The sequence below is a fragment of the Saccharopolyspora ipomoeae genome, from assembly GCF_029952525.1.
Taxonomy (GTDB): domain Bacteria; phylum Actinomycetota; class Actinomycetes; order Mycobacteriales; family Pseudonocardiaceae; genus Saccharopolyspora; species Saccharopolyspora ipomoeae.
In genome coordinates this window covers 339,851-396,860 of sequence record NZ_JASAOF010000002.1, presented here as the reverse complement: position 1 = coordinate 396,860, position 57,010 = coordinate 339,851, and the positions used below count along the sequence as shown (strand labels likewise).

Annotated in this window: 52 protein-coding genes (2 of these 52 cut by a window edge); 31 read left to right on the top strand and 21 right to left on the bottom strand. The window is 71.6% G+C overall.

The window, feature by feature from the left end; genetic code table 11:
* Together QFW96_RS05360 and QFW96_RS05355 are read left to right on the top strand one after the other, a co-directional pair.
* Positions 1-925, top strand: partial view of a pirin family protein gene (locus tag QFW96_RS05360; protein WP_281454396.1) — the 3' portion only. The gene continues 68 nt to the left of window position 1, outside the view; 925 of the gene's 993 nt are visible here — the last part of the coding sequence; its start codon lies off the left edge, out of view; its stop codon occupies positions 923-925.
* 78 nt (positions 926-1,003) lie between these two features.
* Complete coding sequence (locus QFW96_RS05355) at positions 1,004-2,008, top strand: NADP-dependent oxidoreductase (protein ID WP_281454395.1); 1,005 nt, start codon at positions 1,004-1,006, stop codon at positions 2,006-2,008.
* Position 2,009: 1 nt separating this feature from the next.
* Here the strand turns inward: QFW96_RS05355 and QFW96_RS05350 are convergent, their stop codons facing one another.
* Together QFW96_RS05350 and QFW96_RS05345 are read right to left on the bottom strand one after the other, a co-directional pair.
* Complete coding sequence (locus QFW96_RS05350; RefSeq protein WP_281454394.1) at positions 2,010-2,816, bottom strand: SDR family oxidoreductase; 807 nt, start codon at positions 2,814-2,816, stop codon at positions 2,010-2,012.
* Between the two features lie 55 nt (positions 2,817-2,871).
* The gene (locus tag QFW96_RS05345; RefSeq protein ID WP_281454393.1) at positions 2,872-3,486 is read right to left on the bottom strand and encodes a hypothetical protein; all 615 of its coding nucleotides are present in this window, start codon (positions 3,484-3,486) and stop codon (positions 2,872-2,874) included.
* A 198-nt stretch (positions 3,487-3,684) separates the two neighbouring features.
* Between QFW96_RS05345 and QFW96_RS05340 the strand changes: the two genes are divergently transcribed.
* Complete coding sequence (locus QFW96_RS05340) at positions 3,685-4,851, top strand: fumarylacetoacetate hydrolase family protein (protein ID WP_281454392.1); 1,167 nt, start codon at positions 3,685-3,687, stop codon at positions 4,849-4,851.
* An 81-nt stretch (positions 4,852-4,932) separates the two neighbouring features.
* On the opposite strand, the gene QFW96_RS05335 is transcribed toward QFW96_RS05340, so the two are convergent.
* Positions 4,933-5,085, bottom strand: a complete 153-nt coding sequence (locus tag QFW96_RS05335) for a hypothetical protein (protein ID WP_281454391.1) — start codon at positions 5,083-5,085, stop codon at positions 4,933-4,935.
* A 216-nt stretch (positions 5,086-5,301) separates the two neighbouring features.
* Between QFW96_RS05335 and QFW96_RS05330 the strand changes: the two genes are divergently transcribed.
* From QFW96_RS05330 to QFW96_RS05310, 5 genes are all read left to right on the top strand, one after another.
* Positions 5,302-5,706 carry a DUF5313 family protein gene (locus tag QFW96_RS05330; protein ID WP_281454390.1) on the top strand — a complete coding sequence of 135 codons (405 nt, stop codon included), beginning with the start codon at positions 5,302-5,304 and terminating at the stop codon, positions 5,704-5,706.
* A gap of 202 nt (positions 5,707-5,908) precedes the next feature.
* Entirely contained in the window at positions 5,909-6,751 is an 843-nt protein-coding gene (locus tag QFW96_RS05325; RefSeq protein WP_281454389.1) for a nitrilase-related carbon-nitrogen hydrolase, read from the top strand.
* Positions 6,752-6,762: 11 nt separating this feature from the next.
* A complete protein-coding gene (hydA, locus tag QFW96_RS05320) occupies positions 6,763-8,157 on the top strand; it encodes a dihydropyrimidinase (RefSeq protein WP_281454388.1) in 1,395 nt (464 codons plus the stop codon).
* A 10-nt stretch (positions 8,158-8,167) separates the two neighbouring features.
* Positions 8,168-9,166, top strand: a complete 999-nt coding sequence (locus QFW96_RS05315; RefSeq protein WP_281454387.1) for a TIGR03842 family LLM class F420-dependent oxidoreductase — start codon at positions 8,168-8,170, stop codon at positions 9,164-9,166.
* Between the two features lie 111 nt (positions 9,167-9,277).
* Positions 9,278-10,618, top strand: coding sequence for a uracil-xanthine permease family protein (locus tag QFW96_RS05310; protein ID WP_281454386.1), 1,341 nt, complete (start codon positions 9,278-9,280; stop codon positions 10,616-10,618).
* Here the strand turns inward: QFW96_RS05310 and QFW96_RS05305 are convergent.
* Entirely contained in the window at positions 10,615-11,274 is a 660-nt protein-coding gene (locus tag QFW96_RS05305; RefSeq protein WP_281454385.1) for a TetR/AcrR family transcriptional regulator, read from the bottom strand. The two genes, QFW96_RS05310 and QFW96_RS05305, sit on opposite strands and share 4 nt — an antisense overlap.
* A 335-nt stretch (positions 11,275-11,609) precedes the next feature.
* Between QFW96_RS05305 and QFW96_RS05300 the strand changes: the two genes are divergently transcribed.
* Entirely contained in the window at positions 11,610-11,744 is a 135-nt protein-coding gene (locus tag QFW96_RS05300) for a hypothetical protein (protein ID WP_281454384.1), read from the top strand.
* Between the two features lie 361 nt (positions 11,745-12,105).
* Positions 12,106-12,702 carry a class I SAM-dependent methyltransferase gene (locus tag QFW96_RS05295; protein ID WP_281454654.1) on the top strand — a complete coding sequence of 199 codons (597 nt, stop codon included), beginning with the start codon at positions 12,106-12,108 and terminating at the stop codon, positions 12,700-12,702.
* Positions 12,703-12,897: 195 nt separating this feature from the next.
* Here QFW96_RS05295 and acnA read toward each other — a convergent pair whose 3' ends face one another.
* The 10 genes from acnA to QFW96_RS05245 all read right to left on the bottom strand — a co-directional run bounded on the left by acnA (position 12,898) and on the right by QFW96_RS05245 (position 30,628).
* Positions 12,898-15,708, bottom strand: coding sequence for an aconitate hydratase AcnA (acnA, locus tag QFW96_RS05290; protein ID WP_281454383.1), 2,811 nt, complete (start codon positions 15,706-15,708; stop codon positions 12,898-12,900).
* Between the two features lie 556 nt (positions 15,709-16,264).
* On the bottom strand, positions 16,265-20,602 hold the full coding sequence (locus tag QFW96_RS05285) for a cation-translocating P-type ATPase (RefSeq protein ID WP_281454382.1): 4,338 nt from the start codon (positions 20,600-20,602) through the stop codon (positions 16,265-16,267).
* Positions 20,603-20,618: 16 nt separating this feature from the next.
* Entirely contained in the window at positions 20,619-21,008 is a 390-nt protein-coding gene (locus QFW96_RS05280; protein WP_281454381.1) for a hypothetical protein, read from the bottom strand.
* Between the two features lie 96 nt (positions 21,009-21,104).
* A complete protein-coding gene (locus QFW96_RS05275) occupies positions 21,105-21,803 on the bottom strand; it encodes a sirohydrochlorin chelatase (protein ID WP_281454380.1) in 699 nt (232 codons plus the stop codon).
* Positions 21,782-22,927, bottom strand: coding sequence for a uroporphyrinogen-III synthase (locus tag QFW96_RS05270; protein WP_281454379.1), 1,146 nt, complete (start codon positions 22,925-22,927; stop codon positions 21,782-21,784). Before QFW96_RS05270 ends, QFW96_RS05275 begins: the two co-directional genes overlap by 22 nt.
* A complete protein-coding gene (nirD, locus tag QFW96_RS05265) occupies positions 22,924-23,247 on the bottom strand; it encodes a nitrite reductase small subunit NirD (protein WP_281454378.1) in 324 nt (107 codons plus the stop codon). Before nirD ends, QFW96_RS05270 begins: the two co-directional genes overlap by 4 nt.
* Positions 23,244-25,763, bottom strand: a complete 2,520-nt coding sequence (nirB, locus tag QFW96_RS05260; protein ID WP_281454377.1) for a nitrite reductase large subunit NirB — start codon at positions 25,761-25,763, stop codon at positions 23,244-23,246. The genes nirD and nirB overlap by 4 nt, the downstream gene beginning before the upstream one ends.
* Positions 25,760-27,169 carry an FAD-dependent oxidoreductase gene (locus QFW96_RS05255; protein ID WP_281454376.1) on the bottom strand — a complete coding sequence of 470 codons (1,410 nt, stop codon included), beginning with the start codon at positions 27,167-27,169 and terminating at the stop codon, positions 25,760-25,762. Before QFW96_RS05255 ends, nirB begins: the two co-directional genes overlap by 4 nt.
* On the bottom strand, positions 27,166-29,241 hold the full coding sequence (locus QFW96_RS05250) for a molybdopterin oxidoreductase family protein (RefSeq protein WP_281454375.1): 2,076 nt from the start codon (positions 29,239-29,241) through the stop codon (positions 27,166-27,168). The genes QFW96_RS05255 and QFW96_RS05250 overlap by 4 nt, the downstream gene beginning before the upstream one ends.
* Positions 29,234-30,628, bottom strand: a complete 1,395-nt coding sequence (locus tag QFW96_RS05245; RefSeq protein WP_281454374.1) for a nitrate/nitrite transporter — start codon at positions 30,626-30,628, stop codon at positions 29,234-29,236. Before QFW96_RS05245 ends, QFW96_RS05250 begins: the two co-directional genes overlap by 8 nt.
* Positions 30,629-30,911: 283 nt before the next feature.
* Here QFW96_RS05245 and QFW96_RS05240 point away from each other — a divergent pair, with 283 nt between their 5' ends.
* From QFW96_RS05240 to QFW96_RS05205, 8 genes are all read left to right on the top strand, one after another.
* The gene (locus QFW96_RS05240) at positions 30,912-31,697 is read left to right on the top strand and encodes an SIR2 family NAD-dependent protein deacylase (protein ID WP_281454653.1); all 786 of its coding nucleotides are present in this window, start codon (positions 30,912-30,914) and stop codon (positions 31,695-31,697) included.
* Between the two features lie 137 nt (positions 31,698-31,834).
* On the top strand, positions 31,835-33,145 hold the full coding sequence (locus tag QFW96_RS05235) for an NlpC/P60 family protein (protein ID WP_425524716.1): 1,311 nt from the start codon (positions 31,835-31,837) through the stop codon (positions 33,143-33,145).
* A gap of 47 nt (positions 33,146-33,192) precedes the next feature.
* Positions 33,193-33,765, top strand: coding sequence for a molybdenum cofactor guanylyltransferase (gene mobA, locus QFW96_RS05230; RefSeq protein ID WP_281454372.1), 573 nt, complete (start codon positions 33,193-33,195; stop codon positions 33,763-33,765).
* 259 nt (positions 33,766-34,024) lie between these two features.
* Positions 34,025-35,152, top strand: a complete 1,128-nt coding sequence (locus QFW96_RS05225; RefSeq protein WP_425524715.1) for an AAA family ATPase — start codon at positions 34,025-34,027, stop codon at positions 35,150-35,152.
* An 83-nt stretch (positions 35,153-35,235) separates the two neighbouring features.
* A complete protein-coding gene (locus QFW96_RS05220) occupies positions 35,236-36,120 on the top strand; it encodes a DUF58 domain-containing protein (RefSeq protein WP_281454651.1) in 885 nt (294 codons plus the stop codon).
* A gap of 2 nt (positions 36,121-36,122) precedes the next feature.
* Positions 36,123-37,103 (top strand): VWA domain-containing protein, encoded by a 981-nt coding sequence (locus tag QFW96_RS05215; RefSeq protein WP_281454650.1) that lies wholly within the window; start codon positions 36,123-36,125, stop codon positions 37,101-37,103.
* Between the two features lie 23 nt (positions 37,104-37,126).
* The gene (locus QFW96_RS05210; RefSeq protein WP_281454371.1) at positions 37,127-37,717 is read left to right on the top strand and encodes a class I SAM-dependent methyltransferase; all 591 of its coding nucleotides are present in this window, start codon (positions 37,127-37,129) and stop codon (positions 37,715-37,717) included.
* 183 nt (positions 37,718-37,900) lie between these two features.
* The gene (locus QFW96_RS05205) at positions 37,901-38,623 is read left to right on the top strand and encodes an MgtC/SapB family protein (protein ID WP_281454370.1); all 723 of its coding nucleotides are present in this window, start codon (positions 37,901-37,903) and stop codon (positions 38,621-38,623) included.
* A 46-nt stretch (positions 38,624-38,669) separates the two neighbouring features.
* On the opposite strand, the gene trxA is transcribed toward QFW96_RS05205, so the two are convergent.
* Positions 38,670-39,026 (bottom strand): thioredoxin, encoded by a 357-nt coding sequence (gene trxA, locus QFW96_RS05200; protein ID WP_281454369.1) that lies wholly within the window; start codon positions 39,024-39,026, stop codon positions 38,670-38,672.
* 294 nt (positions 39,027-39,320) lie between these two features.
* On the opposite strand from trxA, the gene fabG reads away from it, so the two are divergent.
* The 3 genes from fabG to QFW96_RS05185 all read left to right on the top strand — a co-directional run bounded on the left by fabG (position 39,321) and on the right by QFW96_RS05185 (position 42,030).
* A complete protein-coding gene (fabG, locus tag QFW96_RS05195; RefSeq protein WP_281454368.1) occupies positions 39,321-40,025 on the top strand; it encodes a 3-oxoacyl-ACP reductase FabG in 705 nt (234 codons plus the stop codon).
* Between the two features lie 91 nt (positions 40,026-40,116).
* A complete protein-coding gene (fabI, locus tag QFW96_RS05190; protein WP_281454367.1) occupies positions 40,117-40,884 on the top strand; it encodes an enoyl-ACP reductase FabI in 768 nt (255 codons plus the stop codon).
* Positions 40,885-41,010: 126 nt separating this feature from the next.
* Complete coding sequence (locus tag QFW96_RS05185) at positions 41,011-42,030, top strand: ferrochelatase (RefSeq protein WP_281454366.1); 1,020 nt, start codon at positions 41,011-41,013, stop codon at positions 42,028-42,030.
* A gap of 59 nt (positions 42,031-42,089) precedes the next feature.
* Here QFW96_RS05185 and QFW96_RS05180 read toward each other — a convergent pair whose 3' ends face one another.
* Positions 42,090-42,884 carry a hypothetical protein gene (locus QFW96_RS05180; RefSeq protein ID WP_281454365.1) on the bottom strand — a complete coding sequence of 265 codons (795 nt, stop codon included), beginning with the start codon at positions 42,882-42,884 and terminating at the stop codon, positions 42,090-42,092.
* A gap of 130 nt (positions 42,885-43,014) precedes the next feature.
* Here QFW96_RS05180 and QFW96_RS05175 point away from each other — a divergent pair, with 130 nt between their 5' ends.
* From QFW96_RS05175 to QFW96_RS05165, 3 genes are all read left to right on the top strand, one after another.
* Complete coding sequence (locus QFW96_RS05175) at positions 43,015-43,821, top strand: DUF3097 domain-containing protein (protein WP_281454364.1); 807 nt, start codon at positions 43,015-43,017, stop codon at positions 43,819-43,821.
* A gap of 72 nt (positions 43,822-43,893) precedes the next feature.
* Positions 43,894-44,322, top strand: coding sequence for an NfeD family protein (locus tag QFW96_RS05170; RefSeq protein ID WP_281454363.1), 429 nt, complete (start codon positions 43,894-43,896; stop codon positions 44,320-44,322).
* A gap of 20 nt (positions 44,323-44,342) precedes the next feature.
* Positions 44,343-45,473 carry an SPFH domain-containing protein gene (locus QFW96_RS05165; RefSeq protein ID WP_281454362.1) on the top strand — a complete coding sequence of 377 codons (1,131 nt, stop codon included), beginning with the start codon at positions 44,343-44,345 and terminating at the stop codon, positions 45,471-45,473.
* Positions 45,474-45,518: 45 nt separating this feature from the next.
* Here QFW96_RS05165 and QFW96_RS05160 read toward each other — a convergent pair whose 3' ends face one another.
* On the bottom strand, positions 45,519-45,920 hold the full coding sequence (locus tag QFW96_RS05160; RefSeq protein WP_281454361.1) for a PAS domain S-box protein: 402 nt from the start codon (positions 45,918-45,920) through the stop codon (positions 45,519-45,521).
* A gap of 140 nt (positions 45,921-46,060) precedes the next feature.
* Positions 46,061-46,738 carry a GntR family transcriptional regulator gene (locus tag QFW96_RS05155; protein ID WP_281454360.1) on the bottom strand — a complete coding sequence of 226 codons (678 nt, stop codon included), beginning with the start codon at positions 46,736-46,738 and terminating at the stop codon, positions 46,061-46,063.
* Between the two features lie 72 nt (positions 46,739-46,810).
* On the opposite strand from QFW96_RS05155, the gene QFW96_RS05150 reads away from it, so the two are divergent.
* Together QFW96_RS05150 and QFW96_RS05145 are read left to right on the top strand one after the other, a co-directional pair.
* Positions 46,811-48,094, top strand: a complete 1,284-nt coding sequence (locus tag QFW96_RS05150) for an MFS transporter (protein WP_281454359.1) — start codon at positions 46,811-46,813, stop codon at positions 48,092-48,094.
* Positions 48,095-48,164: 70 nt separating this feature from the next.
* Positions 48,165-49,595 carry an aldehyde dehydrogenase family protein gene (locus tag QFW96_RS05145; RefSeq protein WP_281454358.1) on the top strand — a complete coding sequence of 477 codons (1,431 nt, stop codon included), beginning with the start codon at positions 48,165-48,167 and terminating at the stop codon, positions 49,593-49,595.
* A gap of 143 nt (positions 49,596-49,738) precedes the next feature.
* On the opposite strand, the gene QFW96_RS05140 is transcribed toward QFW96_RS05145, so the two are convergent.
* Positions 49,739-51,142 (bottom strand): amidase, encoded by a 1,404-nt coding sequence (locus QFW96_RS05140; RefSeq protein WP_281454357.1) that lies wholly within the window; start codon positions 51,140-51,142, stop codon positions 49,739-49,741.
* Positions 51,143-51,162: 20 nt separating this feature from the next.
* Positions 51,163-52,131: a D-2-hydroxyacid dehydrogenase gene (locus QFW96_RS05135; protein ID WP_281454356.1), complete on the bottom strand. Its 969-nt coding sequence runs from the start codon at positions 52,129-52,131 to the stop codon at positions 51,163-51,165.
* A gap of 216 nt (positions 52,132-52,347) precedes the next feature.
* On the opposite strand from QFW96_RS05135, the gene QFW96_RS05130 reads away from it, so the two are divergent.
* The 4 genes from QFW96_RS05130 to QFW96_RS05115 all read left to right on the top strand — a co-directional run bounded on the left by QFW96_RS05130 (position 52,348) and on the right by QFW96_RS05115 (position 55,218).
* Positions 52,348-52,842, top strand: coding sequence for a DUF3830 family protein (locus QFW96_RS05130; protein ID WP_281454355.1), 495 nt, complete (start codon positions 52,348-52,350; stop codon positions 52,840-52,842).
* Positions 52,843-52,852: 10 nt separating this feature from the next.
* Positions 52,853-53,614 carry a maleate cis-trans isomerase family protein gene (locus tag QFW96_RS05125; protein ID WP_425524714.1) on the top strand — a complete coding sequence of 254 codons (762 nt, stop codon included), beginning with the start codon at positions 52,853-52,855 and terminating at the stop codon, positions 53,612-53,614.
* A 153-nt stretch (positions 53,615-53,767) separates the two neighbouring features.
* Entirely contained in the window at positions 53,768-54,490 is a 723-nt protein-coding gene (locus QFW96_RS05120) for a maleate cis-trans isomerase family protein (protein ID WP_281454354.1), read from the top strand.
* Between the two features lie 23 nt (positions 54,491-54,513).
* Positions 54,514-55,218, top strand: coding sequence for a GntR family transcriptional regulator (locus QFW96_RS05115; RefSeq protein WP_281454353.1), 705 nt, complete (start codon positions 54,514-54,516; stop codon positions 55,216-55,218).
* A 93-nt stretch (positions 55,219-55,311) separates the two neighbouring features.
* On the opposite strand, the gene QFW96_RS05110 is transcribed toward QFW96_RS05115, so the two are convergent.
* Entirely contained in the window at positions 55,312-56,790 is a 1,479-nt protein-coding gene (locus tag QFW96_RS05110; RefSeq protein WP_281454352.1) for an NAD-dependent succinate-semialdehyde dehydrogenase, read from the bottom strand.
* A gap of 142 nt (positions 56,791-56,932) precedes the next feature.
* Here QFW96_RS05110 and QFW96_RS05105 point away from each other — a divergent pair, with 142 nt between their 5' ends.
* A protein-coding gene (locus QFW96_RS05105; protein WP_281454351.1) for an aspartate aminotransferase family protein crosses the window boundary here: on the top strand, positions 56,933-57,010 show its beginning. 1,179 nt of this gene lie beyond the right edge of the window; 78 of the gene's 1,257 nt are visible here — the first part of the coding sequence; the start codon lies at positions 56,933-56,935; its stop codon lies off the right edge, out of view.

The following is a 57,010-nucleotide window of genomic DNA, read 5'->3' as shown; positions in this document are numbered from 1 at the left end:
AGAACTGCTGCAACCCCGGGAGGTCCCGCTCGGCGGACCTCGCGCGATGCTGGTGGGCCGGACCCTGCCCAACCGCGACCGCCGCATGGTCGGGGCCTGGTGCTTCACCGACTTCTACGGCCCGGCCGACATCACCGGCCAGGCCGGCATGCAGGTCCCGCCGCACCCGCACACCGGTCTGCAGACCGTCAGCTGGCTGCTCGACGGGCAGGTGCTGCACCGCGACAGCCTCGGCAACGTCCAGCTCATCGAACCGGGCCAGCTGAACCTGATGACCGCGGGGCACGGCATCTCGCACTCCGAGGAGTCCCCGGCCGACCACTCGGCGATCCTGCACGGCGTCCAGCTGTGGGTCGCGCTGCCCGCCGATCAGCGCGGCGTCGACCCGCACTTCGAGCACCACGGCGACCTGCCGGTGATCACCACCCCGGAGGGCACCGCGACGGTGCTGATGGGCTCGCTGCTCGGCGGCACGTCCCCGGCCAAGTCCTACACGCCGCTGGTCGGCGCGGAACTGCTCATCAACCCGGGGCGGACGATGCGCATCCCGGTGGAGACCGGGTTCGAGCACGCGGTGCTGGCGCTGTCGGACATCACCGTCAACGGGCGCGAGGTCACCACCGGCGACATGCTCTACGTCGGCACGGGCTGCGACGACGTGACGATCGGTTCGGCCGGCGAGGGGCGGGCGATGCTGCTCGGCGGCGTGCCGTTCGAGGAGGAGATCGTCATGTGGTGGAACTTCGTCGGCCGCACCCACGACGAGGTCGCCGGAGCTCGCGCCGAGTGGGAGCGGGGACGCGAGAAGTCCGACGGCCGCGGGCGTTTCGGCGTCGTGCACGGGTACCACTCGCCGGCGCTGCCCGCCCCGGCCCTGCCGAACGCGGCGTTGCGGGCTCGCGGGCGCACCCGCAACCCGTCCTGAACCACCGGCTCGTGGCCGGGGCGAGGCGGGCAGCGTAAAGTTGCCGAACGAAACTGTTCTAGTGAAAGGAGCACTTTTATGAGCAAGGGTCTGGAGATCCGCCTCGCGTCCCGGCCGCAGGGTCTGCCGACGATGGACAACTTCGACTTCGTCGAGGTGGAGGCTCCGCAGCCGGGCGAGGGCGAACTGCTGGTCCGCAACCTGGTCATGAGCGTCGACCCCTACATGCGGGGCCGGATGAACGAGGGCAAGTCCTACGTCCCGCCCTTCGAGCTCGGCGAGGCCCTGCAGGGCGGCGCCGTCGGCGAGGTCGTGAGCAGCAACGTCGAGGGCTACCAGACCGGCGACCTCGTGCTGCACATGTTCGGCTGGCGCGACTACGCCGTCGTGCCCGCCAAGCACGCCACCAAGGTCGACGCCGGCATCGCCTCCCCGAGCGCCTACCTCTACGTGCTCGGCATGCCCGGCATGACCGCCTACGCGGGCCTGGTCGACGTCGCCGAGCAGAAGGAGGGCGACGTCGTGTTCGTCTCCGGCGCGGCGGGCGCCGTCGGCTCGCTGGTCGGCCAGATCGCCAAGCTGCGCGGTGCCAAGAAGGTCATCGGCTCCGCCGGTTCCCCGGAGAAGGTCAAGTACCTGCTCGACGAGGTCGGCTTCGACGCCGCCTTCGACTACCACGACGGTCCGGTCCGCGAGCAGCTCGCCGAGGCCGCTCCGGAGGGCATCGACGTCTACTTCGACAACGTCGGCGGGGAGCACCTGGAAGCCGCGATCTCCGCGTTCAACGACTTCGGACGCGCCGCCGAGTGCGGCATGATCTCGCAGTACAACAACGAGACCCCGCAGCCCGGCCCGCGAAACCTGATGATGATCGTGCAGAAGCGCCTCAAGATCCAGGGCTTCATCGTCGGCGATCACGCCCACATCAAGGACCAGTTCTTCTCCGAGGTCGGGGCCTGGCTGGCCGAGGGCAAGATCAGCTACCGGGAGACCGTCGTCGAGGGCCTGGGCAACGCCCCCGACGCCTTCCTGGGCCTGATGCGCGGCGACAACACCGGCAAGATGCTGGTCAAGATCGCCTGAGCTACCGCCCCTGGGCGGGGTGGTCGTGCAGCCACTCCGCCCAGGTGGTGCGGCCGTGCCGGTCGTTCGGGCACGTCCAGTCGGAAGCGATGCGCCGCAGGCGCTTCGGCGCCGGGACGCCGATGATGCGCGGCCGCACCCCGCGCATCCGGCGCCACGTCGCCATCGCCTCGTCGAGCGTCAGCACCTCCGGCCCGCCGAAGTCGGCTCGGCGCCCCGCCGGTCCTTCGGCCACGCAGGTGGCCAAGTGATCGGCGAAGTCCCGGTCGTCGACCGGCTGCGTCGGCAGCGACCCCGGCAGCGGCAGGAGCGGGAACCGCGCGGCGTGACCGAACATCCGGTCCAGCAGCCAGTGGAACTGGGTCGCCCGCGCGATCGACCACGGCACGTCGGAGACGCTGACCAGCTCCTCCGCGGTGTGCTTGAGCCGCAGGTACGGCAGCGCCGGGCGGTCCACGCCGACGATCGAGACGTGCACGAAGTGCTCCACCCGCGCCGTCGCGGCGGCCTCCAGCAGCCGCGAGGTGCCGTCGACGTCGACCTCCGGCGGGCTGCGCCACAGGTCGACCGGGTGCGGGAACCCGCGCTGCGCCGCCGGTGAGGAGGTCGCGGCGTGGACCACGGTCCGGGCCCCGTCCACGAGCTCGTCCACACCGGATCCGGTCGCCAGATCCCCCGCCACCCACTGGATTTCGGGATCCGTGCCCGGGTGGCGGGTCAGCACCCGCACCCGGTGCGTCGGCTTGAGCAGCCGCACCAGCTGGCGCCCCAGGTGGCCGGTGCCACCGGTGATCGCGACCGTGTCCATGCCGGCACCTCCCGGGATCGACGATCCCACCCGTGCGCGGCTCCCGCGAGCGGCGTCAGCGCCCCAGCAGCGGGTCGGTCAGGCCCTGCACCACGTCGCCGACCAGCGGCAGCAGGGCCGGCTGCGGCTCGCTCGTCTCGCCGGGCTGCGTCTCGCCGGGCTGGGTCGTCTCGCTGGGTTGGGTCGTCTGGGCGGGTTCCGAGGTCTGCGTCGGCTCGGAAGTCTGCGTCGGTGCCGAGGTCTGAGCGGGCTCCGACGTGGGAGCGGGCTCGGAGGTCTGCGTCGGCTCGCCGGCCTCGCCGGTCGAGGTCGGCGCCGAACGGCGCGTGGTCTCCTCGCTGGTCGACGTGCCCGCGGCGGGTTCGGGCGCGGCCTGCGCCGGAGTGGTCGGCGCGGGCGGTGCGACCGGGGGAGCGGCCGGGCCGGGAGCGGGATCGACGAGCTGCGGCAGGTACTGCCGCGTTGGCGCTCCGGCGTGCGCGCGCACCGCGTTGGCGGGCTCGGGCATCGAGGCTTCCTCGGCGCGGGTCTGCGAGTAGTGCGCGCTGGTGGCGGCGATGACCGCCAGCACCGCCGCGGTCGTGTAACCGAGAACCGGTGCGGTGTAGCGCCACGCGGCGCCACGGCGATGACGCCCGCGCCCGGCCCGCGCCAACGACGACCTGCCCACTGCAACTCACCCCACTGTCGAATGATCCATTCCGACCACAGACCTTCACCCGAACGTGTGAAGGCGGGTCGAACCCTACGTCACCGCGGGGGACTCCCGCCAGCACCCCGAAACCGGGGGAGGAGCGTCCGTTCCGAGCGCGGTCGGGAGGTGTTCGGGCCGCTAGGTTGATCGGCGAGTGCGAACGAGAGGTGAGACGTGAAGCTGCTCGACGACGCCCGTGACGTGCTGCCCGCCGATCACGACGCGGCCACGCTGGTCGGCCGCCTGCACGACCCGGACGAGGGCGGCCCGGCCGTGGTCGCCGTGCGCGGCGACGAGGTGGTCGACCTCAGCGGCGCCGCCCCGACCCTGACCGACCTGCTCGAACACCCCGAGCCCGTCGAGCTCGCCCGCACCGCCGCCCCGCGCAAGAGCTGGCCGCTGCGGGCCGTGCTGGCCGCGACGCTCGACGGAGGTCCGGGGCCGAGACTGCTCGCGCCCGCGGACCTGCAGGTCCTCAAGGCGGCCGGCGTCACCTTCGTGAAGAGCATGCTCGAACGCGTCATCGAGGAGCGCGCCGCCGGTGACGTGACCCGCTCGGCGGAGATCCGCCGGCAGGTCGAGACCGCCATCGGCGGTGCCCTCGCGGCCGTGCGCCCCGGCTCGGACGAGGCCCGCGCGGTCAAGGACGTGCTGGTGCGCGACGGGCTGTGGTCGCAGTACCTGGAAGTCGGGCTCGGCCCCGACCCGGAGATCTTCACCAAGGCGCCGCTGCTGTCGGCGGTGGGCGCGGGCGCGGAGATCGGCATCGCCGAGGGCTCGGACTGGAACAACCCCGAACCCGAGGTCGCCCTGGCCGTGCGCTCCGACGGCCGGATCGTGGCCGCCGCGCTCGGCAACGACGTCAACCTGCGCGACGTCGAAGGGCGCAGCGCCCTGCTGCTGCCCAAGGCCAAGGACAACAACGCCTCGGCCTCGCTGGGCCCGTTCCTGCGGCTGTTCGACGACGGGTTCGGTCTCGACGACGTCCGCGACCTCGACGTGCGCCTGGAGGTCCGGGGGCAGGACGGCTTCGTCCTCGACGGGCTGAGCTCGATGCGCGAGATCAGCCGGGATCCCGAGGAGCTGGCCGCGGCCGCGCTCGGCGCGCACCACCAGTACCCGGACGGGCTGATCCTCTACACCGGAACCCTGTTCGCTCCCACCGAGGACCGCGGCGCGCCCGGCAAGGGCTTCACCCACCACGTCGGTGACGTCGTGCGGATCTCCACGCCGAAGCTCGGCACGCTCGCCAACCGGGTCAACCGCAGCGAGCAGTGCCCGCGGTGGACCTTCGGCGTGCGCTCCCTGCTCGCCAACCTCGTCCACCGCGGACTGCTCTAGGCCGTTTGTGGGGTGGGGAAGTTTTCATGAAAACTTCCCCACCCCAGAAGTGACCACCTCGCCCCCGAGGCGGTCACGCGCTCAGTCGCCCAGACGGGCGCTCCGCTTCACCTGCGCCACGATCTCCTTGAGACCGCGCCGGGTGCTCATCGACCCGGTGCCCTCCAGCGCGTCGGTGAACATGACGAAACCCAGAACCAGAACCAACAGCATTGCCACGACGACGACGAACACTTTGTCCTCCCCTATCTGCCTGCGGTATCGAGCTCCCGCAATCCCTCGTTACTAGGGGGACGCGCATCACCCGCGAGCGTGGCGCGACTTCACCCGAATGTGTCTCACATCACCTCCGGTGGTCGCGTCATGTCGCCGGGAAACCGGTGCATAGGATCTGCCGCAGCGGCCGAACGGACCGCCGAGCAGCCCCGCGACGAGGACTAACCTGGAGCCATGGCGACCACCCCGCCCGCGCCGAGGACGCGACCCAATCCGGCGCAATGGGTCTGGTACGCCTTCGGAGGCAAGCTGCCGGACCGGTGCGCCGAGTGGGTGCTGCACGACGTCACCTGCCGCACGTGGGTGCTGCGCCACATCGCCCGCGCGCTGACCCAGCTCGCCCCGTTCTGCGCCGTGCTCATGCTGGTGCCCGGTCCGCTGTCGATCCGGCTGAGCTCGCTGACCCTCGGCGTGCTGGTCGGGCTGTTCTACTCGCTGTGCTACATGGGCGAGACCGGCGAGCACCGCGCCATCAAGCACGGGTTCCCACCGGGCGTCGCCCGGGACACCCGCGCCATGCGCCGCGACCTCGACCGCGCCAACAAGCACGGCGTCGGCTACCGCCCCTGGTGGGAGTGAGCCCGGCACACCGGCGGGTGATCCGGCCGGGCGAATTCCCGGAACCGGCCCCGAACCCGTCGTCCCACGCAGCGGCCCCGCACGCCCGCCGTCGATCACCGTGCGTGTCCGGTCGGTGATTGCGGGTGTTCACCGCCGGGCCTACGTTCGTTCCCATCCGCTGAGATCCGGCGGGGGTCCGAGCGAGCAAGGGGTTTCGCCGATGCCCGACATCGTTCGCGCAGCGCTGGTGCAGGCCAAGTGGACCGGGGACACCGCCAGCATGGTCGACGCGCACGAGCAGCACGCCCGAGCCGCCGCCGCACAGGGCGCGCGCATCATCGGGTTCCAGGAGGTGTTCAACGCGCCTTACTTCTGCCAGGTCCAGGAGGACCAGCACCACCGGTGGGCCGAAGCGGTGCCGGACGGCCCGACGGTGCAGCGCATGTGCGCGCTGGCCCGGGAGCTGTCGATGGTCATCGTCGTGCCGGTCTTCGAGATCGACGGCCCCGGCTTCCACTACAACACCGCCGCCGTGATCGACGCCGACGGCAGCTACCTCGGCAAGTACCGCAAGCACCACCTGCCGCACCTGCCCGGATTCTGGGAGAAGTACTACTTCCGCCCCGGCAACCTCGGCTGGCCCGTCTTCGACACCGCCGCGGGCCGCGTCGGCGTCTACATCTGCTACGACCGGCACTTCCCGGAGGGCTGGCGCGCGCTCGGCCTCGCGGGCGCACAAATCGTGTACAACCCCTCGGCCACCAGCCGCGGTCTGTCGTCCTACCTGTGGAAGCTCGAACAACCGGCCGCCGCGGTCGCCAACGAGTACTTCATCGCCGCCATCAACCGCGTCGGCGTCGAGGAGTACGGCGACAACGACTTCTACGGCACCAGCTACTTCGTCGACCCCTACGGGCGGTTCGTGGGCGAACCCGCGAGCGACACCGACGAGGAACTGCTGGTCCGCGACCTCGACCTGGGGATCATCGACGAGGTCCGCCGCACGTGGGCCTTCTACCGCGACCGCCGCCCTGATGCCTACGAGCCGCTGACCCGGCCCTGAAGGAGACCGCGATGAGCAGAACCATCATCCGCGGTGGCCTGGTGATCACCGCGACCGAGGAGACCGAGGCCGACGTCCTCATCGAGGACGACAAGATCGCCGCCATCGCCACCCCCGCGCTGGCGCGGGAGTGGACCGCCGACGCGGTGCTCGACGCGACCGGCCGCTACGTCATCCCCGGCGGGGTCGACGCCCACACCCACATGGAGATGCCCTTCGGCGGCACCTACGCCTCGGACACCTTCGAGACCGGCACCCGCGCCGCGGCCTGGGGCGGCACGACCACCATCATCGACTTCGCCATCCAGCCCGTCGGTCGCACGCTGCGCGAGGGCGTCGAGACCTGGCACGCCAAGGCCGACGACCGCTGCGCCATCGACTACGGCTTCCACGGCATCCTCTCCGACGTCGGCGACGGCGTGCTCAAGGAGATGGACGCGCTGGTGGGGGAGGGGATCACCAGCTTCAAGATGTTCATGGCCTACCCCGGCGTGTTCTACAGCGACGACGGGCAGATCCTGCGGGCCATGCAGCGGGCCGCCGACAACGGCGCGCTGATCATGATGCACGCCGAGAACGGCATCGCCATCGACGTCCTGGTCCGCCAGGCGCTCGACGCCGGGCTGACCGACCCGAAGCACCACGGACGCGTCCGCCACCCGCTGCTGGAAGCCGAAGCCACCCACCGCGCCATCCAGCTGTCCAAAGTGGCCGGATCACCGCTGTACGTCGTGCACGTCTCGGCCACCGAGTCGGTCGCCGAGATCACCCGCGCCCGCCACGAGGGCCACAACGTCTTCGGCGAGACCTGCCCCCAGTACCTGTTCCTGACCGTCGACGAGCTCGACGCACCGGGATTCGACGGGGCCAAGTACGTCTGCTCGACCCCGCTGCGCCCCGTCGAGCACCAGGCGGCGCTGTGGCGGGCGCTGCGCACCGACGACCTCTCGGTGGTCTCCACCGATCACTGCCCGTTCTGCTTCGCGGGCCAGAAGGACCTCGGGCGCGACGACTTCTCCAAGATCCCCAACGGGATGCCCGGCGTGGAGAACCGCCTGGACCTGCTGCACGACGCCGTGGTCGCCGGCCGCATCAGCCGCCGCCGCTGGGTGGAACTGGCGTGCACCGCTCCGGCGCGGATGTTCGGGCTGCACCCGCGCAAGGGCACCATCGCGCCCGGTTCCGACGCCGACGTGGTGCTCTACGACCCCGACGCCGAGCAGGTGCTCTCCGCCGAGACCCACCACATGAACGTCGACTACAACGCCTACGAGGGCAGGCGCGTGATCGGCCGGGCCCGCACCGTCCTGTCCCGCGGCGAGGTGATCGTCGACGACGGCGAGTACCGCGGACGACCGGGACGCGGACGGTTCCTGCACCGCGACGCCTGCGGCTACCTGACCTGAGGAGGCGGAGATGGACTTCGGAGTGGTCCTGCAGACCGACCCGCCCGCCTCCCTGGTGGTCGAGCGGATGCGGCAGGCCGAAGCGCTGGGCTTCACCCACGGCTGGACCTTCGACTCCTGCGTGCTGTGGCAGGAACCGTTCGTCATCTACAGCCAGGTCCTCGCCGCCACGGAGCGGCTGCGCGTCGGCCCGATGGTGACCAACCCCAGCACCCGGGACTGGACGGTCACGGCCTCGCTGTTCGCCACCCTCAACGACATGTTCGGCCCGCGCACCGTCTGCGGCATCGGCCGCGGTGACTCGGCCGTGCGCGTCACCGGCGGCACCCCCGCCACGCTGGCGCGGCTCGGCGAGGCGATGGCGGTGATCAAGGATCTCGCGGAGGGCCGCGAGGCGAGCCCGAACGGCACACCCGTGCGCCTGCCCTGGGTCCGCGACGGGCGGCTGCCGGTGTGGATGGGCGCCTACGGCCCGAAGGCCCTGGAACTGGCCGGACGCCAGGCCGACGGGTTCATCCTGCAGCTCGCCGACCCCTACCTGACCCGCTGGATGGTCGAGCACGTCCGCGACGCCGCGCGGCGGGCCGGACGCGATCCCGACGAGGTGACCGTGTGCGTGGCGGCTCCTGCCTACGTCGGCGACGACCTCGCGCACGCGCGCGAGCAGTGCCGCTGGTTCGGTGGCATGGTCGGCAACCACGTCGCCGACCTCGTCGCCCGCTACGGCGACACCGGTGGTGCCGTGCCTGCCGCGCTCACCGACTACATCAAGGACCGGCACGGCTACGACTACTCGCACCACGGCCGCGCCGGCAACGCCAGCGCGGAGTTCGTGCCCGACGAGATCGTGGACCGGTTCTGCCTGCTCGGCGAGCCCGCCGCGCACCTGGAACGGCTCGCCGAACTCCGCGAGATCGGGGTCGACCAGTTCGCGATCTACGCGATGCACGACGCCGTCGACGGCACCCTCGGGGCCTACGGCGAGAAGATCATCCCGGCGCTGCGCTGATCAATTCCGCGTGAATTCCCGGCCCGAGGTGCCGATCACAAGGGCGGTGGTTTGTAGAGTTCCGCCTCGATTCGGGGTTCCCGCGCTGCGGGCGGAACAGGAAGGTGCGCCATGCGGCAGGGATTGGGCGCCAGGCTCGGCATCGGGTGGAGACTGCACGGCGACGGCGGCACGCCGCGCCCCGGGGAGGCCGTCGCTCCCGACGAGCGCCTCTCCTGGGGGCGCACCATCGGGCTCGGCGCCCAGCACGTGGTGGCGATGTTCGGCGCCACCTTCGTCTTCCCCGTCCTGATGGGGCTCGACCCGAACCTGGCGATCCTGGTCTCGGGCGTGGCCACGATCCTGTTCCTGCTCATCGTGCAGGGCAAGATCCCCAGCTACCTCGGCTCCAGCGCCTCGTTCGTGGGCGCGGTGACCGTCATCCGGGCCGGAGGTGGCGACAGCTCCGCGGTGACCGGCGCGATCCTGATCTGCGCGCTGGTGCTCGGCGCGGTCGGGGTGATCGTGCACTTCGTCGGTGCCGGGGCGGTGCACCGGATCCTGCCGCCCGCGGTCTCCGGTGCCGTGGTGATGCTGATCGGCTTCAACCTCGCGCCCGTGGTCGCCGAGACCTACTGGCCGCAGGACCAGTGGATCGCGCTGATCACGATGGTGATCGTGCTCGCGACCACCGTCCTGCTGCGCGGGTTCTGGGGGCGCATCGCGGTGTTCCTGGGCCTGGCCTCGGGCTACGCGCTGTCCTGGGTGTTCGACGTGGTCTTCGGCCCGATCACGGCGCCGGACGCCGACGGCAACGTCGGCACCCACCTGCGGCTGGACCTCAGCGGCGTCGGCGACGCGCCCTGGTTCGGGCTGCCGCAGCTGCACGGGCCGTCGTTCGACCTGGCCGCGATCGTCGTCGTGCTGCCGGCCGTGATCGCGCTGATCGCCGAGAACACCGGTCACGTCAAGGCCGTCGAGCAGATGACCGGGGCGCGGCTGGACGGCAGCCTGGGCCGGGCGATCTTCGCCGACGGGTTCGCCAGCGCCCTGTCCAGCGCCGTCGGCGGACCGCCGACCACCACCTACGCGGAGAACATCGGCGTCATGGCCGCCACCCGCGTCTACTCGACCGCCGCGTACTGGGTGGCGGCGGTCGTGGCCATCGCCTTCGGCCTGTGCCCGAAGTTCGGCGCGATCATCGCCGCGACGCCGGGCGGTGTGCTCGGCGGCATCACCGTCGTGCTCTACGGGATGATCGGCCTGCTCGGCGCCAAGATCTGGGTGGAGAACCGGGTCGACTTCGCCGACCCGGTCAACCTGCTGCCGCTGGCGGCCGGACTGGTCGCCGGCATCGGCGGGGTGTCGCTGCAGATCACCCCGTCGTTCGAGTTCAGCGGCATCGCCCTGGGCACGCTGGTCACGCTCATCGGCTACCACCTGCTGCGCGCGACCACTGCGCGTCGGGCTTAGAGCTCGATCTCCGGCGTGCGGATGACGACCTCGTCGGCCTCGATCGGCCTGCCCGGCAGCGGGCGGCTGTTCTCGGCGCGCAGGCCGTCGAGCAGCACCGCGATGTAGCGGGCGGGGGCGAGGCTGCGCAGCTCCTCGGGCAGCGCCTGCATGCCCTGCAGCGCGAGGCCGCTGAGCACGGCGATGTCACCGGTGCTGATGTCGTCGCGCAGCTTCCCGTCGGCCTGGGCGCGCCGGACGAGGTCGCCGACCAGCTGCAGGAACTGCTTGTTGACGGCCTCGGTGTTGGGGTCGGCGTTGATGAGCGCCCGGGCCCGGGAGGACAGGACCGTGAGCCGGACCACGGTGCGCAGCGCGAGGCCGCGGTGCATGATCTGGCTCAACGCGGTCCACGCGTCGGGCTCCTGCTCTATGGTGGCACGGGTGTCCTCCAGGACGGTGGCGAAGGCGTCCTGGGCAACGGCCCGGATCAGGGAATCGCGGTCGGGGAACCGACGGTAGAGGGTGCCCACGCCCACCCCGGCGGAGCGGGCGACCTCCTCCATCGGCACCTCCGTACCGCGTTCGGTGAACACGGCCTGAGCAGCGCTGATGATCCGGTCCCGGTTGCGGCGCGCGTCCGCGCGCAGTCGCGGCGTCGTGTCGGTGGTGGTCATGATCCTCGATTCGGCCCTGGTGTGCTTGCGGCGGATTGTCGCACGACCGGTACTCCGTTAAGGGGATGAGCGGCATCCGTTTCCCCCTGCGTCGCACACGCTTTCGTCACCTGCATCTATCCCCCGGAGGGGTGACGGAGAGGGTCTCACACGAATCGACTGTTCGGGTGTCGCGCACATTACATCCGCCCGGTTTGGGTGTTCGGGAACCGCGGCCCTAGGATTGGTTTGTACCGGGTTATCACCCAAACCTTCTTCCGATCGACCTGCCTTCGGGCGGGGGTGTGCGTGCGCGCGTTCGGAAGGCGGGGAGGACAGTGGAGAGGAGGCAAGAAGTGGCAACGGTGTGGGTGGCCCTCGCGGCCGAGGCGATCGTTCTCCTGGCTGCGGCCGGAGCGCTGACCAGCTGGGTTCGTCGTCCCAGCGAGGTTTCGGGTCAAGTCGTCGAGCCCGCCGGGCAGACCGCCTGAGGTAAGCGCGCGCACGGGCTTGTTCCCGCTGGGACAAGCCCGTGAAGCTTCTTCAATCGTTCTCGGAACGCATTTCGTTACACCATTTCCGGCGCCGTCTTCGCGCCCATTCCGCTACCGGCCGGTTTCGTTTCGGCGAATTGCGGGAAACCCGATCTCGACTTCTCGATCTCCTCGCACCGCGTGGTGTGGGGCACTGCTGTGCGCCCGGTCGCACATCGCCCGATAGGCTGGTGCGCACCAACGACCGGCCGCACCGATCGGGAAGGCATCCGTGACCTCATCGCACACGCCCAGCAGCCCGCAGACCTCGACGACGCCCGCTGCGCAGGCGCCGGGGAGCGGCCGCGGCGGGGGATCGGTGCTGCAGAACTACCGGACCTTCCTGCAGCGCGCGGCGAGCAAGCCCGGCCAGGTCGGCGCGGTGGCGCCCAGTTCGCCGCACCTGGCTCGCGAGATCGCCTCGGTGGTGCCGCGCACCGGTGAGCCGGTGGTCGTGGAGCTCGGCCCGGGCACGGGTGCGTTGAGCTCGGCCATCGCCGACCGGCTGCCCGCTGGTGGCCGCCAGCTGGCCATCGAGCTGGACGCGGGCATGATCGAGCACCTCGACCGGGAACTGCCGTGGCTGGAGGTCATCCAGGGCGACGCCTCGCACCTGGGCGCTCTGCTGGCGGATGCGGGCATCGACCGGGTGGACGCGGTCGTCAGCGGCCTGCCGTGGTCGATCTTCCCGGCCAAGCTGCAGCACGACATCCTGCAGCAGGTCGGCTCGGTGCTCACCCCGGGCGGCGCGTTCACCACGTTCGCCTACCTGCACGCCCTGGGCATGAACGGCGCCCGCCAGTTCCGCCGTCGCCTCGACGTCAGCTTCGACGAAGTCCTGACCACCCGAACGATCTGGCGCAACGTCCCCCCGGCCAGGACCTACGTCTGCAGGCGCCCGAACCTGCCAGCCTGACCGTCAAGCAAGCGCCGCAGGCGCTTTCTCCTTGCCCCGAGCAAGCAACTGGCACCGCCGCTCAGGTTCCGCTTCCGGAACCGCCACGCAAAGAGACCACAGAGTCTTGTCAGTGAACGAAAGACCGGACCCAGCCGGAGCTTGTGGCTCCGGACCGGGCCCGGTCTCTCACATTCCTGCGAGGGATAATGCAGGTCAGGAGCGGATCATCTTGCGGAGGACGTACTGCAGGATGCCGCCGTTGCGGTAGTAGTCCGCCTCGCCGGGCGTGTCGATGCGCACCTTGGCGTCGAACTCCACCTTCGAACCGTCGGCCTTGGTGGCGGTGACCTGGACGGTCTCCGGGGTCTCACCGTCGTTGAGCTTGGTGATGCCGGAGAAGTCGTAGGTCTCGGTGCCGTCGAGGCCGAGGGACTTGGCCGAGGAGCCTTCCGGGAACTGCAGCGGGATGACGCCCATGCCGATGAGGTTCGAGCGGTGGATGCGCTCGAAGGACTCGGCGATGACGGCGCGCACGCCCAGCAGGCGGGTGCCCTTGGCGGCCCAGTCGCGGGACGAGCCGGAGCCGTACTCCTTGCCGCCGAGCACCACGAGCGGGGTGTTCTGCGCGGCGTAGTTCTGCGCGGCGTCGTAGATGAACGCCTGCGGGGCGCCTTCCTGGGTGAAGTCCCGGGTGTAGCCGCCCTGCACGTCGTCCAGCAGCAGGTTGCGCAGCCGGATGTTGGCGAAGGTGCCGCGGATCATGACCTCGTGGTTGCCTCGGCGGGACCCGTAGGAGTTGAAGTCCTTGCGGTCGATGCCGTGGTCGGAGAGGTACTTGCCCGCGGGGGAGTCGGCCTTGATGGCGCCGGCCGGGGAGATGTGGTCGGTGGTGACCGAGTCGCCCAGCAGCGCCAGCACGCGGGCACCGGAGATGTCGGTGACCGGGGCGGGCTCCATCTCCATGCCCTCGAAGTACGGGGGCTTGCGGACGTAGGTGCTCTCGGTGTCCCACTCGAAGGTCTCGCCCTCCGGGGTGGGCAGGGAGCGCCAGCGCTCGTCACCCTTGAACACGTCCTGGTAGGAGGAGGTGAACATCTCGTTGGTGATGGCCGAGTCGATGGTCTGCTGGACCTCCTGCGGCGACGGCCAGATGTCGCGCAGGTACACCGGGTTGCCCTCGGTGTCGTTGCCCAGCGGGTCGGTCTCGAAGTCGAAGTCCATCGTGCCGGCGAGGGCGTAGGCGATGACCAGCGGCGGCGAGGCCAGGTAGTTCATCTTGACGTCGGGGTTGATCCGGCCTTCGAAGTTCCGGTTGCCCGACAGCACCGAGGTGACGGTGAGGTCGTTCTCCTGCACGGCGGCGGAGATCTCCTCCGGCAGCGGGCCGGAGTTGCCGATGCAGGTGGTGCAGCCGTAGCCGACGAGGTGGAAGCCGAGCTTCTCCAGGTACGGCCAGAGGCCGGCCTTCTCGTAGTAGTCGGTGACGACCTGCGAGCCGGGGGCCATGGAGGTCTTGACCCAGGGCTTGCGGGTGAGGCCCTTGTCGACGGCCTTCTGCGCGAGCAGCGCGGCGCCGAGCATGACCGACGGGTTCGAGGTGTTGGTGCAGGAGGTGATCGAGGCGATCACGACGGCACCGTGGTCGAGCTCGAACTCGCCCAGCTCCTCCGAGGAGACCTTGGTGGGCTTGGAGGTGCGGCCGCTGGAGCCGTTGGCGGCGGAGATCAGCTCGGGCTTGGCGTGCGGGCTGATCGAGGCCGGGTCGCTGGCGGGGAAGGACTCCTCGCCGGCTTCGTCGAGGGCCGCGTCGTCGGTGGGCGCCGTGGTGTAGTCGCCCAGCGAGTTCCGGAAGGACTGCTTGGCCTCGGAGACGACGATGCGGTCCTGCGGGCGCTTCGGGCCGGCGATCGACGGCACGACGGTCGACAGGTCCAGTTCGAGGTACTCGGAGTACTCGGGCTCGTGGCTCGGGTCGTGCCAGAGGCCCTGCTCCTTGGCGTAGGCCTCGACGAGGTCGACCTGCTCGGCCGGGCGACCGGTGAGCTTGAGGTAGCGCACGGTCTCGTCGTCGATCGGGAAGATCGCGGCGGTGGAGCCGAACTCGGGGCTCATGTTGCCGATGGTGGCGCGGTTGGCCAGCGGCACGGAGGCCACACCGGAGCCGTAGAACTCGACGAACTTGCCGACGACGCCGTGCTTGCGCAGCATCTCGGTGATCGTGAGCACGACGTCGGTGGCGGTGGCACCGGCCGGGATCTCACCGGTCAGCTTGAAGCCGACGACGCGCGGGATGAGCATCGACACGGGCTGGCCGAGCATCGCGGCCTCGGCCTCGATGCCGCCGACGCCCCAGCCGAGCACGCCCAGGCCGTTGACCATGGTGGTGTGGGAGTCGGTGCCGACGCAGGAGTCGGGGTAGGCCTGGCCGTTGCGGGCCATGACGGTGCGGGCCAGGTGCTCGATGTTGACCTGGTGCACGATGCCGGTGCCCGGGGGGACGACCTTGAACTCGTCGAAGGCGCCCTGGCCCCAGCGCAGGAACTGGTAGCGCTCCTTGTTGCGGCCGTACTCGAATTCGACGTTGCGCTCGAAGGCGTCGGGCTTGCCGAACACGTCGATGATCACCGAGTGGTCGATGACCAGCTCGGCCGGGGCCAGCGGGTTGACCTTGGAGGTGTCGCCGCCGAGGTCGGCGACGGCCTCACGCATGGTGGCGAGGTCGACGACGCAGGGCACACCGGTGAAGTCCTGCATGATCACCCGGGCGGGGGTGAACTGGATTTCGGTGGCGGGCTCCGCCTTGGAGTCCCAGCCGGCCAGTGCGCGCACGTGGTCGGCGGTGATGTTGGCACCGTCTTCGGTGCGCAGCAGGTTCTCCAGGAGGATCTTGAGGCTGTAGGGCAGCCGCTGGGCACCCTCGACGGCGCTGAGCCGGAACACCTCGTAAGAGGCGTCGCCGACGTTCAGCGTTCCGCGGGCGCCGAAGCTGTCCTTGCTCGCAGGTGCAGTCACGTTCAACTCCATCTCGCGACGGGCGCAAGTTCGGGAACGATTGCGAGTCTCGCGCACGTCAGCTGAGCGTGCGCGGGGACTCGCGCTCTTCACAGCTAACAGTACGCGTGTCCTATAAAGGCGCTCAACACAGGGTGACCTGACTCTGGGCGTTTCTCGCCAAAACGTGAAAAACGCCAGGTGTTTCCAGTCCGCAACACCGCGTTTCCGTTCTGGCACACCCGCCGGGGCGCGAAATTCGCCGGACCGGATGGCCCGGCCCGGCGAATGCGGACATCCGGCGGTGTCGCCCTATGGCGCCCCACCGGGGTTTCCCGTGTGCGTTTGTTCTGGCGTCAGCGGTCGCGGACCGGTTCAGGCCGCGCGCACGGCTTTCTTGACCAGGTGGACGACCAGCGTCTCAAGCAGGGCGATCGCCACGCCGGTGATGATCGTGGTCAGGAACTGAGGCATCGTGGCGCCCTCGTCGGTGTCGGTGGTGCGGAACGCCTCCGAGCGTGCGGGCGGCGGGTTAGCCGTGTTCGCAACGCAGGTGACCGGCCGGTGAACCGGTGCTCAACTCTGCAGGTCAAGCAGTGATCATGCGCCCCGCGGGCCACTGCTGCCACACCTGCACCGCCAGCGCCACCACGACCGAGGCGCCCAGCGCGATCGCCCACTGGTGCGGCAGCAGCGGGGTGCTGCCGAAGAACTGGCTCACGCCGGGGATCTGCACCAGCGCGACCAGCACCAGCGCCGAGCCCGCGGCGGCCAGCACCACCAGCGGGGTGCGGCCGCGCGAGGTCAGCGTCTGGGCCAGCTGGGTGGACACCAAGCCCACCAGCCCCGCGGTGCGGGCCTGCCCGGCGGTGGCCAGCGGCCGGGTCAGCGTCCAGGACAGTCCGGCTGCGACCGCGGTGCCCACGGCGCGGGCGCCGATCTCGCGGGCCAGGGTCGAACCCAGCGAGGCGTCCGGGCCTTCGGACAGCAGCTTCTCCGGGGTCCGGTCGGCGGGCGGGCGGACCGCGATCGCGATCGTGGGCAGCACGTCGGTGAGCATGTTGACCACCAGCAGCTGCCGGGCGTTGAGCGCGGCCGAGGGGCTGATCAACCCCGTGCCCAGCGCGTAGCCGATCTCGCCGAGGTTGCCGCCCAGCAGCACCGCCAGCGCCTCGCGCACCGAGATCCACATGCCCCGGCCCTCGGCGATGCCCTCGGTGAGCGTCTCGATCCTGTCGTCGGCGACCACCAGGTCGGCGGCATCGCGGGCGGCGGGGGTGGCGTGGGAGCCGAAGGCGATGCCCACGTGCGCCAGGTTGATCGCGGGCACGTCGTTGGCGCCGTCGCCGGTCATGGCGACCACTCGGCCCGCATCGCGCAGGCAGCGCACGATCCGCGCCTTCTGGCCCGGGCTGACCCGGGCGAACACCGCCACCTTCGGCACTTCGCCGGCGAGCTGCTCGTCGTCGAGCAGGTCCAGCTCGGCGCCGGTGAGCACGCGCTTGTCGCCGAGCATGCCGAGCTCGGCGGCGATGGCCTCGGCGGTGCTGGGGTGATCGCCGGTGATCATGATGACGTCCACGCCCGCACGACCCAGCCGGCCCACCGCCTCCGCCGCGGTGGCGTGGACCGGATCGGCCAGACCCAGCAGCCCCACCAGCTCCAGGTCGTCCACGGTGGATTCGTCGAGCCCGAAACCGGGGTCCACCCGGCGTTCGGCGACGGCCAGCAGCCGGAAGCCGCGCAGTGCCAGCCGTTCCACCTCGGCCTCGATGTCGGCGCGGGCTTGCTCGTCGAACGGGTGCGGCTGCCCGTCGCGCCGCCAGCGGGCGCAGCGTTCCAGCATCACCTCCGGTGCGCCCTTGACCGACAGCAGCCGGTCGGTGTGCACGGCGTGGAAACCGCGCGAGGGCTCGAAGGGCAGCTCCGCGAGCACCGCGCCGTCGGTGTCCAGACCGATTCCGCGCGCGCCTTCGAGCACCGCGCGGTCGGTCAGGTGCGGCAGCGGGTGGTCGTCCTCCGGTCGGGGAGTGGCGCGCAGCGCCGCCGCCACGATCTCCCGGTGCACCGGCTCCAGCTCGTCCATGTCCCGGCACTCGCGGCCGTCGGAGACCTCGCCGAGCGCGATGCGGCCCTGGGTCAGGGTGCCGGTCTTGTCGAAGCACAGCGCGTCGACCCGGCCGAGTGCCTCGATGGTCGCGGGGCTGCGCACCAGCACGCCGCGCTGCGACATCCGGCGCGCGGCGGCCAGCTCGGCGAGCGTGGCCACGAACGGCAGCCCTTCCGGAACGGCGGCCACCGCCAGGCCGACCGAGCGCGCGATGGTCTGCCCCATCGGCACCCCGCGCAGCAGGTCGGAGGCGAACAGCAGCACGCCGGCGCCGATCGAGACCGGCAGCACCTTCTTGGTCAGCTCCGCCAGCCGGACCTCCACCCCGGTCTCGTCGTCGGTCGCGGTGACCTGCGCGGTGGTGCGGCCCATCTCGGTGTGCCCGCCGACGGCGACCGCCACCGCGAGGCCACTGCCGCTGGCGATGACGGTGCCCTGGTAGAGCATGCAGGTCCGATCGGCGACCGCCGGCGCCGTGGTCGGGGCCGCGTTCTTGGCGACCAGCTGGGACTCACCGGTCAGCCCGGATTCGTCGACCTCCAGCGATTCGGCCTCGAGCACCCGGCAGTCGGCCGGAACACCGTCTCCCGCGCGCAGTTCGACGACGTCACCGGGCACCAGCCGGTCGGCGGGCACGATCTCGCTGCAGCCCTCGCGCCGCAGCCGGGCCGGGGTCTGCCCGGCCTCCAGCAACTTGCCCAGCTCCCGGTCGGTGGCCCGGCGCTGGATGCCGTCGATCAGGGCGCTGGCCAGCAGCACGCCGCCGATGAGCACCGCGTCGATCACCGATCCCAGGCCCGCCGAGATCACCGCCCCGGCACCCAGCACCGGCGTGATCGGCGTGATCAGGCCCTCGATGGTCGCCGCGAGCACCCCCGGCGAGTCGCCGGCGCCGTCGGTGGGACGGTGCCGCTCGGCGGCCACCGCCTGGGTCAGGCCCTGCTCGGAGCTGTTCAGCGTCGCGAGCACCGCCGCGGCGGGCATCGCGTGCCACGGGGTGCGCTCCCGCGGCAGGGGCGGGGGCAGGCTGGCCGCGCGCAGCGCGATCCAGGTTCCGGTCGCGTACGCGGAGAGGGTGGCCACGTGCACCGGCATCGAGGCCCGCGCGGGGGCGCCGGTGGCCGGGCCGAACGCGGCGAACAGCGCTCCCAGCACGCCTCCGGTCATGGAGATCCCGGTGGCGTACCTGCTCGCGGTGCGCGCGTTCTCGGCTGAGCCGAGCAGTGTGTGCAACACACCGGCGTGCGGGCAGAGCACGTCGGCGGCCCACCCTGCCGGGTCCGATGTGGAGAGTCCGATGCCGAGGTCGGCGGCCGCCAGCGCGGCGCTGTCGCGGTGCGAGACCACCGCCACGACCGCGCCGTCGCGCTGCAACCGGTGCACGGCCCTGACCAGCCGGGAGCCACCGGGCATCGCGCCGTCGAGGCCCAGCCGCCGGTCCAGGCCGCCCCGGGAACCGGCGACCAGCACGCTCGACGCCACGCCGCGGGCGGTGTCCACCAGGGCCTCGGCCAGCGGATCGAGCTCGTCGGCCACCACCACCAGCGCCACGGTGCTGCCGTCGCGCCGCAACGCGACCACCGTGGCTCCGCGCGCGGTCTCGTCCTCCGCGGCCTGCGCGATCGCATCGGGCAACGGGTCGCAGTCGTCCAGCGGCAGCACCGCCCAGCGGTCCTGGTGGCGGGGCGCGTTCGGTTCGGCCGGGTCGATGAGTTCGGCCGCGCGGGCGTACAGCCGCGCCGGATCCTCGCCCTCCTCGTCGAGCGCGATCACCGAATCGACCACGCGGCGCCCGGTCAGCAGCGTCGCGGCGTCGAACACCACGGTGTCCAGCCGATCCAGCAGCCGCAGCGCGTCCGGCTCCAGCACCAGGCCTTCGTGTGCCGACAGCGAGGTGCTCAGCGACGTCGCGAACGCCTCCCGCCCGGCGACCGCGGGCTTGGGCACCGCCGCCAGCAACGCGCCCAGCGCCCGCTGCGGGGCGCGCGAGAGGAGGTACACCGTGGTCGCGCCGCCCACCGCGGCCGTGCCGGAGGCGTTGGCGACGCGCTCGACCGGACCGTCCGGCGGCGGGCACGGCCGCGGCGGCACCGGCAGCGCCGCGCAGCGGTGCGGCAGCCTGCCCTCCCAGTGCTGCCAGGCCTGGTGTCGCGACAGGGTTTCCCGAGCGGAGCAGAACCGGCCGCACAGATCGGTCAGCGCCCCCAGCGGTCGGCCGGCCAGGCCCTGCCCGGCGGCACCGCCCAGTGCGAGCGCGATCTCCAGCGGCGTCCGTCCGACGACCTGGCGCACCCCGCGCCGCATCCACGGCACCGTGTCGACCAGTGACACCGCGGCCGGCACCAGCGGGGAGACCAGCCGCAGCGGCAGCAACGCCGTCAGGCTCGAGTAGCCGAGCCCGACGGCGGAGACCGCCACCGCACCGGCGTCGCGCAGCACCGCATCGGCGTTGCCGGGATGCCGGTCGCTGCGCGGCGCGACCTCCGCATCACCCAGGCCGAAGCCCGCTTCGACCTCACCGACGACCCGGACCGGCTCGTCGAGATCGGGCAGTTCCGGATCGTGCCGCAGCACCACGCGGCCGAGCACGGCGTTGACCTCGGCCGCGTGGACGCCGGGTATTTCCGCCAGGCGTCGTTCGACCTCCTGGGCGGCGAGCTCGTTGTCGGGCAGGTGCACACCGCGCATCTCCAGGTGGCTGCGCTCCCTGCCGCGCCAGACACGGCGATCGAACGGGGAGGAAGTGGCCACCTGGGCGGCCCGCAGCACCGGCGCGGCGATCTGGGCGGCTCGCGACAGCAGCCGGCGCAGCGGCATCGGCACTCCAGTGCGGTCAGTCTTGGTCGGCGTCCTGTCCGGAGCTGCGCCGCATCACGGCCGCGCCGATGCCGATCGCCGCGGCCACCGGCCACTCGATCACGCTCAGCGCCGCCGCTGCGGTCAGACCGCCGTAGAACAGCATCTGCTCCGGCGACGGCAGGTTCGAGCGCACCGCCGTGACCGTGGAGGCGAGGTTGTCGCGGCCCGGCATCTCGGGCAGCGGGATCCGGGTGGTGTGCCAGGACGCGGTGACGTAGGGGACCGGGATCGAGGCGCCGGTGGAGTCGGGCTTCTTCGCGCTCGCCGTCTTCTGAGCACTGGAACCGGAAGCCGACGAGCGTGTCTGCTTCGGCCCCGACGACTTGCGGCCGCGCTGGGTGTGCGTGGAGCTGGTGGTGGCCATCGCGGTGCCCTTCTACGACTTCAGGACCAGCTCAGGCTACTGCGAACAGGGCAGTGGTGTCGGGTGAACGAGCGGTGTCCGCGCACGACGGTCGGCTCAGGCCGCGGTGCTGCCGCTGCGCGCCGCAGCGCGGTAGCGGCGCGCGATCAACTCCACCACCGCCGGGTGCACCCCGATCGGCTCGGCGACCCCGGCCACCGGAAGCGCGGCCAGCCGCCGGTGGAACAGGCCCGGGGCCAGCAGGTACGGGGCCACGAAGTCACCGGGCTGGTGGATCTCCTCGGTCGCCGGGGCGGCCGTGGTGACGTAGCTGGGGTTGAGCCACTGCCCGCACGCGCGACCCAGCCGCCGCGCGGCCGCCCGCACATCGGCCAGCGCGCGTTCGTCGGAGGATCCGGCCGCCGAGAACAGCACCCGGTGACCCGGGCGCCAACCGGCCTCGGTCAGCCGGTCCCGCAGCGCTTCGGTGATCTCCCGCGCCGGCCCCAGCGGTTCGGTGATCGTCACGTCCCGCCGGTCGGTGGTCGCGACCTGCTCGGGAAGGTCGGTGCGCACGTGGTACCCGGCCGCCAGGAACGCGGGCAGCGCCACCACCGGACCCGGCACCTGCTCCAGCGCCTCGGCCACGGTCGGGCCGATGACGTCGACGTAGCCGACGTGCACCGGCACGTCGAGCCGGTGCGCGGCGGCCTCGGCCAGGTGCTCGATCACCCGCGGCCCCCCGGGGTCGCGGGTTCCGTGGGCCACCAGCAGCAGCGGCGGGTGCGCGGGGTTCACGGCAACGGATCGGCGCATCGCGGGGAGTCCCCCATCGGTTCCAGCGGAAGTCGGTATCCGCGTTTGATCACGGTCTGCACCAGCTGCGGCCGGCCGAGCGAGGACCGCAGCCGCGCCACCGCCTGCTCGACGGCGTGCTCGTCGGCGGCACCGCCACCGGCGCAGTTGAGCGCCGCGGCCAGCGCCGGCCGCGAAACCACCCGGCCCGGCCGCTCGGCCAGCGCCCGCAGCAGCGTCGTTCCCTGCGGCGACAGCTGCCTGACCTCGCCGTCGAGGATGGCGGCGTGCCCGCGCACCTGGAGGCTGTGCCCGGCCACCGGCAGCGTCGGCGAGCGCATCGGCAGCGCCTCGCACAACGACCGCACCAGCGCGCCGATCCGGAACCGCTCCGGGATCACCGCGGGCACCCCGCGGTCGGCCAGCGGCGCGTGCGTCACCGGACCCACGCACGCCGCCAGCACCGGACCGCGCAGCGCCGTCAGCAGCTCGTCCCGGCAGTTCCGCTCGGCGGCCAACGACAGCAGGCTCGCCGCCGCCGGAGCGCTGGTGAAGGTCACCGCGTCGACCTGGTGCGCGCACACCGCCGCCAGCAGGCTCTCCAGCGCGGTGATGTCGGCCGGTGCCGTCCACCGGTACACCGGCACCTCGATGACCTTCGCCCCGGCGCAGTGCAGCGCCTCGACGAAGTCCGGCAGCGGCTGGCCGTGCAGCTGCACCGCGATCCGCAGCCCGTCGAGGGGTTCGGCGAGCAGGTGCTCCAGCAGTTCCGCCGAGGACTCCGAGGTCGGCGACCACGGGTCGGGCAGCCCGGCCGCCCGCACCGCGCCCCGCGCCTTCGGCCCCCGCGCCAGCAGCCGCGCCGAGCTCAGCGCGTCCAGCAGCTCGGCACCCACGCCCCAGCCGTCGGCGGCCTCCACCCAGCCCCGGAAGCCGATGCCGGTGGTGGCCACGACCGCGTCCGGCGGGTGCTGCAGGCACTCGTCGGTGACGCGGCGCAGCTCGGTGTCGTCGGCCAGCGGGAGGATCCGCAGCGCCGGGCCGTGCACGACCCGCGCGCCGCGGCGCTCCAGCAACGAGCCCAGCTCCTCGGCCCGTCTCGCCGCGGTGACCGCGACGGTGTATCCGGTCAGTTCTTCGCTCAAGGGAGCGCGACCTCCACGACGGTCTCGCGGCGGCGCACCGGGAACACCGGCAGCCGCGCGCCCGGGTCGTCCAGGCACTCCCCGGTGCGCAGCGAGAACACCTGCTTGAGCATCGGCGAGGCCACGGTCGGCTCCCCGCCCCGGTCACCGACGATGCCGCGGCTCATCACCCCGGCCCCGCAGAACGGGTCGACGTTGCCGATCGCGTACAGCTCGTCGTCGTGGGTGCGGAACACCGCCACCGGGTGCTCGCCGATGAGCGCCGGAACGCCGTACTCGGGCAGCAGCAGTTCGATGTCGCAGATCTGGTGCCAGTTCACGAGCGGACCTCCTGTTTCGGGGCGACGATCTCGGGCATCGGCAGGCTCACCGGGCCCGGGCGGATCTGACCGCGTTCCTCGATGAAGCGGATGGTGGGATCGGGCGCGTCGGGGGCGTTGACGAACGACACGAACCGCGAGAGCTTGCCCGGGTCCGACAGCACGCCCGCCCACTCGTCGGAGTAGGTGTCGACGTGGCGCTGCATCGCGGCCTCCAGCTCCTCGGCGATGCCCAGCGAGTCCTCGACGACGACCTCCTTGAGGTGCTCCAGCCCGCCGTCGAGCGACTCCACCCACGCCGAGGTGCGCTGCAACCGGTCGGCGGTGCGCACGTAGAACATCAGGAACCGGTCGATGAGCTGGATCAGCCGCTCGTCGTCGAGGTCGGCGGCCAGCAGCTCGGCGTGGCGCGGGGTGAACCCGCCGTTGCCGCCGACGTAGAGGTTCCAGCCCTTGTCGGTGGCGATGACGCCGAAGTCCTTGCCGCGCGCCTCGGCGCACTCGCGGGCGCACCCCGACACCGCGGACTTGAGCTTGTGCGGCGAGCGCAGACCCCGGTAGCGCAGCTCCAGGCGGATCGCCATGCTCACCGAGTCCTGCACGCCGTAGCGGCACCAGTCGTTGCCGACGCAGGACTTCACCGTCCGCAGCGCCTTGCCGTAGGCGTGCCCGGACTCGAAACCGGCGTCCACCAGCTTCTTCCAGATCTCCGGCAGCTGCTCCACCCGCGCGCCGAAGAGGTCGATGCGCTGCCCGCCGGTGATCTTGGTGTAGAGGCCGAACTCCTTGGCGACCTCGCCGAGCACGATGAGCTTCTCCGGGGTGATCTCCCCGCCGGGCACCCGCGGCACCACCGAGTAGGTGCCGTTGCGCTGGATGTTGGCCAGGAACCGGTCGTTGGTGTCCTGCAGCGACGCCTGCTCGCCCTCCAGGATGTGGCCGTTGCCGAGGCTGGCCAGGATCGAGGCCACCGCGGGCTTGCAGATGTCGCAGCCGCGTCCGGACCCGTGCTTGGCGATCAGCTCCGAGAACGAGCCGATGCCGGTGGCCTGCGCGATCTCGAACAGCTCCGCCCGCGACTGGGTGAAGTGCTCGCACAACGCCTTCGAGGTCACCACGCCGCACTCGTTCAGCAGCGTCTTGAGCATCGGCACGCACGAGCCGCAGCTGGTGCCGGCCTTGGTGCAGGACTTGACCTCCGGCACGTCGGCCAGCCCGTGCTCGGCGATCGCGCAGGTGATCTCGCCCTTGGTCACGTTGTTGCAGGAGCACACCGTCGCGTCGTCGGGCAGCGCACCGGAGTCCACACCGGACCCGGCGGGCAGCAGCAGCTGCTCCGGCGGTGCGGGCAGCTCGCGGTCCACCAGCGGACGCAGCACCGCGTAGGCGCTCGCGTCACCGACCAGCACCCCGCCCAGCAGCACCCGGGCGTCGTCGGAGAGCACCAGCTTGGCGTAGGTGCCCGCCGCGTTGTTGGCGTAGACGACCTCCAGCGCGCCCTCGGTGGTGCCGTGCGCGTCGCCGAAGCTGGCCACGTCGACACCGAGCAGCTTGAGCTTGGTCGACATGTCGGCACCTGGGAAGGTGCCCTCGCCGAGCTCCAGCAGCTGATCGGCGACCCCCTCGGCCATCGCGTAGCCGGGCGCGACCAGGCCGTAGCAGCGGCCCTCGACCGCCGCGCACTCACCGATCGCCCACACGCCCTCGACGCTGGTGCGGCAGGCGTCGTCGACGAGGAACCCGCCGCGCTCACCGCGCGCCACACCGGCGATCTCGGCCAGCTCGTCACGCGGGCGCACCCCGGCGGAGAACACCACCAGGTCGGTGTCGATGACCGTGCCGTCGGCCAGCGTCACGCCCGTGACGCGCTCCTCGCCGTCGAGGGACTGCGTGGCCGCGCCGGCGTGGATGGTCAGGCCCAGCTCCTCGACGAGACCGCGCAGCACCTGCCCGCCGCCCTCGTCGACCTGCAGCGGCATCAGCCGGGGCGCCATCTCCACCACGTGCGGGCGCATGCCCAGCAGCCGCAGCGCGTTGGCCGCCTCCAGACCCAGCAGCCCGCCGCCGATGACCACGCCGTCGCGGCCCTCCGTGGCGGCCTCGCGGATCGCGTCGAGGTCGTCGATCGTGCGGTAGACGAACGCGCCGGGCAGCTGGTGACCGGGCACCGGCGGCACGAACGGCTTCGAACCGGTCGCCAGCACCAGCGCGTCGTAGGTCAGCGACTCGCCGCTGTCCAGCGTCACCGCGCGGGCACCGGTGTCCACACCGGTCACCGCGGCGTTGAGCCGCAGGTCGACCATCGGGTCGTCGAGGACGTCCTGACCCGTCAGGCTCAGGTCCTCGGCGCTCTTGCCGTCCAGGTAGGACGACAGCCCCACCCGGTCGTAGGCGGGGCGGGGCTCCTCGCCGAGCACGACGATCCGCCAGGCGTTCGCCTCATCGCGATCGCGGAGTGTTTCAACGAGCCGGTGGCCGACCATCCCGTGGCCGACGACGACGAGCGTGCGGGTCATGCCGCGCCCTCCCTTTCTGATTCGATGCGATCCGCCAACGAGCCGCAGAGCCGGCCGACGTCGTCGACGCAGCCCCCGCAGCCGGTGGTCGCCCGCGTTGCCCTGGCCAGCTCGGCGACCGAGCGGGCACCTCCGTGCCAGGCGGTGATCAGGGACTTCTTGGTGACGTTGTTGCAGCGGCACAGCACCGCGTCCTCGGGCAGCTCCACCGGAGCGCCCGGCACCGCCGTCGGGGTGCCCAGCAGCAGCGACAACCGGTCAGCGGGCATCGGCAGGTCCCGGTCGTGCAGCTGGCTCACGGCGGCGATCGCGGCCGGGAACCCCAGCAGCACCGCGCCGGAGATCCGCCCGGAGCGCAGCGCGAGCTTGGCGTAGCGGCCCCGCGCCGGGTCCGACAGCGTGACGATCTCGGCGTCGGGCGCGCCCAGCGCGCGCACCGAACCGACCGAGACCAGGTCGATGCCCCGGGCCTTGAGCCGCGACACGACCCGGGTCCCGGAGTGCGCCGCGTCGCGACCGGAAGACAGGTGTGCCGCCAGCGCCTCGGCCTGCTCCCAGGCCGCGCCGACCAGGCCGGGCGTGGTGCCGCGGTGCTCGGCGCAGTCGCCGATCGCGTGGATGCGCTCATCGCTGGTGCGCAGCAGGTCGTCGACGACCACACCGCGGTTGATCGACACCCCGGCGCGCTGCGCGAGCGTCACGTTCGGCCACACCCCGGTGCAGGCCACCACCCGCTCGGCCGGGACCTCCTCGCCGTCGCCGAGCCGCAGCACCGGCGCCCGGTACGAACCGGCCTTCACTCCCACTCGCACGTCCACCCCGAGCGCGGTCAGCCGCTCGGCCAGCATCCGGCCGCCGACCTCGTCGAGCTGGCGGTCCATCAGGTGTTCCTCGCGGTGCACCAGGGTGACCCGGTGCCCGCGCGCCAGCAGCGCCCGCGCGGTCTCCACCCCGAGCACACCGCCACCGAGCACCGCGACCGGGCCGGTGCCCTCCACCAGGCGCGCGCAGTCGTCGAGGGTGCGCAGCGCGGTGAGCCGCTCGGCGCCCAGACCCCGCACCTCCGGCACCAGCGGCCGCGCCCCGGTGGCCAGCACCAGCGCGTCGTAGCCGAACTCGCGGCCGTCCTCGGCGCGTACCACCCGCTGCACCCGGTCGATGTCGGTCACCGCGCACCCGAGGTGCACCTCGGCGTCGAGCTCCGGCAGCGACACCGCGCCGGCGGGCAGCGACCCGTCCAGCACCGAGCCCAGCAGCACCCGGTTGTAGGCGGGCCGCCCCTCGGCGCCGAGCACGGTCACCGGGCCGTCGTGGCCCAGCGCGCGCAGGCGCTCGACGAAGCGGTGCGCGGCCGGGCCGTTGCCGACCACGACGACCCGCCCGGCGGTCGGGTTGAGGGCGGTCATGGCGCGACCACCTCCCGCTCCGGTTCCAGGCGCACCGCGCTGACCTTGAACTCCGGCATCCGGCTGCGCGGGTCCAGCGCGTCGGAGGTGAGCAGGTTCGCCCGCCCGTCGCCGGGGAAGTGGAACGGCAGGAACACCGTGTCGGTGCGCATCGTCGGGACCAGCCGCACGGTGGCGACGGTGCTGCCGCGCGGCGAGGTCACCCGCGCCCGCGCGCCCTCGGCCAGCCCCGCGCGAGCGGCGGTGTCCGGGTGGACCTCCACGAACGCCTCGGGAGCCGCCTCGTTGAGCTCGGCGACCCGGCGGGTCTGCGCCCCCGACTGGTACTGCGCCAGCACGCGGCCGGTCGTGGCGGTCAGCGGGAACACCTCGGCCGGGACGTCACCGGCCTCGCGGTGCTCGACCGGGACGAACCGCGCGCGTCCGTCGGCGTGGGCGAAACCGTCCAGGAACAGCCGGGGCGTTCCCGGGTGCTCGCCGTCCGGGCACGGCCAGTGCAGCGCCTCCCCGGCGTCGAGGCGCTCGTAGCTGATGCCCGAGTAGTCGGCCTTGCCACCGGCCGAGGCGCGGCGCAGCTCTTCGAAGACCTCGCGCGGCCGAGTGGGGTAGCGGTGCCCTGGCTCGCCCAGCCGGGTGGCGATGCCGTGCAGCACCTCCAGGTCGCTGCGCGCGTGCCCCGGGGGCACCTGCAACCCGCGGCGCCGCAGGACGCGGCCCTCCAGGTTGGTCATGGTGCCCTCCTCCTCGGCCCACTGGGTCACCGGCAGCACCACGTCGGCCAGCTCGGTGGTCTCCGACGGCACGAAGTCGGCCACCACCAGCAGGTCCAGGGCCTTCAGGCGGTCGGTCACGTGGGCGGCGTTGGGCGCCGAGACCACCGGGTTGGAACCGAAGACCAGCAGCGCGCTCGGCCCGTCCTCGGTGCCCAGCGCGTCCAGCAGCTCGTAGGCCGAGCGACCCGGGCCGGGCAGCTCCTCCGGGGGCACGCCCCACACCTCGGCGACGTGCTCGCGCGCGGCCTGATCGGTGATCATCCGGTAGCCGGGCAGCTGATCGGCCTTCTGGCCGTGCTCCCGGCCGCCCTGGCCGTTGCCCTGCCCGGTCAGGCAGCCGTACCCGCCACCGGGACGACCCGGCAGGCCCAGCGCCAGCGCCAGGTTGATGAACCCCGAGACGGTGTCCACGCCCTTGCTGTGCTGCTCGGCGCCGCGGCCGGTGAGCACGTACGCGCTGCCGGCCTCGGCGAGCATCCGCACCGCCTGGCGCTGCTCGGACACCGGGACGCCGGTGACCCGCTCGACCCGCTCCGGCCACCACGACATCGCCCGCTGCCAGGCGGACTCGAAGCCGCCGGTGCGCTCGGCGATGTAGCCGGTGTCGCTGCGGCCGTCGACGACCGCGATGTGCAGCAGTCCCAGCGCGAGCGCCAGATCCGTGCCCGGCAGCGGCTGCAGGTGCAGCGCCGCCTGCTCGGCCGTGGCCGTGCGGCGCGGGTCGATGACGATCAGCTCCGGCGACCGCAAGTGCTGCATCAGCGGCGGCATCGTCTCGGCCGGGTTCGCCCCGGCCAGCAGCACCACGTCGGCCCCGCCCAGGTCGGTCACCGGGAACGGCAGCCCCCGGTCCACCCCGAACGCCGCGTTGCCGGCCGCGGCGGCCGAGGACATGCAGAACCGGCCGTTGTAGTCGATCTGGCTCGTGCCCAGCGCCAGCCGCGCGAACTTGCCCAGCAGGTAGGCCTTCTCGTTGGTGAGACCGCCACCGCCGAACACCCCGATCGCATCCGGGCCGCGCTCGGCCCGGATGCGATCGAGACCCGTGGCGATGGTGTCGAGCGCGATGTCCCAGGACACCGGGACGAGCTCGCCGTCGCGGCGCACCATCGGGTGGCGCAGCCGGTCGGCGACGTCCAGCAGGGACGGAGCGGTCCACCCCTTCTGGCACAGCCCGCCCCGGTTCACCGGGAAGTCCGTCGGCCGCACCGACACCCCGCGCCGCTCGCGCGTGAGCCGGGTGCCGCACTGCAGGGCGCAGTACGGGCAGTGCGTGGCCACGGTTCGAACGTCAGGCACGGCCTGCCTCCGCGGTCCGCTTCTCCGGCCGACCCGCCGGAACCCGACCGGGCTTGAGCGCACCCCGCAGGTACACCGCCCAGGTCACCAGCACGCACACCAGGTAGTAGGCGAGGAACACCATCAGCGCCCCGTCACCGCTGGCCGCGGCGCCGCCGTAGGACGAGCGGAACGCCAGGTTGATGCCCACCCCGCCGAGCGCGCCGATCGCCCCGGCGATGCCGATGACCGCACCGGACAGGCGCCGCGCCTTGGCGAAGGCCGCCACGGCCTCACCGCCGGAGGTCACCTCGTCCTCGGCCTCCTCGGCGTAGACCGCCGGGATCATCTTGTAGGTCGAGCCGTTGCCCAGGCCGGTCAGCAGGAACAGCGCGATGAACGCCGCCACGTACAGCCCGAACGAGCCCTGCGCGGAGGCCACCAGCAGCACCGCCACACCGGCGGCCATGAGCACGAAGTTCCACAGCGTCACCCGCGCACCGCCGACCCGGTCGGCCAGCCAGCCGCCCAGCGGCCGCGACACCGACCCCACCAGCGGGCCCAGGAACGTCCAGGACGCCGCCTGCAGCGGGGTGAAGTCGAACTCGGTCTGCAGCACCAGGCCGAACGCGAAGCTGAACCCGATGAACGACCCGAAGGTGCCCACGTACAGCAACGAGATCCACCAGGTGTGCCTGCTGCGGCAGGCCTCGGCCAGCGCGCCCGGCTTGGCCTTGATGGCGTCGACGTTGTCCATGAACAGCGCCGCGCAGATCGCCGACACCGCGATCAGCGGCAGGTAGATCGCCGCCACGTAGGACGGGTGGGTGTTGCCCGCGAAGGCGATCACCAGCAGGCCCACCACCTGGATGGTGGCCACGCCGATGTTGCCGCCACCGGCGTTGAGGCCCAGCGCCCAGCCCTGCAGCCGCTGCGGGAAGAAGATCGTGATGTTGGTCATCGACGAGGCGAAGTTGCCGCCGCCGACACCGGCCGTGGCGCCGATGAGCATGAACACCCACAGCGGCGTGCCCGGCTGCTGCACGAAGTGGAACGCCAGACCGGCGGGCACCAGCAGCAGCAGCGCGCTGAAGATGGTCCAGTTCCGGCCGCCGAAGCGGGTCACCGCCGCCGCGTAGGGCAGCCGCAGCACGGCGCCCACCAGGTTCGGGGTGATCACCAGCAGGAACTTCTCCGACGCCGTGAACGGCAGTCCGATGTCCGGGCCCATGAACAGGACCAGGACCGACCAGATGCTCCAGATGGAGAAGCCGATGTGCTCGGAGATGATGGAGAAGATCAGGTTCCGGCGCGCGACGTGCTTGCCGGTGGATTCCCAGAGGTCCTCGTTCTCCGGGTCCCAGCCCTCGATCCAACGGCCTCTCGGGGCCCGTGCGTTCGCAGTCAACGCGGCTCCTCTCAACGGGTTGCCACGAAGGTAGGAACCGCCTGTTTCCCGTTGAATTGCCACGCGTTACCGGCAGGAAAAACGGGCTTCACATGATCGTCCCGCCGCCGGTCAGGAAGGCCGTGACCGGCGACACAGGCCGCCCCCGGTGGCTCGTTCCCGTTCCGCGCCGTGGCACCTTGGAGACGTGACCCAACCTGGCCCGGAGTCCGACGACGTCTCGCTCCGGAACGACGACGGCGCATCCCGGGACGACGGGGCGACCTGGCAACGCGCCCGCCACCTGTTCGGCGCCGCCCGCCGCATCACCGCGCTCACCGGGGCCGGGGTGTCCACCGCCTCGGGCATCCCCGACTTCCGGGGACCCGACGGGGTCTGGACCCGCAACCCGCAGGCGGCGCGGCTGACCGACATCGACAGCTACCTCGCCGACGAGGACGTCCGCGTGCGCGCGTGGCAGGCCCGCGCGGCCAACCCCGCCTGGCACGCCGAGCCCAACGCCGCCCACCGCGCGTTCGTCGACCTCGACGACGCCGGGCGGCTGGGGGCGCTGCTGACCCAGAACATCGACGAGCTGCACCAGCAGGCCGGGCTCGCCCGCGACCGGGTCCTGGAGCTGCACGGCACGATGCGCCGGACGGTGTGCGTGCACTGCGGCGCCACCGGTGCCATGACCGACGCCCTGCAGCGGGTCGCCGACGGCGAGCCCGATCCGGACTGCCGCTCCTGCGGCGGCATCCTCAAGTCCGGGACGGTGTTCTTCGGTCAGGCCCTCGACGCCGAGGTGGTGCGCGAGGCGCGCCGCGCCGCCCTGGACTGCGACCTGTTCCTGGCCGCGGGGACCTCGCTGACGGTGCACCCGGCCGCGGCGTTCGCGGAGATGGCCGCCCGGGCGGGCGCGAAGCTGATCATCTGCAACGCCGAGCCCACCCCCTACGACGACATCGCCGACGCCGTCCTGCGCGGCCCGCTGACCGAGGTCCTGCCCGGTCTCGCCGACGCCCCGCTGATCGACTCCGACGAGCCGCTGCGCACCTGGGGAGATCCCACCACGTGGGAACAGATGTGACACGAGTGGTTGACGTTGCAAACGAAACGTTCGTTTCGCGTGGTGCGTCTGGTGCGGCAATGCAAAACTGCAGCTGATTGTGACTCCGTTCGGATTAATGTTCGACTCCGAACGGGTGCATCTGCTGGAGGTGACGGGTGTTGTCCACGAAACGAGGCGCGCGCAGGATCGGCGTGCTGGTGCTGCTCGGCGCGGTCGCTCTCAGCGCCACCGGTACCGGCGCGGCGGTCCCGGCACCTCCGCCGAACCCCAGCGACGCCGAGATCCAGTCCGGCGAGGCCGACGCCCAGCGCACCGCGGGCCAGGCCGGTGAGCTCGCCAACCGGCTGGCCGAGGCCGAGTCCCGCCTGGTCGGCCTGCAGTCGCAGGTCGAGGTCAAGATGGAGGACGCCAACAAGGCCCGCGTCGACCTCCAGCGCGCCGAGTCCGCCTACGGCCAGGCCCGCACCGCCGCCGACGCCGCGGCCGCCGAGGCCCGCGCCGCCGCCGGCCGGATCGAGGAGCAGCGCAGCAGGCTCGACCAGTTCGCCGCCAGCAGCTACCGGCAGGGCAGCAGGCTCGGATCGATCACCGCCTACGTCGGCGCCCGCAACCCGCAGGAGATGCTGGAGCGCGCCTCGCTGCTCGACGCCATCAGCGACTCCCAGCTCGACGTCCTCGACGACCTCGAACGCGCCCGCATCGAGAAGGTCAACAAGGACTCGCTGACCCGTGCCGCCCTCGACGAGGCCGAGGCCAAGCGCCAGGCCGCCGACGAGGCCCGCGCGGCCGCCGAGACCGCCCAGCAGGCGGCCATCCAGGCCCGCACCCAGCAGACCCAGCAGGCCGAGGGGTTGCGCGCTGACCGCGACTCGGTCCAGGCCGAGCTCGACGCCGCCCGGTCGCACGTCTCGGGGCTGCAGGCCCAGCGCGCCGACTACGAGCAGTGGCAGGAGGACAAGGCCCGCGAGGAGCAGGCCGCGGCCGCCCACGCCGCCTCGGCCTCCGAGCACCAGGCGGGCAGCAGCGCCCCGGCCTCCTCCGCCTCCGGCGACGTCGAGGCCGTCATCTCGCGAGCGATGTCCCAGCTGGGCATGCCCTACGCCTGGGGCGGAGGCAACTCGCGCGGCCCGACGCGCGGCATCCGCGACGGGGGAGTGGCCGACTCCTACGGCGATTACGCCAAGATCGGGTTCGACTGCTCCGGGCTGATGATCTACGCGTTCGCCGCCGCCGGGGTCTCGCTGGACCACTACAGCGGCTACCAGGCCCAGTCCGGCAAGCGCGTCCCGCTGTCGCAGATGCGCCGCGGCGACATGCTGTTCTGGGACGACGGCGGCGCCATCCACCACGTCGCCCTCTACCTGGGCAACGGCAAGATGGTCGAGGCGCCGTACTCCGGTTCCCGGGTCCGGGTGGCCCCGGTCCGCTACAGCGGCATCACCGGGTACGCGGTGCGCGTGCTCTGAACCGCCTCGTCGCCGGCGATCACGGGGCGACCTGCGAACATGGGGGAGTGGCGGATTTCGCGGCGGTGGTTCTGGCCGGGGGCCGGGCGAGCAGGCTCGGCGGCGTGGACAAGGTGATGCTCCCGGTCGGCGGCCGCACCCTGCTCGACCGCACGCTCGCAGCGCTCAGCGGTGCCGATCCGGTGGTGGTCGTGGGTCCGCGGCGCCCGGCCGCGGCGGGGGTGCGCTGGACGGTCGAGGACCCGGCCGGGGGAGGGCCGCTGGCGGCCGTGGACGCCGGGCTGCGCTGCCTCGACGCCGACGAGGGCGTCGTCGCGATCCTCGCGGCCGATCATCCGCATCTCACGCGCGAGACCGTCGCGCGGCTGCGCGACGCGCTGCGCACCGACCCGGAAGCCGGGGGAGCGGTGCTCGCCGAGCCCGGGGGACGCCCGCAGTGGCTCCTCGGGGTCTGGCGGGTGCGCCCGCTGCGCGATGCCATGCCGTCGGAGGTCCGGAACCGCCCGGTGCGAGCCCTCTTCGAAGCGCTCGACCCGGTTCGCGTCGACGCCACCACAGCTGAGGTGTCCGACGTGGACACCCCCGATGACCTCGACAGAGCGCAGGCCGCCGACTCCTGACCGGGATGATCCCGCAGAGGAGGGGAGCGGCTCGCCGCAAAGCATTAAAAACCTCTATTTCTTCAGTGCCGAATGAAATCAATGCTCTTCGATCCGGTCCCGGCACGACGCGCGGAGACCGAAGCGGCCTCGCTTCACAGCCGTCATACCGGCCATGAGGTTGGGTGGGGGTTCGATGCGCCCCCTCGTGCGCCGTGCGCGGGGGGCGTGCCAGGATCTTGATCGGCCCGACGAGGCCGCATCGACGAGGAGGCTGAGAGTGACCGAGGCCGGCAACGGTGAGAGCGGAGCCGCTGCGGCGCGTCCAGCAGGTCAGGCGGGGACGTCGAGCACCCCGGCGCGCGACGCGCAGCTGCTCGAACGCACCGTCTTCGAGGTCAAGCGGGTCATCGTCGGCCAGGACCGCCTGGTCGAGCGGATGCTGACCGGTTTGCTGGCCAAGGGCCACATCCTGCTCGAAGGCGTGCCCGGCGTGGCCAAGACCCTCGCGGTGGAGACCTTCGCCCGCGTCGTCGGCGGCTCCTTCTCCCGCCTGCAGTTCACGCCCGACCTGGTGCCCGCCGACATCCTCGGCACCCGCATCTACCGGCAGGGCAGCGAGCGCTTCGACGTCGAGCTCGGCCCGGTGCTCGCGAACTTCGTGCTCGCCGACGAGATCAACCGCGCGCCCGCCAAGGTGCAGTCGGCGCTGTTGGAGGTCATGGCCGAGCGGCACGTGTCCATCGGCGGCGAGAGCTTCCCGATGCCCGCGCCGTTCCTCGTGCTGGCCACCCAGAACCCCATCGAGAACGAGGGCGTCTACCCGCTCCCCGAGGCGCAGCGCGACCGCTTCCTGTTCAAGCTCCCGGTCGAGTACCCGACCGCGGAGGAGGAGCGCGAGATCATCTACCGGATGGGCGTCATCCCGCCCGAGCCCAACGGGGTCCTCGACCCCGAGGAGCTGATCCGGCTGCAGAACGTCGCCGCCGGCGTGTTCGTGCACCACGCGCTGGTCGACTACGTGGTGCGGCTGGTGGTCGCCACCCGCATGCCCAACGAACACGGCCTCTCCGACATCGCCGGGTGGGTCTCCTACGGCGCCTCCCCGCGGGCGAGCCTCGGCATCATCGCCGCCGCCCGCGCCCTGGCGCTGGTGCGCGGTCGCGACTACGTGCTGCCGCAGGACGTGGTGGACGTGGTGCCCGACGTTCTGCGGCACCGCCTGGTGCTGTCCTACGACGCGCTGGCCGACGGGATCCCGGTGGAGCACATCGTCGGCCGGGTGCTGCAGACCGTGCCGCTTCCGCAGGTCTCCGCCCGTCCGCAGGGCGGACCGCAGCAGCCGGCGCCGGTCGGTCCGGCCGGGCAGCCCGGCTACGGTCAGCCGCCGATGCCTCCGCACCAGTGAGGGGAGGGGCTGACGTGGCGGCACCCGAGCACGACGGCGGTGACCGCCCGGCCTGGGCGCCACCGGCCCTGGAGACCGGGCGCATGGAGGTCGCGCTGCGCGCGCTGGAGCTGACCGTGCGCGGCAGGCTCGACGGGCTGTTGCAGGGCAACCACCTGGGCCTGGTGCCCGGACCGGGCAGCGAGCCGGGGGAGGCCCGCAGCTACCAGCCGGGCGACGACGTGCGGCGGATGGACTGGGCGGTCACCGCGCGCATGGCCGAACCGCACATCCGGCAGACCGTTGCCGACCGCGAGCTGGAGACGTGGGTGGCGATGGACCTGTCGCCGAGCCTGGACTTCGGCACCGCCGCGTGCGACAAGCGGGAGCTGGCGGTGGCGGCGCTGGCCGCGGTGATGTTCCTGACCAGCGGTGGCGGCAACCGGATCGGTGCTGTCGTCGACAACGGCACCGGTCAGCACCGGTTGCCGGCGCGCGGCGGGTCGGGTCATGCCCGGGCGCTGCTGAAGAAGGTCGCCGAGACCCCGCGCGCCCCGGAGGGCACGCGGGGGAACCTGGCGTCGCTGCTGGAGTCGCTGCGCCGTCCGCCGCGGCGGCGAGGGCTGGCGGTGGTGGTCTCCGATTTCCTGGGTCCGACCGACTGGCAGCGGGCGTTGCGCGGTTTGGGCGCCCGGCATTCGCTGTTGGCGATCGAGGTGCTCGATCCGCGCGACGTGGAGCTGCCGGACGTGGGCACGGTGCTGCTGTCGGATCCGGAGACGGGCAAACGACGTGAGGTGCACACGAGTCCGGTGCTGCGCAAGGAGTTCGCCGCTGCGGCGGCCGCGCACCGCGACGACGTGGCGGGAGTTCTGCGCAGGGCCGGGTGCGCGCACCTGGTGCTGCGGACCGATTCCGACTGGATCGCCGACGTGGTGCGGTTCGTGATGGCGCGCAAGCGAGGCTGGTCCGGCGGAGGAGCTGGGTGATGTTGAGTCTGACCGGGTTCACCGCGCCGTGGTGGTTCCTGCTGCTGTTCGTGGTGGCCGGGCTGGTCGCCGGGTACGTGTGGGCGATGCGCCGGGCTCGGCGCGACACGCTGAAGTTCTCGAACCTGGCGGTGCTGGACCGGGTTGCTTCGGGCAGGCAGGGCTGGTGGAAGCACGTGCCTCCGGCGCTGCTGGGCGTGGCGCTGATCGTGCTGACGGTGGCGCTGGCGGGTCCGACGGCCGAGCAGCGGATCCCGCGCAACCGGGCGACGGTGATGCTCACGATCGACGTGTCGTTGTCGATGAAGGCCACCGACGTGGAGCCGAACCGGTTGGAGGCGGCGAAGGTCGCGGCCAAGGAGTTCGCCGACAAGCTCACCCCGGGCATCAACCTGGGGCTGGTGTCGTTCGCGGGCACGGCGACGGTGCTGGTCATGCCGACGACTGATCGCTCCAGCGTCAAGCAGGCCATCGACACGCTGAAGCTGGCCGAGGCCACGGCCACCGGTGATGGCATCAACGCCTCGATGCAGGCGATCGACTCGTTCGGGAAGATGGTGGGCGGTCCGGCGGGGGCTCCTCCGGCGCGGATCGTGCTCATGGCCGACGGCGGGCAGACGATCCCGCGGGAGATGGACGCGCCGCGCGGGGCGTACACGAAGGCCGGTGAGGCGAAGAAGGCCGGTGTGCCGATCTCGACGATCTCGTTCGGGACCAAGCACGGTTCGATCGAGATCGAGGGCGAGCAGGAGTGGGTCGAGGTCGACGACGAGGCGATGCAGGAGATCGCCCGGCTCTCCGGCGGTGAGTTCCACAAGGCGGCCAGCGCGGAGCAGCTGCGGGAGGTCTACGAGACGCTCGGCGAGCAGATCGGCTACGAGACCAAGCACACAGATGCCAGCAAGCCGTGGTTGGTGCTCGGTACGCTCTGCGCGATCGTGGCGGCCGGGATCTCGTTGTTCGCCGGTCGAAGACTGCCTTAACCGACGACGGGAGCAACGTCGCCTTGAGCACGGCAGCTCGTTTCCTGTGGGAGTTCGTCAAGTCGCCGACCACGACCGCGGCCGTGGGGCCGAGTTCGCGGGCGCTGGCCGAGCAGATGGTGGCCCCGATCCCGTTGACCGGTGATCCGGTGGTGGTGGAGCTGGGGCCGGGCACGGGTGCGTTCACCGAGGTGATCCAGCGGCGGCTGGCCGGCCGGGGCACGCACCTGGCGGTGGAGCTCAACGAGGGTTGGGCGGCCGAGCTGGGCGGCCGGTTCCCGGGCGTGGAGTCGGTGTGCGCCGATGCCCGCCGGGTTCCGGAGCTGCTGGCCGAGCGGGGTCTGGGCCGGGCGGACGTGGTGGTCAGCGGCCTGCCGTGGGTGGCGCACGCCCCGGTCGACGGGATTCCGCTGGTGGAGCTGCTGGCCGGGGTGATGGCTCCGGACGGCGCGTTCACGCAGTTCGCCTACACCTGGACGCGTTGGGCGCCGCCTGCGCGCCGTCAGCACGCGGACCTGCGCGCGACGTTCGAGGAAACGGTCGTCAGCCGCACGGTCTGGCGCAACCTGCCCCCGGCGGTGGTCTACCTGGCCCGCAGACCCCGCTCGGCGTAGCGCTGGCCCTCGAATCGAGAACCTCGGTGTTCCACCGGTCGAAAACCGCGGTCTTCGCGGTCACGGGGCGTGATCGGTTGCGGTGGGGTGGGGAGTCCGGGGCGTCGGTGGGGTCGTGTTGGCCGCGTGGGGAAGTGCGGAAGGACCGCGGCTGCGGGGTCGGGGCGGTGTTAGTTTGCTGGGATGGCTGATGACGCCGTGGTGTCGGGGCTGGACGAGTTACCGCTGCTCGTGGAGTTGGGGACGGCGCTGCTGTTCTCCAGCTTGATCGGGCTGGAGCGGGAGGTCAGGGCCAAGAGCGCCGGGTTGCGCACGCACGCCCTGGTGGGTGTGGGCGCGGCGTTGTTCATGCTGGTGTCGAAGTACGCCTTCGGTGATCTGCTGGTGTTCGACCGGGTGTCGCTGGATCCGTCGCGGGTGGCGGCGCAGATCGTGTCCGGGATCGGGTTCATCGGCGGTGGGTTGATCTTCGTGCGCCGGGATGCCGTGCGGGGGCTGACGACGGCGGCGTCGGTCTGGCTGGTGGCCGCGGTGGGGATGGCCTGCGGCGGTGGTCTGGTGGTGCTGGCGGCGGCGACGACCGCGGTGCACTTCCTGGTGGCGATCGGGTTCCCGTACCTGCTGCGCGCGGGGCGTCCGGCGTTGCGGGAGCCGCAGGTGGTGCGGGTGGGTTACTTGGACGGTTTCGGGGTGCTGCGCAGCGTGCTGACGATGTGCACGTCGCGCGGGTGGGCGCTGCTGGACCTGCAGGTGGAGCGGGAGGATTCCGACGACGAGCAGCGCACGGCGGTGGTGGCGTTGCGGTTGCGGGGGAAGGTGCCGGTTGCGGCGCTGGTGGAGGAGATCAGCTCGTTGCCGGGGGTGTTGCACGCGGCGGCCGGGGACGACGCCGAGACGGGGTTCTAGCGCGAAAGGGGGCTCGGGCCGCTCGGCCCGAGCCCCCGAGCTGGGATCACTGCTGTTCGGCGTCCTTCTTGACCTGCTCCATGTCGAGGCCGCGGGCCTGGCCGACGAGGTCCTCGAAGACGTTCTCCGGCAGGGCTCCGGGCTGCTGGAAGACCAGGACCTTGTCGCGGATGATCGCCAGCGTCGGGATCGACTGGACTTCGAAGGCGGCCGCGAGCTCGGGCTGGGCCTCGGTGTCGACCTTGGCGAAGACGATGTCGTCGTGGTTCTCCGAGCCCTTCTCGAAGACCGGGGCGAATTGCTTGCAGGGGCCGCACCAGTCGGCCCAGAAGTCGATGATGACGAACTTGTCGTCGCCGACGACCTCGTCGAAGTTGTCCTTGGTCAGTTCGACCGTGGCCATGTGGGATCCCTCTTCGCAGACGGTTGGGGGCAGGTCCTCGGGCAACGCGGTGGTTCGACCGAGCATTCCCGCAGGTGGATGTCGCTTGCACCACGCACGTGGTGATCACCTTGGGTGTGGTGCGCCACCGTACTTGCCGTGGGGGCGCGCTGCCACGAACGGGGTGCGCCGGTGTGTAGGCGCGCCACGAGTTTGGGGCGCTTTTTGTGTCAGGAGTCGATGAGCGCTGCCGTGCGCTGAGCGGATAATGTCGCGGCTGAAACGAATCTTGGTGCGTTCGATGGGAGATCCACAGTGGCACGGTCCGTACTGGTGACCGGCGGTAACCGGGGCATCGGCCTGGCGATCGCGAGGGCGTTCGAGGCCGCCGGGGACAAGGTGGCGGTCACGCACCGCGGGTCGGGTGCCCCGGAGGGCCTGTTGGGCGTGCAGTGCGACGTCACCGATCCGGACCAGGTCGCGGCTGCGTTCGACGAGGTGGAGGACGCGCACGGGCGGGTCGAGGTGCTGGTGGCCAACGCGGGCATCACCGACGACACGCTGCTGCTGCGGATGAGCGAGGAGCAGTTCGGGCGGGTCATCGACGCGAACCTGGCGGGTTCGTACCGGGTGGCCAAGCGGGCGGCGAGCAGCATGCTGCGCAACCGGTTCGGCCGGATGATCTTCATCTCGTCGGTGGTGGGGCTCTCGGGTGGTCCGGGCCAGGTCAACTACGCGGCGAGCAAGGCCGGTCTGGTGGGCATGGCGCGGTCGATCGCCCGTGAGCTGGGTTCGCGCAACATCACCGCGAACGTGGTCGCTCCGGGCTATGTGGACACCGACATGACCGATGAGCTGCCGGAGGAGCGCAAGAAGGAGATCCTCGGGCAGATCCCGCTGTCGCGGATGGCCGCCCCGGAGGAGGTCGCGGGCGCGGTGCGCTGGCTGGCTTCCGACGACGCCGGGTACGTGACCGGTGCGGTGATCCCGGTCGACGGCGGTCTGGGCATGGGGCACTGAGACTTCGATCGATGTCCGGCACGTCGCGGGTGCCGGCCGTCGCGGGTGCGTGGGCGCCTGCGGCGGGTGATTTCTGGGAAGGACTTCTCTCGTGAGCGGATTGCTCGAAGGCAAGCGCATCCTGATCACCGGTGTGATCACGGATGCTTCGATCGCGTTCCACGCGGCCAGGGTGGCCCAGGAGCAGGGCGCGGAGGTCGTGCTGACCGGGTTCGGCCGGTTGAGCCTGGTGGAGCGCATCGCCACCCGGTTGCCGAAGCCGGCGCCGGTGCTGGAGCTGGACGTGACCAACGCCGAGCACCTGGAGACGCTGCCGGAGCGGGTGCGCGAGCACGTCGGTGGCCTGGACGGGGTGCTGCACTCGATCGGCTACGCGCCCGCGTCGTGCTTGGGCGGGGATTTCCTGGCGGCGCCGTGGGAGGACGTGTCCACGGCGGTGGAGATCTCGGCGTACTCGTTGAAGTCGTTGAGCACGGCGACGTTGCCGCTGCTGAGCGAGGGCTCGTCGATCGTCGGCATGGACTTCGACGCGCGGGTGGCGTGGCCGGCCTACGACTGGATGGGCGTGGCGAAGGCGGCGCTGGAGTCGACCTCGCGGTACCTGGCGCGGGAGCTGGGGCCGAAGGGCGTGCGGGTGAACCTGGTGTCGGCGGGTCCGGTGCGGACGATGGCGGCCAAGTCGATCCCGGGCTTCTCGGAGCTGGAGGCGGGCTGGGGTGACCGGGCTCCGCTGGGCTGGGACGTCAACGATCCGACCCCGGTGGCGAAGTCGATCTGCGCGGTGCTGTCGGACTGGCTGCCGGCGACGACGGGTTCGATGATCATGGTCGACGGTGGTGTGCACTCGCTGGGGATCTGATCTCGACGAGCGAGGGGGCGACGTTTCCGAGGGGACGTCGCCCCTTCGTCGTGGTGAGGATTCCGTGGTTCACATCGGGTGCGCCCCGGTTGCGCGGGGGTGTTCGCGCGGCGCGATGATGGGGCGGTGAGCTTCGACGCGTTGTTGTTCCTGTCGTTCGGGGGGCCGGAGGGCCCGGAGGAAGTGCGGCCGTTCCTGGAGAACGTGACCCGGGGCCGGGGTGTGCCGCCGGAGCGCTTGGACGAGGTGGCCGAGCATTACCTGCACTTCGGCGGGGTGTCGCCGATCAACCGGCTGAACGAGGACATCATGGCCGCGCTGCGGTCCGAACTGGACGCCCAGGGCCGGGATCTGCCGGTGTACTTCGGCAACCGCAACTGGCATCCGATGGTGGAGGACACCGTCGCGCGGATGGCCGGTGATGGTGTCGGGCGGGCGCTGGTGTTCGCGACGTCGGCGTGGGGTGGTTATTCGGGGTGCAAGCAGTACCACGAGGACATCGCGCGGGCGCGGGCGTCGGTGGGCGAGGGGGCGCCGGAGCTGGTGAAGCTGCGGCAGTTCTTCGACCACCCGCTGTTCGTGGAGGCCAACGCCGACGCGGTGCGGGCGGCGTTCGAGGAGCTGGGGGAGCGGGCCGGGCAGGCGCGGCTGGTGTTCACCGCGCACTCGGTGCCGCTGCGGGCGGACGACCGGCCGGGCGCTGACGGGCGGCCGCAGTGGTATTCGCGGCAGGTCGCCGAGGCCGCGCGGCTGGTGGCCGAGCGGGTGGGTGTGGAGAGCTACGACGTGGTGTGGCAGTCGCGTTCCGGCCCGCCGCAGGTGCCGTGGCTGGAACCCGACATCTGCGATCACATCGAGGACCTGCACGCCAAGGGCGTGGATGCGGTGGTGGTCAGCCCGATCGGGTTCGTCTCCGATCACCTGGAGGTGATCTGGGACCTGGACAACGAGGCCGAGGAAGCCGCGCGGGAGCGGGGGATGGGCTTCGCGCGGGCAGCCACGGCGGGCACCGATCCGCGGTTCGCGAAGATGATCGTGGAGCTGATCGCCGAGCACACCGATGACGCGCCGGTGTGCAAGCTCTCGGAGCTTCGGGCCGCGGGGTCGACGGTCAACGGGGCGCTGTGCGCTCCTGGCTGCTGCTGAGCGCTGGTCGTCGAAGGGGTGCCTTCCCGAGGGGAAGGCACCCCTTTTTGCAGCGTCGGTCAGGAGTGGGGTGCCTGCTCGGCCAGGACGCGGACCATCTCGGCGACGCAGGCGCGGCGGGCGGCGCGCACGGAGTCGAACAGCGGGCGCAGCGCGTCGGTGCGGGCGCGGATGGCCGAGGCCGACAGGGCGCCGCCGGGGGAGTCCTCGGTGGCCACCCACAGGATGGCCTCGACCTCGGTGGCGCGCTGCAGGATACGCAGGGTGCGCTGGGGGATGCTCTCCGGCCAGTCCGGGGCGGGTTTGGCGGCGATGGTGCGGGCGATCTCCTCGCGGACGCCGGGCCGCTGCTTGGCGACGCCGAGGTCGATGAGGGCGGTGGCGGCTTCGCGCATGGCCGAGGACATGCCGTGCTCGGCTTCGCCGATGGGCAGGTGCTCGGCGGGCGCGAGGTCGGCGGTGGCGAAGACGGTCCAGCGCAGGACGCCTTCGGCGATGCGTTCGGGGACCAGGCCAAGTCCGGCTTCGGGCAGCACGGCGGCTTCCCCGGTGCGCATGGCGAGCTTGGACAGCGGGCTGGAGCCGTCGAGCCCGCGGGCGTCGCCGGGCACCGGCAGCGCCAGCTGGCCGGTGGAGGCTCCGGCTCTGCGCAGCGCGGCGAGCAGCAGGGCGGGGCCGGCGGGGGTGTCGTCGGGGCCGGGCAGGTCCAGGCGCGCGGCGAGTTCGTCGTCGGCGGCGCGGAACTCCTGCACCTCGCCCCAGGTCTGCAGGGCATCGAGCACGTCGTCCGAGGCGGCCGCGCCGTGCAGCCAGGCGGACGACCAGACAACCAGAGTGGCGCTTGGGCATGGCACGTCGCTAGAGGGTACGGATCGAAAACCCTTGCTGCGTCCCGGGGGAGGTGCGGTGTGACCCCGCCCATGGCGGTGTTGTCGCGGCGTGGCTGCACCGCCATGGGCCACGATCGGATTAGCGTGTGCGCTCGTGCGGTCGTTTGAGTACGGACGGGATGTCCTGGCGGGTTCGCGGCGCAAGAAGGTGCCGGAGATCCCCGCGGAACCGGGTTTGGTCGTGGAGGATCCGGCCAGCGGGTTCTGCGGTGCGGTGCTGCGGGTGGACAAGGGCAACGTGGTGCTGGAGGACCGGCACGGCAAGCAGCGGTTGTTCCCGATGCGCCCGGCGGCGTTCCTGTTCGAGGGCAAGCCGGCGACGCTGGTGCCGGTGGCCGCGAGCGCTCCGGCGGCGGCGAAGCGCTCGGCGTCGGGGTCGGTGAAGGTGGAGGGCCTGCGGGCCCGCACGGCGCGCGGCAGCCGGATCTGGGTCGAGGGGATTCACGACGCGGAGCTGGTCGAGCGGATCTGGGGTCACGACCTGCGCGTGGAGGGCGTGGTGGTCGAGCCGCTGCACGGCGTCGACGACTTGCCGGGTCTGCTCGCGGAGTTCGGGCCGGAGCCTGGGCGCCGGGTGGGGGTGCTGGTGGACCACCTGGTGGCGGGCAGCAAGGAGTCCCGTCTGGTGGAGGGCATCACCGACGAGCACGTGATGATCACCGGGCACCCGTTCGTCGACATCTGGGAAGCGGTCAAGCCCGCGGCGGTGGGCATCCGGGAGTGGCCTGCTGTGCCGCGCGGTGAGGACTGGAAGACCGGAGTGTGCGCGCGGCTGGGCTGGGGTGAGCCGGCTGAGGGGTGGCGGCGCGTGCTGGCCGGGGCGAGCGGGTTCCGGGACGTGGAGACGCCGCTGCTGACGGCGGTGGAACAGCTGATCGATTTCGTGACCGCTGACGGGTGAGACCGGATCACGCCTTGATCACGCACCGCGAAAAGCCGGTGCGACCTGGCACGCTCGTGCCACGATGGAGCCATGACTCCTGCGCTGCTGTGGCTGATCGCCGGGGTGCTGCTGGTCGGTGCTGAGGCCCTGTCCGGGGACTTCGTGCTGGTCATGCTCGGCGCCGCGGCTCTGGGGGCCGCGGGGAGCTCGGCGCTGGGCATGCCGTTGGGCGTGGACGTGGCGGTGTTCGCGGTGCTCGCGCTGGGGTTGGTGCTGCTGGCGCGTCCGGCGATCAAGCGGCGGATGAACCAGACCGAGCTCAAGACGAACGCCGACGCCCTGGTCGGGAAGCACGCCCAGGTCGAGTCCGCAGTGGACGCGCACGGGGGTCGGGTCCGCATCGACGGCCAGGTGTGGTCGGCGCGGGCTCTGGACGAGACCCAGGTTATCGAGGTCGGCCGCACGGTCACCGTTGTGGAGATCGCGGGCGCCACGGCAGTGGTGTGGGCCGAACCGTGAGGAGATGAGGCTCTGTGGGGATGGCCGAACTGATCGTGCTGGTGGTCGTGGTGCTGCTGGTGCTCATCGTGGTGGTCAAAGCGGTGATGGTGGTGCCGCAGGCGCAGTCGGCGGTGATCGAGCGGCTGGGCCGGTTCCGGACGGTGGCGCAGCCGGGGCTGAACATGCTGGTGCCGTTCTTCGACCGGGTGCGGGCGCGCATCGATCTGCGCGAGCAGGTCGTGTCGTTCCCGCCGCAGCCGGTGATCACCCAGGACAACCTGACCGTCTCGATCGACACGGTGGTCTACTTCCAGGTCACCGATGCGCGGGCGGCGGTCTACGAGATCTCCAACTACATCGTGGCCGTCGAGCAGCTGACCACCACGACGCTGCGCAACGTGGTCGGTGCGATGAGCCTGGAGGAGACGCTGACCTCGCGGGACGCGATCAACACGCAGTTGCGCGGGGTGCTCGACACCGAGACCGGCCGGTGGGGCATCCGGGTGGCGCGGGTGGAGCTCAAGGCGATCGATCCGCCGCCGTCGATCAAGGACTCGATGGAGAAGCAGATGCGCGCCGACCGGGAGAAGCGCGCGATGATCCTCAACGCCGAGGGCACCCGGGAGTCGGCGATCAAGACCGCCGAGGGGCAGAAGCAGTCGGCGATCCTGGCGGCCGAGGGTGAGAAGCAGGCCGCGATCCTGGCGGCCGAGGCCGACCGGCAGTCGAGCATCCTGCGGGCGCAGGGTGAGCGGGCCAGCCAGTACCTGAAGTCGCAGGGTCAGGCCAAGGCGATCGAGAAGGTCTTCGCGGCGGTCAAGCGGTCCAAGCCGACCCCGGAGCTGCTGGCCTACCAGTACCTGCAGACGCTGCCGGAGATGGCTCAGGGCGACGCGAACAAGGTGTGGATGGTGCCCAGCGATTTCGGCAAGTCGCTGGAGGGTTTCGCGCGGATGCTCGGTGCTCAGGGCGAGGACGGGGTGTTCCGCTACGAGCCGCCGCAGGAGAGCACCGACGCCCCGCCCGCCGAGGACGTGGAGGACTCGGTGCAGTCCTGGTTCGACACCTCCACCAACCCGGAGGTGGCCGAGGCGGTGCGCGCCGCGGAGGCGGTGGCCCGCAAGGAGGTTCCGCCGGCCAACGTCTCCCAGCCCCCCGAGCAGGGCTAGGGGCTGTTCGGCGTCGTTCTGTTCAGGGGTGCGTCCCGGTGCCGGTCATCCGGTGCCGGGACGCTCTTGTTGGGCGGGGACGTCCAGCGGGGTGAAGGGCTGGGCGCCGGTGCGGGCGGTGGTGTAGGTGGCCGCCGCGCCCAGGGCGAGGCCGTGGGGGTCGCGCAGGACGCTGAACATGCCGGGGAAGACCCGGATCTGGCCGTCGTGGCAGACCACGGGCAGGTGGACGGCCGTGCCTTCCAGCCCTGACTCGCCGGTGTCCATCGCCCGGTGGAAGCCTGCCCAGTGGGCCTGCCGGTAGTCGCCGGGCACGATCAGGTCGAGGCTGGCGCCGAGGGCTTCGGTGCGCGGGTGGCCGAAGAGGTCTTCGGCGATGTCGTTGAGGTGGACGATCGTGCCGCTGCGGTCGGCGACGATGACGGCGGCCGTCGCGTGTTCGTTCATGGGCTGATGATGCGGCCGGTCCAATCCGAGCGCCTTTCGAGAACGCACTCGTGAGTTGATTGCCTTCGTGATTTCAGTGGTCGCCGAAATCAATGCTCCGCATGGCAGCTCAACACGCACGTCCCTGGAAGAACCCGGCTTCAGACCTCGGTGGAGGGGTCGAGGTAGGGGCCGCCGGCGATGCCGAGGGCGCGGACGGTGCCCAGCAGGTGCTCGCGCAGCAGGGTCTTGGCCTGCTCCGCCTCGCCCGCGGCGAGGGTGTCGGCCAGGGCGCCGTGCTGGTGGGTGATGCGCTCGCGCGCCGAGTGGGTGCGCGCGGTGGATGTGATGCGCATCTGCTTGTCGCGCAGGGTGTTGTAGAGGTCGGTGACGACCGGGTTGCCCGCGGCGCTGACGAGCGTGGCGTGGAAGGCCCGGTCGGCGACGTGCATCTCGGCGTCGCTGAGGTCGGTGCCGTCGCAGGCGGGGTGGTCGGCCAGTTCGCGGCCGATGGCGGCCATCGCCTCGGCTCCTTCGATGGCGAGCTTGTCGATGGCGAAGCTCTCCAGCGCCAGGCGGGCCTCGATCACGGCGCGGGCCTCGCCGGCGCCGACGGGCACGACCAGGGCGCCGCGCTTGGGGTAGAGCTTGAGGAAGCCCTCCGATTGCAGGCGCAGGAACGCCTCGCGGACGGGTGTGCGCGACATCTGCAGGGCGTTGGCCACTTCTCCCTCGCTGAGCAGCTCGCCGTCGGGGAAGCTGCCGTCGAGGAGTCCTGACTTGACGTGCTGGTACGCGCGGTCGGCTGCCGGCGTTTCGGATGCTGTTGCGCTCGACACGTGAGCATCCTACTTCCACCCCTCTTGTATCTATGATGGATACAAGTCTTTTTTCTTCGGGAGGGGTAGCACGTGTCCACGACAGTCGAAGCCGCGCCGCCGCACCGGGCGAGCGCCGGGCCGGGCGGGTCGTCCAGGACGGCCTGGCTGGTCTGGGGCGTGGGGGCGCTGTGCTACTGCGCAGCGCTGTTCCACCGCGCCGGGCTGGGCGTGGCCGCACCGGAGGCCGTGCAGCGCTTCGACGCCGGACCGGGCGTGCTCGCGATCTTCTCCGCCCTGCAGCTGGGCGTGTACCTGGTGCTGCAGATCCCGGCCGGGCTGCTGGCCGACCGGCTCGGACCCCGCAAGGTCATCACCGGCGGCATGGTCGCCCTGGCGGTGGGCTCGGCTGTGTTCGCGCTGAGCGGGTCGATCGTCGGCGGCATCGCCGGGCGGATGCTCATCGGCTTCGGTGACGCGTTCATGTTCACCAACGTGCTGCGACTGGCCGCGCACTGGTTCCCGCCGCAGCGCTACGGCAAGGTCGCGGCGTTGACCGGGCTCGCGGGCGGGCTCGGGCAGGTCGTCTCGACGTTGCCGCTGAGCCTGTCGCTGCACTCGCTGGGCTGGGTTCCCACGTTCCTGGGCGCGGCGGCGCTGACCGCCGCTCTGGGCCTGGCCGCGGCGCTGATCATCCGCGACCGCGACACCTCCGCCCCGGCTCCTGCCCAGGAGGAGGCCGAGCCGGTGGGTGAGCGGATCGTCCACAGCCTGCGGGCGGTGATCGCTCAGCGCGGGACCGGGCACTCGTTCTGGACGCACTTCGTGCTCATGGCGCAGTTCGTCGCGATCACCACGCTGTGGGGCGGGCCGTGGCTGGGTGAGGCGCAGGGGCGCGGTCAGTCCGAGGTCGGGTCGTTGCTGCTGCTGAGCGTGCTGGGGTTCATCGCGGGGTCGTGGTTGGCCGGGCAGTACGTCTCGGGCCGTCCGCGTCGTCGTGAGCGCTACACGCTGGGGCTGTCGGTGATGGTCGTGGTGGTGTGGTCGGTCATGGTCGGCTGGCCGGGCGCGGTGCCGCTGCCGGTGCTGGTGGTGGCGCTGCTGGCGATCGGTGTGGCCGGGGGTGCGGCGATGCTGGCCTTCGACGGGGCGCGGATGGCCAACGCCGAGCACCGCTCCGGTACTGCCACGGGTGTGGTGAACATGGGTGGTTTCAGCGCTGCGGTGCTGATCCAGCTGCTGGTCGGTGGGGTGTTGGAGCTCGTGTCGGGTCTGGATCCGGCGGTGGGGTACCGGTGGGCGTTCACGCCGGTGCTGGTGCTGCTGGTGATCGGGACCGGTGCGCAGTGGTGGTTGCGCGACCGCTCTCGTCGGTGAGCGCGCGGCGTTAGCCTCGGGTCGGTGGCCGGCGCATCAGGCCGGCCCCGGCTTGCGAGGTGGTGAGGGCGTGTCGGGCTGGCGGTTGTGCAACCTGGTCGGCGGTGAGTCGGTTCCCGCGGTCGGTGGGGAGGAGCTGGAGCTGGTGGATCCGAGCACCGGTGAGGTGTGCGGGTCGGCTCCGCTAACGCGGTGGGCGGATGTGGATGCGGTGATGCCGGTGGCCGCGGCGGCGTTCGAGTCGTGGTCGCAGTCGACGCCGCGGCAGCGTCAGGAGGCGTTGCTGGGGTTGGCGGGTGCGGTGGAAGCGCGGGCCGAGGAGCTGGTGCTGGCCGAGTGCCGGGTGACGGGCAAGCCGTTCGAGGTGGTGCGCGGCCGGGAGTTGCCGTGGGCGGTGGATCTGCTGCGGTTCTACGCGGGTGCGGCGCGGGCGGAGCCGGGCACGGCGGGTGGTGAGTTCGTGGCGGGGTGCACGTCGTTCACGCGGCGGGAGCCGATCGGGGTGTGCGCGGCGGTGACGTCGTGGACGCATCCGCTGGTGCAGGCGGCGGCGAAGATCGGGCCTGCGGTGGCGGCGGGCAACGCGGTGGTGCTCAAGCCGGCGGAGACGACGCCGGTGAGCGCGGTGCTGGTGGGTGAGTGGGCGGGTGAGTTCTTGCCGCCGGGGGTGCTCAACGTGGTGTGCGGGGATCGGGACAGCGGTCGGGCGTTGGTGGCGCACGAGGTGCCGGGGATGTTCTCGATCACCGGGACGGTGCGGTCGGGGATGGAGGTGGCGGGTTCTGCGGCGGTGGATTTGAAGCGGGCGCATCTGCAGTTGGGTGGGAAGGCGCCTGCGGTGGTGTTCGCCGATGCGGATGTGGGGCGTGCGGCTGAGGGGATCGCGGCGGCGGCGTTCGGCAACGCGGGGCAGAGTTGCACGGCGGCGAGCCGGGTGTTGGTGGAGGAGGGTGTGCGGGAGGAGTTGTTGGGGCGGTTGGTGGAGCGCGCGGGTCGGTGGCGGCCGGGTCCGCCGCAGGACGTGGATGCGGCGTTCGGTCCGCTCAACAGCGCGGGTCAGCTGGAGTGGGTGTTGGACCGGTTGGCGCGGTTGCCGGAGGGGGCTCGGGTGGTGGCCGGTGGGCGGCGTCGGGGTGAGCGGGGTTTCTTCTTGGAGGCCACGGTGGTCGACGGGGTCGATCAGGGTGATGAGTTGGTGCAGCACGAGGTGTTGGGGCCGGTGGTGACGGTGCAGTCGTTCTCGGGTGAGGACGAGGCGGTGTCGTTGGCCAACGGGGTGCGGTACGGGTTGACGGCGAGCGTGTGGACGCGGGATCACGGTCGGGCGATGCGGATGTCGCGTCGGTTGCAGGCGGGCACGGTGTGGATCAACACCCATGACGTGCTGGTGGCGGAGATGCCGCACTCGGGTTTCAAGCACTCGGCGTCGGCGCGGGATTTCGGGGTGAACGGGTTGCAGGACTACACGCGCATCAAGCACGTGCTCTCGGCGTGGGAGTAGGGACCTGTTTGTTGGTCCTTGTGGGTGGCGGTGCGGGTGGCGGAACCTGAGCGCCTCCGTGGACTCCGTGCGCCGCTCCTGATGTATGCCGACACGGCGTCACGGCGTGCTCGCCACGAAGGCGCTCAGAACCCGCGAATGCCTTAGCCCCGGGGCGTGGTGGTTCTGGGCCAGGGGTGGGTGTGTTCGTAGGCGTGGGCTGCGCGCAGGACGGTGGCGTCGGCGTGGCGGGGGCCGATGATCTGCAGGCCGATGGGCAGGCCGTCGTCGGTGCGGCCGCAGGGGATGCTGGCGGCGGGTTGCTGGGTCATGTTGAACGGGTAGGTGAACGGGGTCCAGGTGGTCCAGCGGTCTCCGTCGGTGGGGGATTCGCGGCCGGCGTCGAAGGCGGGGATGGGGACGGTGGGGGTGAGCAGGAGGTCGTAGGTCTGGTGGAAGGCGGCTGTGCGCTGGCCGAGGAGCATGCGGGTGTTGGTGGCTTCGAGGTAGTCCTGGGCGCTGTAGGTGAGGCCTTGGCGGCAGATGTCGGCGAGGCCGGGGTCCAGGAGGGCGCGTTGGTCGTCGGTGAGGTGTTCGGTGGCTTTGGCGGCTCCGGCGAACCACAGGACGTGGAAGTCCTCGCGGGGGTCGGTGATGCCGGGGTCGGCGGCTTCGACGTGGGCGCCGAGTTCTTCGAAGGCGGTGGCGGCGCGGGTGATGGCGTGGGCGATCTGGGGGTCGACGGGGGTGTCGAAGCCGAGGTCGAGGCTGACGGCGATGCGCATGCCGGTGAGTGAGCCGCCGAGGTGGTCGAGGAAGGAGTCGGTGGGTGCGGGCAGGGCGGACCAGTCGCGGGGGTCGGGGTGGGCGAGGACGTCGAGCATGAGGGCGGTGTCGGTGACGGTGGTGGTCATGGGTCCGGCGTGGGAGAGGGTGCCGAAGGGGCTGGCCGGGTAGAGGGGGATGCGTCCGTAGGTGGGTTTGAGGGTGGTGATGCCGCAGAAGGCGGCGGGGATGCGGACGGATCCGCCGCCGTCGGTGCCGAGGGCCAGGGGTGCCATGCCGGTGGCCACGGCTGCGGCGGCGCCGCCGGAGGAGCCTCCTGCGGTGCGGGTGGTGTTGTGGGGGTTGCGGGTGATGCCGTGGCGGGGGCTGTCGGTGACGGCTTTCCAGGCGAGTTCGGGGGTGGTGGTCTTGCCGACGATGACGGCGTTGTGGGCGCGCAGGTGTGCCACGGCGGGGGCGTCTTCGGTCCAGGGGCCTGCGGGGTCGATGGTGCGGGAGCCGCGCAGGGTGGGGTGGCCTTCGGTGAGGAAGAGGTCCTTGACGGAGGTGGGGACGCCGTCGAGGCGTCCGGCGGGTTGGCCTTGGTGCCAGCGCTTCTCGGATTCGCGGGCGGCTTGCAGGGTGGCTTCGGGGTCGAGGTGGCAGTAGGCGTTGATGGCGTGGTCGTGGTCGTCGATGCGCTGCAGGACGGCTTCGCAGGCTTCGACGGGGGAGAGGGTTCCGGCGGCGTAGGCGGCCAGCAGTTCGGTGGCGGGCAGCTCGGTGGGCTGGGTGTGGGCCATGGCGTCTCCGGTGGGTGGTGTCAGGTGGTGACGTAGCCGCGGTGCTTGTCGACGACGTTGCGCAGGTCGGTGCCGTGGGTGAAGGCGCGGAGGTTGTGCAGGAAGAGGTCGACGAGTTCGTCGGTCCAGCCGAGGGTGTCGCCGGACATGTGCGGGGAGATGAGCACGTTGGGCATGTCCCACAGGGGTGAGTCGGTGGGCAGTGGTTCGGTGTCGAAGACGTCGAGGGCGGCTCCGGCGATCTGGCCGCGTTGCAGGGCGGTGACCAGGGCGGGTTGGTCGACGTGCTCGCCTCGGCCGACGTTGATCAGCCGGGCGGTGGGGCGCATGGCGGCGAGCACGTCGGTGTTGATGAGCCCGTGGGTTTGGGGTGTGAGGGGTGCGGCGCAGATGAGGAAGTCGAATTCGCCTGCGACGCGGGCGAGTTCGTCGGAGGGGTGGATGTCGCCGAAGTCGGGGTCGCCGGTGCGGGCGGTGCGTCCGGCGCCGGCGACGTGGACTCCGGTGGCGGTGAGCTGGCGGGCGATGGCGCGGCCGATGGGGCCGGTGCCGATGACGAGTGCGGTTTTGCCGGCGAGGCGGTCGGTGACGCGGTGCTGCCACTGCTTGCGGTCCTGCAGGCGCAGGGTGGTGTGCATGTCCTTGGTGAAGGTCAGCGCGGTGCCCAGGACGTATTCGGCGATGGGTTGGTCGAACACGCCGCGGGAGTTGGTCAGGGCGATGTCGGAGTCGCGGAGTTCGGGGAACAGCAGGCGGTCGACTCCGGCGCTGGCGGAGTGGATCCAGCGCAGCTGGTCGGCGTGGGGCCAGGCGTCGGCGATGGCCTGGGAGCGGAAGGCCCACACGAACATCGCGTCGGTGCCGGGCAGGGCCTTGGGCAGCTCGTCGCCGGTGGCGTAGCGCAGTTCGGCGTGCTCGGCGATGCGGGCCATTTCGGCGGGGGCGTCGCCGTCGTGGAGGACGACGACGGTGGGGCGGGTGTGGATCATGCCGTTGACCTTAGGTCCGCAGGGGTGGTGGGTGATCGTCTCCCACGCCGGTTGCGCGCGTGTTTCCCCCGGTGCGGGGCATGCGAAAGGGGGTTTGGGAGAAGGCATTGACACGCTAGGAACGGTTCGTAGGATTGTCAACAATCCACTGGGCGACGGCGGTGCCGGAACGCCGGGGGGAGTCCACCGGATCATCACCGCAGGAGGAGTGGATCGATGCCCAGGTACCTGTCGATCACGCTGGAGAAGCGCGGCGTGTCGTGCGTGGCGGAACTGCTCGATGCTGACGCGCCCCGCACCTGCGAGGCGGTGTGGAACGCGCTGCCTCAGGTCGGGCCCGTGCACCACGCCAAGTACGCGCGCAACGAGGTCTACACGATGGTCCCGCGCTTCGCCGTCGACGAGCCCGGGCAGGAGAACCCGACGGTCACCCCCATCCCGGGTGATGTCGTCTACTTCTCCTTCCCCGGCGGCATGCTGGACCGGGAGTTCAAGCAGGACAAGGGGATCGAGGGGCTGCCGGGGGTGATCGACCTGGCGATCTTCTACGGGCGCAACAACCTGCTGCTCAACGGCGACGTGGGCTGGGTGCCCGGCAACGTCTACGCCACGATCGTCGAAGGGCTGGCCGAGATGGCCGAGGCCTGCAACGACGTGTGGCGTTCCGGCAGCGTCGGCGAGACGCTGCGCTACGACAGGTACGAGCGGTAGGGGCGCGGCCATGCTGCCCGAAGACTTCCTCGGCGCGATGCCGGGGCCTGCGGCCCAGCGGGGGATCGGGGTGATCGCCCCGTTCGACCTGGCGCTGGACCGCGAGCTGTGGCGGTGGGTGCCCGAGGAGGTGTCGCTGCACGTGACCCGCACCCCGTTCGTGCCGGTGCCGGTGAGCGTGGAGCAGGCGAACCTGGTCTCCGACGAGGCCGCGGTGCACGCGGCCACCCGCGACCTGCTCGTGCCCGAACCGGAGGTGGTGGTCTACGCGTGCACCTCGGGCAGTTTCGTCGACGGTGCGGGCGGGCAGCGCCGCCTGGTGGAGGTGATGCGCGCGGCGGGCGCGCCGGAGGCGGTGACGACCTCGGGTGCGCTGGTGGAGGCCCTGGAACTGCTGGGCGTGGGCAGCGTCGCGATCGCCACCCCGTACGTCGTGAGCATCACCGACCGGCTGCGGTCGTTCCTCGGTGAGCACGGCGTCGGGGTGGTGGCCAGCGAGGGCCTGGGTCTGCCGGGCCGGATCTGGTCCACCCGGTACAGCGAGGTGGTCGAGATCGTGCGCGCGGCCGATCGGCCCGAGGCCGAGGCGGTGTTCATCTCGTGCACGAACCTGCCCACCTACGACCTCATCGGTCCGCTGGAGCAGGAGCTGGGCAAGCCGGTGCTGACCGCCAACCAGGTCACGATGTGGGCGGCGCTGCGGGCGATGGGGCTGGCCGCGGTCGGCGGCGAGCAGCGGTTGCTGCACGCCGTGGACGCCTCGGCCGCCTAGCTGGTCAGCACGTGACCGGACCGTAAAGAAGACATCACGAACTCTCCACCGGCCGCGCCCTCTGCGATAACATTGTCAACAATCGACACCCGGTTTTCGGGTGGGCAGAGGCCGTGGTCGTTGGACGTGACAAGCACAGGATGGAGCTCCCCGGTGCCGCACACCGCAGGAATTCTGTATCCCGGTTTCAGCGCCGAAGACGACTACCCCACCTTGCAGCGCCTGCTGGGCCCCGAGGTGCGGCTGCCGCTGGTGCACACGCTCATGCGCGAGGACGCGCACCGCGTCGACGCGCTGCTGGACGTGGGCTCCGAGGAGGTCCTGGCCGACGGTGCCCGCGCACTGGGGCCGGTGGACTCGGTGATCTGGGCGTGCACCTCGGGCAGTTTCGTCTTCGGCTGGGACGGGGCGCGCGAGCAGGTCGACAAGCTGCGCGCGGTGACCGGGGTGCCCACCTCCAGCACGTCGTTCGCGTTCGTCCACGCCGCCGCGCGCCTCGGGCTCTCGCGGGTGGCGGTGGCCGCGACGTACCCGGCGGAGGTGGCGGCCCGGTTCGTGGAGTTCCTCCACGCCGCCGGCCTGGACGTGGTGGACGTGGCCGCCAGGGGCATCATCACCGCCGCCGAGGTCGGCACGCTGGGGCGCGAGGCGGTGCTGGAGTTCGCCGCGGCCCACGATCACCCCGACGCCGAGGCGCTGCTGCTGCCGGACACGGCGCTGCACACCGCGGCGTGGCTGGAGGATCTGGAGGCCCGGGTGGGCAAGCCGGTGCTGACCGCCAACCAGGTCAGCGCGTGGGAGGCGCTGCGGCTGGCCGGTGACGACCGGCCGCGACGAGGATTGGGAACGCTGTTCGCGACCGCACCCGGTGCGTGAGCGGCGTTCGAGGATGCGAGGAAATGGTGAGCGCAGTGCTCGGGACCGAGGAGCAGAACCAGCAGCCCGGTGAGCTGGAGCCGGTGCAGCGCAAGTCCACGGCGGCGATCGTGGCCGATCAGCTGCGCGCGGCGATCATGTACGGGTCGTTGCCTCCGGGGTCGCAGCTGGGTGAGGCGGAGCTGGCCCAGCGGTTGGGTGTGAGCCGGGGGCCGTTGCGGGAGGCGATGCAGCGGCTGGTGGCCGAGGGGTTACTGCGCAGCGAGCCGCATCGCGGGTTGTTCGTGATGGATCTCGACACCGATGACGTCGCCGACATCTACCTGGCGCGGCTGGCGGTGGAACGCGCGGCGTGCGAGCAGATCGTGCGTCATCACCGGGTGGAGGCGGTGGCGGAGCTGACCGCGGCCCAGTCGCGGATGGTGGCCGCGGCGGGCAAGGGCGATGCCATCGAACTGGCCGACGCCGACCAGGAGTTCCACGAAACCCTGGTGCGCGTGTCGGGCAGCGCCCGGCTGCAGCGCATGGCCCAGACCCTGCTGGTGGAGAAGCGCATGTGCCTCACGGCTCTGCAGGACAAGTACCACGCCGACATCCAAGCCCTCGTCGACGAGCACCGAGGCCTGGTGGACGCCATCGAAGCAGGAGACGAGGCGTTGTTGCTCTCCCGCCTGGAGGGCCACATGAACGACGCCCTGGACCGCCTCAACGGCTCCCTCGCCGAGTAGCACCCCACGAGGAATCCGCTCAACACGACGCGGACATGACGAAGCCCCCGCTCTCTTCGAGTGCGGGGGCATCGTCGTTGCGGTGGTCGGCGGTCACAGGCCGCCGATGGAGATGTACTTGGGTTCGAGGAATTCGTCGATGCCGAGCTTGCCGCCTTCCCGGCCGAGGCCGGAGGCCTTGACGCCGCCGAAGGGGGCGGCGGGGTTGGACACGATGCCCTGGTTGAGGCCGACCATGCCGGTGTCGAGGGCTTCGCTGACGCGCAGGCCGCGCTGCAGGTTCTGCGTGAACAGGTAGCTGACCAGGCCGTACTCGGTGTTGTTGGCCTTGTCGATGGCCTCGCGCTCGTCGGTGAAGGTGGTGATGGGCGCGACCGGGCCGAAGATCTCCTCGGAGGCCATCCGCGCGCCCTCGGGCACGTCGGTGAGCACGGTGGGGGTGTAGAAGTAGCCGTCGCCGCCGTGGGCCTGGCCGCCGGTGACGACCTGGGCGCCCTGGGCGATGGCGTCGGAGACCAGGTCGGTGACCTTGCCGAGCTGCTTGGCGTCGATGAGCGGGCCGACCTGGACGTCGTCGGCGACACCGCGGCCGATGGTCAGGGCCGACATGCGTTCGGCGAGCTTGTCGGAGAAGGCCGGGGCGATGTCGGCGTGGACGTAGAAGCGGTTCGCGGCGGTGCAGGCCTCGCCGATGTTGCGCATCTTGGCCTGCATGGCGCCTTCGACGGCGGCGTCGAGGTCGGCGTCGTCGAAGACCAGGAACGGGGCGTTGCCGCCGAGTTCGAGGGAGACCTTGAGGACCTGCTGGGCGGACTGCTCGATGAGCTTGCGGCCCACGGCGGTGGAGCCGGTGAACGAGAGCTTGCGGGCGCGCGGGTCGCGGATCATGGGTTCCATGACGCCGCCGGCGTCGGCGGCGGTGACGACGTTGAGCACGCCGTCGGGCAGGCCGGCTTCGCGGAGGATGTCGGCCAGGGCCAGCATCGACAGCGGGGTCTGGTGGGCGGGTTTGATGACCGAGGTGCAGCCGGCGGCGATGGCGGGGCCGATCTTGCGGGTGCCCATGGCCATCGGGAAGTTCCACGGGGTGATCAGCAGGGCGGGGCCGACGGGCTGGCGGGTGATCAGGAACCGGCCCGCGCCGTTGGGCGGGACGGCGTAGTCGCCGCCGATGCGCACGGCCTCCTCGGCGAACCAGCGGAAGAACTCCGCGGCGTAGGTGATCTCGCCGCGCGCCTCGGCCAGCGGTTTGCCCATCTCGAGGGTCATCAGCAGCGCGAGGTCTTCGCGGCGGGAGATGATGATCTCGTAGGCGCGGCGCAGGATCTCGCCGCGTTCGCGCGGCGGGTGCGAGGCCCAGTCGGCCTGGGCGTCGTGGGCGGCGGCCAGGGCGGCCAGGGCGTCGTCGGGGGAGGCGTCGGCGACCTGGCACAGGGTGGTGCCGGTGGCGGGGTCTTCGACGTCGAAGGTGCGGGCGCCGGTGGCGTCGCGCCACTTGCCGCCGATGAGCAGTTGCTTGGGGGCGGCCTCGACGACGGTCGCCTCGCGGGGGTGCGTTGGGGTGGTGGTCATCGCTGAGCGGACCCTCCTGGGTGTCGACGGTTCCTCGATTGCCAACCTAGACCGCTTCGGTGGTGGACACCGGGTGTTGCTGATGGTTGCATGACTGCCTAGATTGTCAACAATCCTACATTCCGCACGCTTGGAGTCGATCATGACGGAGCTCTCCCCGGCGCTCAAGCAGGCGACCCCGGTGCTGGCCGCGCGCGGCGAAGGGGTCTACCTCTACGAC

Excerpts from the sequence above, each read along its gene's own strand:
- hydA (WP_281454388.1), top strand. The coding sequence starts at position 6,763 with ATGAGCAGAACCATCATCCGCGGTGGCCTGGTGATCACCGCGACCGAG.
- QFW96_RS05220 (WP_281454651.1), top strand. The coding sequence starts at position 35,236 with ATGGAGGTCGCGCTGCGCGCGCTGGAGCTGACCGTGCGCGGCAGGCTC.
- QFW96_RS05130 (WP_281454355.1), top strand. The coding sequence starts at position 52,348 with ATGCCCAGGTACCTGTCGATCACGCTGGAGAAGCGCGGCGTGTCGTGC.
- QFW96_RS05140 (WP_281454357.1), bottom strand. The coding sequence starts at position 51,142 with ATGGCCCACACCCAGCCCACCGAGCTGCCCGCCACCGAACTGCTGGCC.
- QFW96_RS05205 (WP_281454370.1), top strand. The coding sequence starts at position 37,901 with ATGGCTGATGACGCCGTGGTGTCGGGGCTGGACGAGTTACCGCTGCTC.
- trxA (WP_281454369.1), bottom strand. The coding sequence starts at position 39,026 with ATGGCCACGGTCGAACTGACCAAGGACAACTTCGACGAGGTCGTCGGC.
- QFW96_RS05315 (WP_281454387.1), top strand. The coding sequence starts at position 8,168 with ATGGACTTCGGAGTGGTCCTGCAGACCGACCCGCCCGCCTCCCTGGTG.
- QFW96_RS05355 (WP_281454395.1), top strand. The coding sequence starts at position 1,004 with ATGAGCAAGGGTCTGGAGATCCGCCTCGCGTCCCGGCCGCAGGGTCTG.
- QFW96_RS05310 (WP_281454386.1), top strand. The coding sequence starts at position 9,278 with ATGCGGCAGGGATTGGGCGCCAGGCTCGGCATCGGGTGGAGACTGCAC.
- QFW96_RS05280 (WP_281454381.1), bottom strand. The coding sequence starts at position 21,008 with ATGGCCACCACCAGCTCCACGCACACCCAGCGCGGCCGCAAGTCGTCG.
- nirB (WP_281454377.1), bottom strand. The coding sequence starts at position 25,763 with ATGACCCGCACGCTCGTCGTCGTCGGCCACGGGATGGTCGGCCACCGG.
- QFW96_RS05110 (WP_281454352.1), bottom strand. The coding sequence starts at position 56,790 with ATGACCACCACCCCAACGCACCCCCGCGAGGCGACCGTCGTCGAGGCC.
- QFW96_RS05275 (WP_281454380.1), bottom strand. The coding sequence starts at position 21,803 with ATGCGCCGATCCGTTGCCGTGAACCCCGCGCACCCGCCGCTGCTGCTG.
- QFW96_RS05325 (WP_281454389.1), top strand. The coding sequence starts at position 5,909 with ATGCCCGACATCGTTCGCGCAGCGCTGGTGCAGGCCAAGTGGACCGGG.
- QFW96_RS05165 (WP_281454362.1), top strand. The coding sequence starts at position 44,343 with ATGGCCGAACTGATCGTGCTGGTGGTCGTGGTGCTGCTGGTGCTCATC.
- QFW96_RS05170 (WP_281454363.1), top strand. The coding sequence starts at position 43,894 with ATGACTCCTGCGCTGCTGTGGCTGATCGCCGGGGTGCTGCTGGTCGGT.
- acnA (WP_281454383.1), bottom strand. The coding sequence starts at position 15,708 with ATGGAGTTGAACGTGACTGCACCTGCGAGCAAGGACAGCTTCGGCGCC.
- QFW96_RS05135 (WP_281454356.1), bottom strand. The coding sequence starts at position 52,131 with ATGATCCACACCCGCCCCACCGTCGTCGTCCTCCACGACGGCGACGCC.
- QFW96_RS05305 (WP_281454385.1), bottom strand. The coding sequence starts at position 11,274 with ATGACCACCACCGACACGACGCCGCGACTGCGCGCGGACGCGCGCCGC.
- QFW96_RS05330 (WP_281454390.1), top strand. The coding sequence starts at position 5,302 with ATGGCGACCACCCCGCCCGCGCCGAGGACGCGACCCAATCCGGCGCAA.
- QFW96_RS05350 (WP_281454394.1), bottom strand. The coding sequence starts at position 2,816 with ATGGACACGGTCGCGATCACCGGTGGCACCGGCCACCTGGGGCGCCAG.
- QFW96_RS05125 (WP_425524714.1), top strand. The coding sequence starts at position 52,853 with ATGCTGCCCGAAGACTTCCTCGGCGCGATGCCGGGGCCTGCGGCCCAG.
- QFW96_RS05255 (WP_281454376.1), bottom strand. The coding sequence starts at position 27,169 with ATGACCGCCCTCAACCCGACCGCCGGGCGGGTCGTCGTGGTCGGCAAC.
- QFW96_RS05160 (WP_281454361.1), bottom strand. The coding sequence starts at position 45,920 with ATGAACGAACACGCGACGGCCGCCGTCATCGTCGCCGACCGCAGCGGC.
- QFW96_RS05115 (WP_281454353.1), top strand. The coding sequence starts at position 54,514 with ATGGTGAGCGCAGTGCTCGGGACCGAGGAGCAGAACCAGCAGCCCGGT.
- QFW96_RS05285 (WP_281454382.1), bottom strand. The coding sequence starts at position 20,602 with ATGCCGCTGCGCCGGCTGCTGTCGCGAGCCGCCCAGATCGCCGCGCCG.